This is a genomic window from Burkholderia sp. PAMC 28687, from assembly GCF_001577465.1.
GTDB lineage: Bacteria > Pseudomonadota > Gammaproteobacteria > Burkholderiales > Burkholderiaceae > Caballeronia.
On sequence record NZ_CP014506.1, the window covers coordinates 919554 to 977224 of the forward strand.

At 61.1% G+C, this 57671-nt stretch carries 53 protein-coding genes (2 of these 53 cut by a window edge); 21 read left to right on the plus strand and 32 right to left on the minus strand.

The genetic code is table 11. From position 1 onward, the window contains the following. On the plus strand, nucleotides 1-561 hold the 3' portion of the coding sequence (locus AX768_RS19535; RefSeq protein ID WP_062001723.1) for a LysR family transcriptional regulator. It extends 348 nt beyond the left edge of the window; only the last 561 of its 909 coding nucleotides appear in the window; the start codon falls outside the window, past its left edge; it ends in the stop codon at nucleotides 559-561. Nucleotides 562-597: 36 nt separating this feature from the next. On the opposite strand, the gene AX768_RS33765 is transcribed toward AX768_RS19535, so the two are convergent. The 20 genes from AX768_RS33765 to AX768_RS34110 all read right to left on the minus strand — a co-directional run bounded on the left by AX768_RS33765 (nucleotide 598) and on the right by AX768_RS34110 (nucleotide 19888). Further along, on the minus strand, nucleotides 598-3876 hold the full coding sequence (locus AX768_RS33765; protein WP_062001724.1) for a bifunctional diguanylate cyclase/phosphodiesterase: 3279 nt from the start codon (nucleotides 3874-3876) through the stop codon (nucleotides 598-600). Between the two features lie 108 nt (nucleotides 3877-3984). Continuing rightward, nucleotides 3985-4422 carry a phosphate ABC transporter substrate-binding protein gene (locus AX768_RS19545; RefSeq protein WP_082771678.1) on the minus strand — a complete coding sequence of 146 codons (438 nt, stop codon included), beginning with the start codon at nucleotides 4420-4422 and terminating at the stop codon, nucleotides 3985-3987. A gap of 10 nt (nucleotides 4423-4432) precedes the next feature. Continuing rightward, nucleotides 4433-5581 carry a hypothetical protein gene (locus AX768_RS19550; protein ID WP_155524285.1) on the minus strand — a complete coding sequence of 383 codons (1149 nt, stop codon included), beginning with the start codon at nucleotides 5579-5581 and terminating at the stop codon, nucleotides 4433-4435. A gap of 301 nt (nucleotides 5582-5882) precedes the next feature. Further along, nucleotides 5883-7622 carry a hypothetical protein gene (locus AX768_RS19555; RefSeq protein WP_062001726.1) on the minus strand — a complete coding sequence of 580 codons (1740 nt, stop codon included), beginning with the start codon at nucleotides 7620-7622 and terminating at the stop codon, nucleotides 5883-5885. A gap of 85 nt (nucleotides 7623-7707) precedes the next feature. Further along, entirely contained in the window at nucleotides 7708-8283 is a 576-nt protein-coding gene (locus tag AX768_RS19560; RefSeq protein ID WP_231941410.1) for a pilus assembly protein, read from the minus strand. A 107-nt stretch (nucleotides 8284-8390) separates the two neighbouring features. Beyond that, nucleotides 8391-8627 (minus strand): hypothetical protein, encoded by a 237-nt coding sequence (locus tag AX768_RS19565; RefSeq protein WP_062001727.1) that lies wholly within the window; start codon nucleotides 8625-8627, stop codon nucleotides 8391-8393. Nucleotides 8628-8679: 52 nt separating this feature from the next. Beyond that, the gene (locus tag AX768_RS19570; RefSeq protein WP_062000111.1) at nucleotides 8680-9579 is read right to left on the minus strand and encodes an integrase core domain-containing protein; all 900 of its coding nucleotides are present in this window, start codon (nucleotides 9577-9579) and stop codon (nucleotides 8680-8682) included. Beyond that, complete coding sequence (locus AX768_RS19575; RefSeq protein WP_197672637.1) at nucleotides 9576-9968, minus strand: hypothetical protein; 393 nt, start codon at nucleotides 9966-9968, stop codon at nucleotides 9576-9578. Before AX768_RS19575 ends, AX768_RS19570 begins: the two co-directional genes overlap by 4 nt. Before the next feature lie 27 nt (nucleotides 9969-9995). Continuing rightward, entirely contained in the window at nucleotides 9996-10289 is a 294-nt protein-coding gene (locus AX768_RS19580) for a TadE/TadG family type IV pilus assembly protein (RefSeq protein WP_062001728.1), read from the minus strand. Further along, entirely contained in the window at nucleotides 10286-11188 is a 903-nt protein-coding gene (locus AX768_RS19585; protein ID WP_082778944.1) for a tetratricopeptide repeat protein, read from the minus strand. The genes AX768_RS19580 and AX768_RS19585 overlap by 4 nt, the downstream gene beginning before the upstream one ends. Next, nucleotides 11185-12147 (minus strand): type II secretion system F family protein, encoded by a 963-nt coding sequence (locus AX768_RS19590; protein WP_062001729.1) that lies wholly within the window; start codon nucleotides 12145-12147, stop codon nucleotides 11185-11187. Before AX768_RS19590 ends, AX768_RS19585 begins: the two co-directional genes overlap by 4 nt. Beyond that, the gene (locus AX768_RS19595) at nucleotides 12144-13118 is read right to left on the minus strand and encodes a type II secretion system F family protein (protein WP_062001730.1); all 975 of its coding nucleotides are present in this window, start codon (nucleotides 13116-13118) and stop codon (nucleotides 12144-12146) included. The genes AX768_RS19590 and AX768_RS19595 overlap by 4 nt, the downstream gene beginning before the upstream one ends. After that, nucleotides 13115-14539 (minus strand): CpaF family protein, encoded by a 1425-nt coding sequence (locus tag AX768_RS19600; RefSeq protein WP_062001731.1) that lies wholly within the window; start codon nucleotides 14537-14539, stop codon nucleotides 13115-13117. The genes AX768_RS19595 and AX768_RS19600 overlap by 4 nt, the downstream gene beginning before the upstream one ends. After that, the gene (locus tag AX768_RS19605; protein WP_062001732.1) at nucleotides 14539-15759 is read right to left on the minus strand and encodes an AAA family ATPase; all 1221 of its coding nucleotides are present in this window, start codon (nucleotides 15757-15759) and stop codon (nucleotides 14539-14541) included. Before AX768_RS19605 ends, AX768_RS19600 begins: the two co-directional genes overlap by 1 nt. Nucleotides 15760-15790: 31 nt before the next feature. After that, the gene (locus tag AX768_RS19610) at nucleotides 15791-16165 is read right to left on the minus strand and encodes a CpaD family pilus assembly lipoprotein (protein WP_062001733.1); all 375 of its coding nucleotides are present in this window, start codon (nucleotides 16163-16165) and stop codon (nucleotides 15791-15793) included. 10 nt (nucleotides 16166-16175) lie between these two features. Further along, nucleotides 16176-17501, minus strand: coding sequence for a type II and III secretion system protein family protein (locus tag AX768_RS19615; RefSeq protein WP_062002349.1), 1326 nt, complete (start codon nucleotides 17499-17501; stop codon nucleotides 16176-16178). Nucleotides 17502-17736: 235 nt separating this feature from the next. Next, nucleotides 17737-18699, minus strand: a complete 963-nt coding sequence (cpaB, locus tag AX768_RS19620; protein ID WP_062001734.1) for a Flp pilus assembly protein CpaB — start codon at nucleotides 18697-18699, stop codon at nucleotides 17737-17739. A gap of 12 nt (nucleotides 18700-18711) precedes the next feature. Next, on the minus strand, nucleotides 18712-19218 hold the full coding sequence (locus AX768_RS19625) for an A24 family peptidase (RefSeq protein ID WP_231941412.1): 507 nt from the start codon (nucleotides 19216-19218) through the stop codon (nucleotides 18712-18714). 70 nt (nucleotides 19219-19288) lie between these two features. Then, a complete protein-coding gene (locus AX768_RS19630; protein WP_062001736.1) occupies nucleotides 19289-19474 on the minus strand; it encodes a Flp family type IVb pilin in 186 nt (61 codons plus the stop codon). A gap of 285 nt (nucleotides 19475-19759) precedes the next feature. Then, on the minus strand, nucleotides 19760-19888 hold the full coding sequence (locus tag AX768_RS34110) for a hypothetical protein (RefSeq protein ID WP_257722383.1): 129 nt from the start codon (nucleotides 19886-19888) through the stop codon (nucleotides 19760-19762). A gap of 238 nt (nucleotides 19889-20126) precedes the next feature. Between AX768_RS34110 and AX768_RS19635 the strand changes: the two genes are divergently transcribed. Together AX768_RS19635 and AX768_RS33770 are read left to right on the plus strand one after the other, a co-directional pair. Further along, nucleotides 20127-21713 carry a methyl-accepting chemotaxis protein gene (locus AX768_RS19635; protein ID WP_082778945.1) on the plus strand — a complete coding sequence of 529 codons (1587 nt, stop codon included), beginning with the start codon at nucleotides 20127-20129 and terminating at the stop codon, nucleotides 21711-21713. A 146-nt stretch (nucleotides 21714-21859) separates the two neighbouring features. Further along, nucleotides 21860-24748, plus strand: a complete 2889-nt coding sequence (locus AX768_RS33770) for a bifunctional diguanylate cyclase/phosphodiesterase (protein WP_172811987.1) — start codon at nucleotides 21860-21862, stop codon at nucleotides 24746-24748. A 67-nt stretch (nucleotides 24749-24815) separates the two neighbouring features. On the opposite strand, the gene AX768_RS19645 is transcribed toward AX768_RS33770, so the two are convergent. Next, nucleotides 24816-25409, minus strand: coding sequence for an ureidoglycolate lyase (locus AX768_RS19645; RefSeq protein WP_231941413.1), 594 nt, complete (start codon nucleotides 25407-25409; stop codon nucleotides 24816-24818). Nucleotides 25410-25721: 312 nt separating this feature from the next. Here AX768_RS19645 and AX768_RS19650 point away from each other — a divergent pair, with 312 nt between their 5' ends. Beyond that, nucleotides 25722-27926 (plus strand): TonB-dependent siderophore receptor, encoded by a 2205-nt coding sequence (locus tag AX768_RS19650; RefSeq protein WP_082779027.1) that lies wholly within the window; start codon nucleotides 25722-25724, stop codon nucleotides 27924-27926. A gap of 135 nt (nucleotides 27927-28061) precedes the next feature. Here AX768_RS19650 and AX768_RS19655 read toward each other — a convergent pair whose 3' ends face one another. The 3 genes from AX768_RS19655 to AX768_RS19665 form a co-directional block, all read right to left on the minus strand. Continuing rightward, on the minus strand, nucleotides 28062-28784 hold the full coding sequence (locus AX768_RS19655; RefSeq protein WP_062001739.1) for a MipA/OmpV family protein: 723 nt from the start codon (nucleotides 28782-28784) through the stop codon (nucleotides 28062-28064). 65 nt (nucleotides 28785-28849) lie between these two features. After that, nucleotides 28850-29731, minus strand: a complete 882-nt coding sequence (locus tag AX768_RS19660) for an alpha/beta hydrolase (protein ID WP_062001740.1) — start codon at nucleotides 29729-29731, stop codon at nucleotides 28850-28852. A 2-nt stretch (nucleotides 29732-29733) separates the two neighbouring features. Beyond that, on the minus strand, nucleotides 29734-30531 hold the full coding sequence (locus AX768_RS19665; protein ID WP_062001741.1) for a DUF4118 domain-containing protein: 798 nt from the start codon (nucleotides 30529-30531) through the stop codon (nucleotides 29734-29736). Between the two features lie 219 nt (nucleotides 30532-30750). Between AX768_RS19665 and AX768_RS19670 the strand changes: the two genes are divergently transcribed. Continuing rightward, a complete protein-coding gene (locus tag AX768_RS19670) occupies nucleotides 30751-31557 on the plus strand; it encodes an alpha/beta hydrolase (RefSeq protein ID WP_062001742.1) in 807 nt (268 codons plus the stop codon). A 35-nt stretch (nucleotides 31558-31592) separates the two neighbouring features. Here the strand turns inward: AX768_RS19670 and hydA are convergent, their stop codons facing one another. The 5 genes from hydA to AX768_RS19695 are packed head-to-tail and all read right to left on the minus strand — an operon-like array spanning nucleotide 31593 to nucleotide 36880. Beyond that, nucleotides 31593-33008, minus strand: coding sequence for a dihydropyrimidinase (gene hydA, locus AX768_RS19675; protein WP_062001743.1), 1416 nt, complete (start codon nucleotides 33006-33008; stop codon nucleotides 31593-31595). 22 nt (nucleotides 33009-33030) lie between these two features. Then, complete coding sequence (locus tag AX768_RS19680) at nucleotides 33031-33966, minus strand: dihydrodipicolinate synthase family protein (RefSeq protein ID WP_062001744.1); 936 nt, start codon at nucleotides 33964-33966, stop codon at nucleotides 33031-33033. Between the two features lie 16 nt (nucleotides 33967-33982). Beyond that, a complete protein-coding gene (locus AX768_RS19685; RefSeq protein WP_062001745.1) occupies nucleotides 33983-35155 on the minus strand; it encodes an NAD(P)/FAD-dependent oxidoreductase in 1173 nt (390 codons plus the stop codon). Beyond that, nucleotides 35152-36573 (minus strand): NAD(P)/FAD-dependent oxidoreductase, encoded by a 1422-nt coding sequence (locus AX768_RS19690; protein ID WP_062001746.1) that lies wholly within the window; start codon nucleotides 36571-36573, stop codon nucleotides 35152-35154. Before AX768_RS19690 ends, AX768_RS19685 begins: the two co-directional genes overlap by 4 nt. Further along, on the minus strand, nucleotides 36566-36880 hold the full coding sequence (locus AX768_RS19695) for a 2Fe-2S iron-sulfur cluster-binding protein (RefSeq protein WP_062001747.1): 315 nt from the start codon (nucleotides 36878-36880) through the stop codon (nucleotides 36566-36568). The genes AX768_RS19690 and AX768_RS19695 overlap by 8 nt, the downstream gene beginning before the upstream one ends. A 177-nt stretch (nucleotides 36881-37057) precedes the next feature. Here AX768_RS19695 and AX768_RS19700 point away from each other — a divergent pair, with 177 nt between their 5' ends. From AX768_RS19700 to AX768_RS19720, 5 genes are all read left to right on the plus strand, one after another. After that, entirely contained in the window at nucleotides 37058-37876 is an 819-nt protein-coding gene (locus AX768_RS19700; protein WP_062001748.1) for a transporter substrate-binding domain-containing protein, read from the plus strand. A gap of 97 nt (nucleotides 37877-37973) precedes the next feature. After that, nucleotides 37974-38642: an amino acid ABC transporter permease gene (locus tag AX768_RS19705; protein ID WP_062001749.1), complete on the plus strand. Its 669-nt coding sequence runs from the start codon at nucleotides 37974-37976 to the stop codon at nucleotides 38640-38642. After that, entirely contained in the window at nucleotides 38642-39331 is a 690-nt protein-coding gene (locus AX768_RS19710; RefSeq protein ID WP_062001750.1) for an amino acid ABC transporter permease, read from the plus strand. Before AX768_RS19705 ends, AX768_RS19710 begins: the two co-directional genes overlap by 1 nt. Next, the gene (locus AX768_RS19715) at nucleotides 39309-40046 is read left to right on the plus strand and encodes an amino acid ABC transporter ATP-binding protein (RefSeq protein WP_062001751.1); all 738 of its coding nucleotides are present in this window, start codon (nucleotides 39309-39311) and stop codon (nucleotides 40044-40046) included. The genes AX768_RS19710 and AX768_RS19715 overlap by 23 nt, the downstream gene beginning before the upstream one ends. Before the next feature lie 41 nt (nucleotides 40047-40087). Further along, a complete protein-coding gene (locus AX768_RS19720) occupies nucleotides 40088-41326 on the plus strand; it encodes an ArgE/DapE family deacylase (RefSeq protein WP_062001752.1) in 1239 nt (412 codons plus the stop codon). A 4-nt stretch (nucleotides 41327-41330) separates the two neighbouring features. On the opposite strand, the gene AX768_RS19725 is transcribed toward AX768_RS19720, so the two are convergent. Continuing rightward, nucleotides 41331-41987, minus strand: a complete 657-nt coding sequence (locus tag AX768_RS19725) for a GntR family transcriptional regulator (RefSeq protein WP_062001753.1) — start codon at nucleotides 41985-41987, stop codon at nucleotides 41331-41333. Nucleotides 41988-42426: 439 nt separating this feature from the next. On the opposite strand from AX768_RS19725, the gene AX768_RS19730 reads away from it, so the two are divergent. From AX768_RS19730 to AX768_RS19745, 4 genes are all read left to right on the plus strand, one after another. Further along, nucleotides 42427-43908 (plus strand): aldehyde dehydrogenase, encoded by a 1482-nt coding sequence (locus AX768_RS19730; RefSeq protein ID WP_062001754.1) that lies wholly within the window; start codon nucleotides 42427-42429, stop codon nucleotides 43906-43908. A 78-nt stretch (nucleotides 43909-43986) separates the two neighbouring features. Beyond that, nucleotides 43987-45474, plus strand: a complete 1488-nt coding sequence (locus tag AX768_RS19735) for an FAD-dependent oxidoreductase (RefSeq protein WP_062001755.1) — start codon at nucleotides 43987-43989, stop codon at nucleotides 45472-45474. A gap of 80 nt (nucleotides 45475-45554) precedes the next feature. Then, complete coding sequence (locus AX768_RS19740; RefSeq protein WP_062001756.1) at nucleotides 45555-46793, plus strand: ABC transporter substrate-binding protein; 1239 nt, start codon at nucleotides 45555-45557, stop codon at nucleotides 46791-46793. A gap of 231 nt (nucleotides 46794-47024) precedes the next feature. Continuing rightward, entirely contained in the window at nucleotides 47025-47918 is an 894-nt protein-coding gene (locus AX768_RS19745) for a LysR substrate-binding domain-containing protein (protein WP_231941414.1), read from the plus strand. A 24-nt stretch (nucleotides 47919-47942) separates the two neighbouring features. On the opposite strand, the gene AX768_RS19750 is transcribed toward AX768_RS19745, so the two are convergent. Continuing rightward, on the minus strand, nucleotides 47943-48890 hold the full coding sequence (locus AX768_RS19750) for a LysR substrate-binding domain-containing protein (protein ID WP_062001758.1): 948 nt from the start codon (nucleotides 48888-48890) through the stop codon (nucleotides 47943-47945). A 138-nt stretch (nucleotides 48891-49028) separates the two neighbouring features. Here AX768_RS19750 and AX768_RS19755 point away from each other — a divergent pair, with 138 nt between their 5' ends. From AX768_RS19755 to AX768_RS19765, 3 genes are all read left to right on the plus strand, one after another. Beyond that, the gene (locus tag AX768_RS19755; protein WP_062002351.1) at nucleotides 49029-50252 is read left to right on the plus strand and encodes an MFS transporter; all 1224 of its coding nucleotides are present in this window, start codon (nucleotides 49029-49031) and stop codon (nucleotides 50250-50252) included. Nucleotides 50253-50354: 102 nt separating this feature from the next. Further along, on the plus strand, nucleotides 50355-50861 hold the full coding sequence (locus tag AX768_RS19760; RefSeq protein ID WP_231941265.1) for a helix-turn-helix domain-containing protein: 507 nt from the start codon (nucleotides 50355-50357) through the stop codon (nucleotides 50859-50861). Next, nucleotides 50858-51409 (plus strand): IS630 family transposase, encoded by a 552-nt coding sequence (locus AX768_RS19765; RefSeq protein ID WP_197672636.1) that lies wholly within the window; start codon nucleotides 50858-50860, stop codon nucleotides 51407-51409. Before AX768_RS19760 ends, AX768_RS19765 begins: the two co-directional genes overlap by 4 nt. Before the next feature lie 85 nt (nucleotides 51410-51494). Here AX768_RS19765 and AX768_RS19770 read toward each other — a convergent pair whose 3' ends face one another. Beyond that, the gene (locus tag AX768_RS19770) at nucleotides 51495-52220 is read right to left on the minus strand and encodes a GntR family transcriptional regulator (RefSeq protein ID WP_082778947.1); all 726 of its coding nucleotides are present in this window, start codon (nucleotides 52218-52220) and stop codon (nucleotides 51495-51497) included. A 396-nt stretch (nucleotides 52221-52616) separates the two neighbouring features. On the opposite strand from AX768_RS19770, the gene AX768_RS19775 reads away from it, so the two are divergent. From AX768_RS19775 to AX768_RS19790, 4 genes are all read left to right on the plus strand, one after another. Then, nucleotides 52617-53975: a GntT/GntP/DsdX family permease gene (locus AX768_RS19775; protein ID WP_062001759.1), complete on the plus strand. Its 1359-nt coding sequence runs from the start codon at nucleotides 52617-52619 to the stop codon at nucleotides 53973-53975. Between the two features lie 50 nt (nucleotides 53976-54025). Beyond that, entirely contained in the window at nucleotides 54026-55393 is a 1368-nt protein-coding gene (locus tag AX768_RS19780) for an NAD(P)H-dependent oxidoreductase (protein WP_062001760.1), read from the plus strand. A gap of 92 nt (nucleotides 55394-55485) precedes the next feature. Further along, on the plus strand, nucleotides 55486-56787 hold the full coding sequence (locus AX768_RS19785; RefSeq protein ID WP_062001761.1) for an MFS transporter: 1302 nt from the start codon (nucleotides 55486-55488) through the stop codon (nucleotides 56785-56787). Then, nucleotides 56784-57671, plus strand: partial view of an amidohydrolase family protein gene (locus AX768_RS19790; RefSeq protein ID WP_062001762.1) — the 5' portion only. The gene runs 51 nt beyond the window's last position; only the first 888 of its 939 coding nucleotides appear in the window; the start codon lies at nucleotides 56784-56786; its stop codon lies beyond the right edge, outside the window. Before AX768_RS19785 ends, AX768_RS19790 begins: the two co-directional genes overlap by 4 nt.

A 57671-nucleotide genomic window follows, 5' to 3' on the forward strand; every position in this document is an offset into this window, starting at 1 on the left:
GGTTCCAATCCCGCGACGCCGCTCAACGCCATCATTCAGGATGGCGAGCCGGATTTTGCCCGATACGACATCGACCTCGCTGTCGTGCATGTCGCCGATCACGCGTTGCGTCCCGATGACATCGTCCTCTTGCAAGAGGACGTCTTTCCGGTATGCAGCCCCGAGTTGCATCCGTTTGCATCCACGGCGGTGTGTCGTTGCCGCCTGCTGCAGGAGGCGCACGAAAATTTCCCTGAACTCAACTGGCTGAACTGGTCGGCCGAGTTCGGGCTGCCTGACGATTTCGATACCAAGATCGTTCGCTACAGCAGCTTCAGTCAGGTGATCGGCGCGGCGGTGGGCGGCGCGGGACTCGCGCTTGGACGCTCGCCGCTGATCGAGCCGGAACTGCGCAGCGGCCGGCTGGTGCGCCTTTTTCCGGAGCTGTCACGTCCGGCTTCGTGGCGGTTTGTCCTGCGCCGTGGACCGACCCGCCGCCACAGGATGCTCGATACCCTGATCGATTTCCTTCGCGCGGAGGCGGAGGCGGGGACAGGTGTGGCGCTGGACCCGTCATCCTGACCGTGCTCAAGGCACCTGCCAAGACGGCGCACTACGCTAATCCACCAGCGCTGCAGCCGCGACCGGCCACACGAACGGCTGGCTGAGAAGCTGCTCCAGATCGTGCGATTTCAACGGCCTGCTGTAGTGATAACCCTGGATCTCGTTGCAGGCGTTGTCGCGAAGGAAGGCGAGTTGCGTTTCTGTTTCCACACCTTCCGCGATCACCTTGAGATTCAACTGGCGCCCAAGCGAAATCACGGCCATCGCGATCGCGCGGTCGTCGTCCTTGCCCGGCAGTTCGCGAACGAATGACTGGTCGATCTTGAGGCGCACGATCGGGAAGTGCTTCAACGCGCTGAGACTCGAATATCCCGTGCCGAAGTCGTCTATCGACAAACGCACGCCCATCTCCTGCAACTGCCGCATTGTCGCGATCGCGCCGTCGAGATCCTGCATGATCACGCTTTCGGTCAGCTCCAGCTCGAGATACTGAGGATCCAGGCCGCTTTCGCTGAGCGCATGCGCCACGCGCGACACGAGTTCCTTCTGCAGGAACTGCCGCGCGGACACGTTGACGGACACCGTCATGGGTGCGAAGCCCATGTCCTGCCACAGCTTGTTCTGCATGCAGGCCTTGTGCAGCACCCAGTCGCCGATGGAAATGATGAGGCCCGTCTCCTCCGCAACCGGAATGAACGTGGCGGGCGAGATGTTGCCGTCGGTCGGATGCTGCCAGCGCAGCAGCGCCTCTACCCCGAACACGCTTTCCGTGCGCAGGTCGACTTGCGGCTGATACTCGAGATGAAACTCCCCGTTCGATAACGCCACGCGCAACTGCTCCTGCAGCCGCAGTTTTTCGTGCACCTTGATGTTCATCTCGTGCGTGTACATCTGGTAGTTGTTGCGCCCGAGTTCCTTGGCGCGGTACATGGCGGCATCGGCGTTCATCAGCAGGCTTTCGGCGTTGGCGCCGTCGGCCGGATAGCTCGCCACGCCCATGCTGCACGTCACCCGATATTGCTCGCCGTTCAGTTCGACCGGTTCCATGATCCGTTCGCGGATCTTCTCGATGGTCTTGTGGATGCCGGGACCATTCTGATCGTCGTCAAACAGTACGATCACGAACTCATCGCCGCCGAGACGAACCACCGTATCCGTTGCGCGCAGGCAATCGGACATGCGTGCCGCGACCGTGCGCAGCAGATCGTCGCCCGCGCGATGCCCGAGGCTGTCATTGATGAGCTTGAAGTTATCAAGGTCGATGAACACCACCGAGACGCCGCGCTCGTATCGCCGTGCGTGCAGCAGCACCTGGTTCAGGCGGTCGGACAGCAATGTACGGTTGGGCAAGCCTGTCAGCGCGTCATGATTGGCCATGTGCCGGATACGCTCTTCGGCACGATGCCGTTCGATGGCAATGCCCGCAATGCGGGTTCCCATTGCGATGACTTGCGATTCGATCGCACTGGGCTCGTGCGCGTCCTGGGCGAACAATGTGAGCGCGCCCAAGGCGCTGCCGTCGTGCGCGAGGATGGGGATCGCCCAGCATGCCTGGAAGCCGCTCAAGCCATACGCCTGCATCTGCTCCATGAAAGCCGGGTCCTTGCTTGCGTCTGGGATGTAGACGGGTTGGCGTGTGTGAATTGCCCGGCCGCTCGGACCTGCATCGAGGCTCACGGGCGAGCCGTTGATCCGCTTCCGGTACAGCTCGGAAAGCCCCGGCGCGGCGCCCAGTTTCAGATGCAGGCCGTCGTCGTCACGCAGCAACGCGACGCACGCAACACGCGAGATCTGCGATTCGAGCAGGCTCGCAAGATAGGACAACACCTCTTCGAGCGGCGTGCTGGTCGCGATCATTTCCAGCACCCGATTGTGCTCGGCGCGGCGCACTTCCGCGCGCTTGCGCGAACTGATGTCGCGCATGATCGCCACCACGCCGTTGTCCACGCGCACTACCTGACGCTGGAGCCATACTTTCGTGTCGTCGGTACACAGGTGCATCCATTCGTGTTCGTGGACCGTTCCGGTTTCCGCTACGGCCGCAAATTCATCGAACATGCCGTTCTGGCGCGCATCCGGGAAGATCGCGTCGAGACTGCGGCCAACCAGCATCTCGCGGGGCAGTCCGAGCACGACGCTGCCACGCCGGTTGGCGTCGGTCATGACGAAGCCGAGAAGATTGCCGGCGCCATCGCGCTCGGAACGAAAGACGAAAAACGCGTCGAGGCTTCTTTCCGATGCGGCGTAATAGGTCTGCTGCGCCTGCCGTGCGCGGCGGCGGCTGACTGCAAGCTGCCAGCTCGACCGGCTGAGCGCAGCGGCAAGCACGATCAGCAAGGCGCTGGCAATGGCCGTCCACAGTACATAGTTGTGCCTGTGCTTGCGGAAAACCGATAACTGCTCGCCCTGGCTGAGACCGACCATCGCAATCAGCGGAAAGCCGTGGATTGCGCGGATGGTGGTGTAACGCCGCACGCCCTGGTCCCACGGGCCGACCCTCGCACCGCTCGCAAGCGCCTGCTGCGCGACTGCAATTGCCACGGTCGATATCGACCTGCCCCACGACGTGTACTCGCCCGTTTGCTGAGCGCGCACGACGCCGTCCGTCCCGGCGAGCAGCAGCATGCCCTTGTCGCCCATGCGGGCATATTCATAACCGCTCGTGAAATAGGCCGGGTCCATGGCGAGCATCACGCTGCCGTTGAAGCTGCCATCGGCGCGCTCCAGGCGCCGGCTGAAGGTGATCTCGGGCGTGTCAGTATCGTGATTGAGGCTGACGCGGCTCACGCAGGGCATCGATGCATCGATCTGCGCACGCAATGCCGCGAAGCACGGGTCCGTCGAGACATTCGAGGGCCCATGCGACCCGGACGCTGCAAACACGCTTCCGTCAGCCCCCGCGACCGATACTCGGAAAACGATGGACGGCGGCAGCAGGCCCTTCGCCTGCAGCTCGTCCATGGCCGTGCCGCCTTTGCTTTCGTAGGCGTACTTGACCGTCTTGAGCGTCTGGTCGATTGAACTGAGGTTGCGCACCAGTTGTGCTTCATAGGTGTCGGCGATCTCACGGCTCGACTGCGCAGCCGTATCTTCGGCAACATCGCCTTCAACCGAAATCAGATGGAACACCGCTGCCCACGCAATGCAAAGCAGCAGGCCCGTGAAAACGGGTATCAGGATGTAGGCCTCGGCAAGCCGTTTCACGATCGCACGCGTTCCCCGCACGACTAATTGCGTGCGTTTCGCGGCAGCATTGCCTGCATCGATGGCACTTTCCGGCTGTCGATCTGACGTACCGCGTTTCGCGGGTGACTCTCGGCGATTGAAGTTCATCGTGCCAATTCCGGTATCTCACTGCGCGATATGGAAAAAAATCGCATTCTGCATATATGGGGGACAAGGCGCCTTGTGAGCGCCTTTATCATGCCGTGCCGCCTTGCGCTAGTTGAGCGTCAGCAGCGGTTTCACACTTGCATCGATATCGCGGGAATCCATGTATCCAATGGCGTTCGGCGTCTCGGCAAGCGCTCGCTTGATTGCCGCAGGGTCCTGCACTTCGCGGGGCGGCTGGCCGCGGCCGGTGAAAATCAGCTTGGACCAGTAAGCCTTCATCTGCGAAGAGGACTTCCCCGTGATCCTGCGGTAGAACTCGCTGCGCGCGGCTGCATCCTCGGGCAGATCGACGGGTATGGCGCTGCCGCCACCCGGGAAGTAGGCCGCGCGGCCGAGGAAGATGTCCGCGATCTGCTGTTCGCTCAATGCCGTGAGCGTGCTCTTGGTGGATACGACCACGATGAGCTGGGCCATTGCCGACTCCCCGGACAACCCGAGAAGCATGGCGATCAATGCTGACCTGATGTATTGGTTGGCGTTTTTCACGGTGCACTCATCAAAAGACGAAGTCGAGCGCGGCGCTGATCACATTCGTGCCGCTGCCGAGTTGATAGTTCGGCTGGAAGTTGATGAATGAGCCGGTTGAGTTTGCGGGCAGCCAGACATGGTCGTACTGCACTTTGAGATCCACGTTCTTGACGACGTCCCAGCGCAACCCGAACGAAATGTCCTTCTGCCCCATGTTGTAGTTGTAGGCGAGAGTGGGGCGGTCAAGAGAATGTGCTTGCGAGTAGGTGGCGAACGGCGTGAACTTGCCCAGGCGATAACCGCCTGTCACATAGCCGCTCACGTAGCCCGGCGTGACCTGGTTCACGGTGACGCGTGCGAGTTCGCCCTGAACGAACCACGGGCCACTGTCGTAGGCCGCGGCGATGCTGTAGACATTCACCGGTTCTTTTTCAGGCAGGAAATCCAGTTTGACGTTGGCGTGAAGATATCCGGCGTGCAGCGTGAGGTTGCCGTATTCGACGGTATCGAACACACCGGTGATCGCGGTTCCATATGCCTTGAGCATGCCCGGGTTGACGTGGAACGAGCTGTAGCCGTAGAGCAGTTGAACCGTGTTCGCAACACCGCCCAGGCGCAACCGGTACGACATGTCCGCGCCGTCGCTATTGGTGATCGGCACAGTGTTGTACACCTCGATCGGCACCCGCACCCAGGGATTTGCATAACCCACGTTTCGGTAATCCGAGTTCAGGAAGGTGGGCAGTTCGATCCGCCCGGCGCGCACGCTCAGATCCGGCGTAATGGCGTACTTGACGTTGGCCCACTCGAGCGTTGGCACGAACGTGTTGTTGTAGCGATGCTCGGACACAACCTGGACAACAGCCGATAGCTTGTCGGTGAACTGGCCGGTGAGTTGCAGGCCGATCTTGCTGTCGTCGGCGAAGTCGTACTTGCGGCTATGGCCGGCACCGTTCGGCTCGAATGCGGTACTCGTGAAGTCGGCTGTGTCCAGGCTCGAATGGGTCATGCCGAGCGTTCCGAAGCCGCTCAGCGTGAACATGTGCGGTGCGTTGTCCGGAGCCGGGGTGTCCTCCGCCAAGGCAGAAGAGACGTACGAAGCGCAAAGCAGTCCCATCGCGGCGATGCTGGCGGTGCCGGTGATCCACTGATGCAAATGGCGGTTTCTACTCATCATCAAGACGTTACGTTGCGGGTTGTATGTGGCTTCTAACGGCCTGGCCAGAAGAATCTTGATAGTCAGATGAGGTCGTTGACGGGGTGTACGGCAGTTATTGAAATGGGATCCCGCACAAGCAGAAAAAGATGCCGATGGGTAAGCCTGTGTTTGTGCTCGAGGCAGAATAATTAACCGACAAGAAGCAGCGTGTTGAAACGAAAGAGAGTTCGCTGGTCAGATTGATATACATCAGGAAGCCTAACTACTACTTGAGTTTTTCGGGCAAACGGGCGACGCCTTGGCATCGCCCGCATGAAGCTCAGCGAGTCAGCCGCAGGATGCCGAGATTGCCGGCAATCTCCTGGAAGATCGAGGTGAGCGCCGCGTTGGTCGGCGCATGGTAGTAGTTACCGGGTGACGCGCAGCTTTGCATGGTCTGCTGCGCTTGCTTGCTTGCCGAGTCGGTCCCGTAGGTCCCGAACGTGATGGAATAAATGGTGATGCCTTCGTTCTTCATCGCGTTGCAGACAGAAAGCTGGAACGTGTTAATGTCCGACACGGATGTCATCGAACCGTTGGTCGGGCCGCCCGTTGGCGCTGTCAGCGTGCTGTTCCCGACGCCGGACAGACCGTTGAACGACGGGGAAGGCATGATGCCGTTTGCCGTGCCCGGGTCGTTCTCACCATCGGTCAGGACGATCACCACGCGTTGCAATCCCTGGGTGGTCGCTTCAGGGCGGGGCAGGTTGGCATCGGACGATATCCAGCCGTTTGAACCTGACACTTGCGGCGACCACGCCGAAGAGACCATGCGCCATCCCCACAGCAAGCCGGTAGGGATGATGGTCGAACCGTTGGCCTGCATCTGGTTGATCGCGCTGTTCAGTGTATTGATGTCCTGTGTAAGGAACTGCATTGGCTGGATCGAACACGGCCGCGATCCCGAGGTGCCGTTCTGATCCCACGTGGTCGTTGCGGGCAGCGTGCTGCCGGTGGCGACCGGCTGTCCCCACGCGTTGTAGACAGGGGTTGCACTTACCGTGCCGCAGTAGCTGGCCGAACCGTTGGTCTGGTAGGTCAGGGGTACATTAAGCACGCTGTTGACGCTGGTTACCGCGCACTTGGTTTTGCTGCTGTCGTAGTTGGTGATCTTGAAGCCCTGTGGCGGCACGTTGTAGTAGAACGGCGTGAAGCCTGGCGAATCGGCTGGTGCGTAGGCCTTCGGAAACAGTTGCTTCGCACTCCCGACCCGCGGTTCTACCGGGCATCCGGCCCAGCCCGATCCCGTTCCCGACGACTGATACTTCGACGAAATCCCCGCCGAGTTGTAGCTGTTTTTGTCGCTGGCCGCGGGGGTGAGCCAACTGCCGGATGCTGACAATGATGAACCGACGTTGACCATGGTCGTGAACGGAACAAGGCCCACATACGAGCGATTTCCGGACTGGCCGAGCACGCTTGCGACGAGCGTGTTTGCCGCAGAGCGCAATCCCGCGATCTTGGTTCCCTGGCTCTGGTCGGTGCTGGCGTAATCGGCCATCGACCCGGTGTTGTCGAGCACGAGCGCAAGTTCCAGCGTGCTTTGCGGCAAGCGAAACGCGGAGTTGGCGGCGGCGACTGTTGTGGTGTCCGGCGCGGCCGGCGATCCCGATCCTGAGCCGGTGCCGCCGCTTGGCAGATTGTTCCCGAAGAATAAGGGTGCAAGCAACGGGATCGAGCCCGATGCCGTGAGCTGGATGGTCTGCCCGGCCGCAGGCGAGCCACTGATCGTCGCCTTGAAATTTGCGTCGGGCATGGTGAGGCCCAGGTAGCCTGTCGGCATGTTGCCGCTGTAGAACGCGCGGGCGTCCGCTTTCCAGGCGGAAGAGTCCTTGCCGGCAGCATCAGCATAGTGCGCAAGATCGACGCCTGCGGAAATAGTCGCTACGTCAAGCGCCATCTGCATGCGCTCCTGTGTCATCTCGTAGTCGATCAGGTCGAGTGCCGTGCACATTGCGCCGAACATCAGGCTGGCGCAGACCGCGAACATCATTGTGACGACGCCGCTGTCTCCCGTCATCAAGGTCGTGACGGATCGCGAGGAAACAGTTGGTGCGCAGGATTCGTGCGTAGATTTCATCGGATATTTGCAGAGCGCATTGCTGCTAACCCGAAGTGGCTAGCGTGAGCGGCAAGCCCGAGCGCTGACGTACGTAAACCACTTTGTAGATGGTCTGCGTAAGTGGCGCATCGGCCCAGAAGGGGGCCGTCATTGCAAACGGCGTGTAGGTGTAAAACACCTCGACGGCGGTTGCGGAATCACCTCCATAGAACGGCCAGCCTTTCGGCAGAAGATTCGATGATGTGATCCGCGAGGACGGCGCGTTTTTGCCCATCCACGATGCCTTCTGCGTCCACGCAATAGCCGGCAAACCCTTTGTGGGTGGAATCATTTGCACGGCGTTCGCGCCGCAATTGTTGGTGGTGTCGCAAATCGACGTGAGGATCACGCCGCCACTGGTCTGGAGATCGACTGGCGAGGCGATCAGGTTCGCAGCCTGCCACACCGCGCCGAGATTGCTGGCGTTGGCAGTGGACTGGTCGTTGATAACCTGCGTCATCTGCCCCACGGAATTGGCGAGCGTGAAAGCCGTCCGCTCGACAATACTGACAGCGCGCATGTAGAGATAGATCTCGGTGAAACCGAGCAGCAGGAGCAGCATCAATGGAACGATAAGCACAAACTCGATTGCGACACTGCCGCCGTCTGCGCGAAGGACGTTATGCAGGTTTGAACGTGAACGCGGGGGAGAGGTTGGTCGCGGCTCCCGGCTCTGGAACGGACTATTCATTTTTCATTCTGAACGAGATAGTTGCGCTGGAAGGTCAGCGTGCTTACGCCAAATAACCGGGGGATGCCGGAGAAGCCCGGCATTGTCACGGTGATGTTGTACGAGACAACGTTGCCATACGTGCCGAGGTCGTTGGTGTAGCTTTTGGTGCCTACGTTGCCGTAAGTGCCGTAATTTAATGTCGCAATGGTGACGGTGGCGCCTACGCTTTTCCATCGTCCGAGATAGGCCATTACGATTGTCTTCGCTGTATCGGCTCCGGTTGTTTAGACACAGCGTTGCAGCTCAGGCGGCCTGCTTCAACAGGCGCGCCTGACGGGCTTCGAGGGGCGACATGAAGCCCAGTTTTTCGAGACGCCAATGGCGATTGTATCGGTCCTTGAACGCGATGGCGGCAGCCCGGACCTCCTCCACATTTTTGAATATGTGACCATGAATGGCCTGTTCCTTCAGCGTGCGGTTGAAGCGCTCGGCAACCCCGTTGGTCTGCGGTTCGGCAACGAAAGCGAAGCTCGCCGTGACGCCCCAGAATTTCAGTTGGTTGCGGAAATCGTCCGACGTGTATTGCGAGCCATGATCCATGCGCAACATCAGGCCCCGGCCAGCCTCGGCACCGATTGCGCCGAATTCGCTGCGCAGCCCCTGGCTAATCGGCTCCAGCGCAGCGAAGCGGTCGCCGATCTTGACCACATGGATGCCGGTGCACAGGGCATCGCAATGATCGACGGCCGCAAAAATCCAGACCATGCCGTCATCAACGGTTTCGATGCGGGTCCCGTCGGTGCCCCACATCTCGTTGGGATGGTCCGTCGTAATTCTGCCGTCGTGCAGCTGCGGATTGCCCTGAGGCCGCCGATGCGGCGAGAGCAAGCCATGCTCTCGCATCAATCGCAGCACGCGGGTCCGGGAAGCGCGAATATCGCGCAGGATGCGCAGCCGCGCCCAGACCTTGCGAGATCCTTCACCGGTGAACGGCGAGGCCGCCAGATCGGCCCTGATGGCCTGCAGAAGGTCGGCATCAGGCACCTTCGGCTTCGGACCACGCTTCAGGCCGGTGACCGGCACTACGCTGGCCGCCGCTCTGGCTCTCGCGGCATAGATCGTCGAGCGTGGCAATTCGAGCACCCGGCAAACCCGTTGCAATCCATAGCTCTTGCCCGTACTGGCGGAGGTCCCATTGCTCATTTCGAGGACCTCCGAACGCCCAAAGGGTGGCGGGCCTGCCTCTCACGTTCCTTGCGCAGGATCTCGACTTCCATGGACAACTCGCCGACACGCCGGACGGCTTCGTCGAGCTTCGCCTCCAGAGGATCACTCTCACGCGCCTTCAGGCCAGCCTCCATGGCGGCCAGAGCGAGCGCACGCCATTCTTCAAGCTGGGCGATCGTCACGGACACCTCGCGGGAAACGGCGTCCACGGACTCACCGCGTAGCAGTCTGAGCACCACACTGCGCTTGCGGCCCGACGACCAGCGCTTGACTTCGACGGTTGCACCGAAGGCGCTTCCAGTCGCGCTACGCGCCCCTTCCAGCGCCTCCGGTGCAACGGCATTCACATCCATTTGCTTCAGCATCAACAGATCCTTTTTCGAACACAGGTTTTACACCAAATCTGTGTCCAAAAGAATCAGAGCCGCCGCAACGATTGTCTTCGCCTGATCCGCGCGTGTTCCGGAAGAAGGATCTACGGTTGTCAGGCCAACGCGCGACGCGGCTTGGGCCGCGAGCTGCACGGATGCATCCACGAACATGTCGAGCGCCAGTTCCAGCGTCCCGAGGATCAGGATGAAAACGATCGGTCCGACAACCGCAAATTCAATCGCCGAAACGCCGCGACTGTCGCCGAGCATCCGCGCAAACAGCGCGCGCAGGCTACGCGGTCCAGGCGCTTTCATCGAACGCTCGCCGACTGGATTGCAACGGCCGGAACAGGCTGCACGTTGGCCGTCCCCGCGCTTCCCGCTTGCGACAGATGTGCACGCTGGATGTCGTAGAAACGCAGGTTGTCCTGCACCGACGCTTTCGGCAAGTCGTGCCCCAGAATTTCGGCGGCGGCATCGTTATTGCCCATCAGTCCATAGGCGAGTGCGAGGTCCTGGCGGGCCTGTGGTGGCGCGCTAGGATATCGTGTGACGTCGAGCAATACATTGGCGCCCTCGCGCGGATTGCCGCCAAGAATGAGCGACAAGCCGAGATTGACACACAACATCGGGTCGCCGGGATTCGCGGCGAGCGCCTGCTTGAGCACGGCCTGGGCGCCGGCATGGTCGTTGTTCAGGTCAAGTGCGGCACCAAGGCCGGCGGACGCCGTCGGGTCGTTCGGAACTCGCGCGAGCACTTCGCGGTATGTCTTGATCGCATCGTTGAAACGGCGCTGGTGGATCGCCACACGTGCTGATCCGATCATCGGCGTCACCGCAGCCGCATCAATCTTGATAGCGCGGTTGTAATAGACACCTGCCCGCGTGAAGTCGCCCACAGCATAAAGCGTGTTGCCGAGTCCGGTAATCCCCGCGACCGAATTCGGGTTAGTCTGTAGCACCTTGTTGAACAGCGTGGTCGCGAGTTCAATATTGCCCGAATCGAGTGCGGAGTCCGCGAGTCGCAACTCGCTCATGGTGCCCGGCGTGTTGTTTTGAAGGACGGGCCTTACCTCGGAAACCTGCCGTGTCGTAGTGGTGCAGGCGGCGCATGCCGCAAGTGTCAGAACGCCCAGCACCAGCGTATAAAAACGTCGGGCGGCGCTGCCAGCGGCGTACAAGCGCGTGGCGTCAGGACTTTTGTCGGTTTTCATTGAGTGGCCACGTAAGCAAGGAGTTGGATGACAGCCGGGCCGGCTGCAACCGCGACGACCGCTGGCAAGATGAAGAGCATCATGGGTACGACCATCTTTGGCGCGAGCTTCGCGGCTTTTTCTTCGAGCGAGACAATGTGCGCAAGCCGCTCGGTACGCGACAGGGTGCGCAATGCCGATGAGATCGGCGTGCCGTAGCGCAGCGATTGCGTGAGCGTGGAAATCAGTGCGCGAATCGAAGGCAGGTCAATACGTTCCGCCAGTTCCTGCAGTGCACGGGTGCTGTCGCCGGAGAGCTTAAGTTCGTCAGCGGTCAGGGCGAATTCGCCGGAAAGCGGCGGGCAGATCATTGCGAGTTCATCGGCTACGCGCCGGATGCTGACGCCCAGGCTATTGCCCGCGTTCGTGCAGATCACGAGCAGGTCGAGCGCATCAGGCAGGCATCCGGCCATTGTTTTGCGGCGCCGCGACGAACGCCACGCGACGAAATATTCCGGCACGATCATGCCGACTATGAACACCGCCAGCATCAGGATGCCGCGGAATGCCGGGAACGCACCGACCACAGGAATACTCGACCCCAGCATCACTGTGAGTGCTGCGCACACCAGACCGAATACGAATTTGATGGCCAGCAGGATAGAGACGGCACGGGGGCTGCGATAGCCGCTTTGCACCATGGTCTTTTTCAGCTTCAGCCTATATTTAGCGTCGAAGAGCGGCAGCTTGTCGCCAACCTTCGCAAGCCGTAGCAGCACCTTCACTCGCCTGGCCGGCGTCTGGTCCGGCTGGTCGCCACCGCTATGCTCGACGCGCAGATCAACCGAAGCGGTCCGCGCACGTTCCGCGATCCGGCCGCGTTTGCCGCCGTGTTTGCTTGCCCACCAGATCGCAAGGACGGCGAAGAGCGCGAGCAGCATCGTCAGGTTGATCAGCGTTTCAATGCTTTCGTTGCTCATCGAGATGTGTCCAGTTTCGCCATCTTGTTCACCACCATAAGTCCGATCGAGATCGAGATGGACGCGAACGTCATCAGTTTATGGCCCGCGGGTGTTCCGAACAGCACCAGCAAATAATCGCGATTGAGCGCATACATGCTTAGCATGATGATCACGGGAATAGCGGCGAGGATCTTGGTCGTAATGCGAGCTTCGCCCGTGAGTGCCTGGGTTTTCTGACGGATCTCGCGCCGGGTCCGGACGATGCCCGCCAGGTTTTCCAGCGTCTCGCCAAGCTGGCCGCCGGTTTCGCGTTGCAAGAGCAGACACACGCAGAAAAACGAGAAGTCCGCGATCTCGATACGCCTGACCGCAACCGCCAGCACTTCCTCGAGATCGAGGCCGACTTGAAGCGCGTCGCTCATCAGCTTGAATTCGCGCCGCAACGGTTCTGGGCATTCATCGGCCGCGGTGCCGATCACGTGCGTGACCGGCACGCCGGCACGCACAGCGCGCACAATCATGTCGATCACGTCGGGGAATGAATCGAGGAAGTGCTTGCGAAAGCGGTTGATCAAGAAGCGATACGCCTGCATGCCGCCGAGCACGGGCAATGCAATCATCAAAATAGGTGTTGCGATGTCCGGCAGCGGCATGAAAGTCGTCATGGCCAGCGCAAGCAGCTCGCCCGCGATCGCGGCACCGATCACGATGCGCAACCCCTTGGCCCCGGCCACCGTGTTCAGGCGCGCGAGTTTTGGCCGTGTCCATCGCGTCACGGCGTTATCGCTCTGGATGACGTTGAAGAGGTCGGTCTCGAACTTGCTGCGGATTTTCTTGTCAGTGGCGGTTACCGCGAATGCAAGGTGCATGCGCGTCTTGATGCGGGCGTCGGGCTGGTTCTTGCGAATGTCCTGCAGTACGAACACCATCACGCCCAGCAGCAGGGCGGCGGCGAACGAACACGTGGTCAGGAGGTCGACGGTGCTCATGGCTTCATTGCGTCAAGAAGCGCGTCTTCGAGCCCGTAATACGCGGCTCGCGCAATGAATGCCGGCCGCATGGCGCCAACTTCGAACACACCCTTGACCTCTTCGCTGTAGGCCGTCGCGTCGTAGCGGAAGGTGAAGAGGTCCTGCGTGATGATCACGTCGCCTTCCATGCCGACAAGCTCGGTAACGCGCGTGATCCGGCGCATGCCGTCGCGCATCCGCTCGATCTGTACGATCATGTGCACGGCACTCGAGATCTGGCGGCGGATCGACAAGAGTGGCAGGTTGCCGTTTGCCATCATGACCATGCTTTCCAGTCTCGTGATGCCGTCACGCGGCGTGTTTGCGTGGATGGTGGTCATCGACCCGTCATGGCCCGTGTTCATGGCCTGCAAGACGTCGAACGCTTCAGGTCCGCGTGTTTCGCCGAGGATGATCCGGTCCGGACGCATCCGCAGCGCATTACGCACGAGATCACGTTGCGCGACGCCGCCGAGCCCTTCGGCATTTTCGGGCCGGGTTTCGAGGCTGACCACGTGTGGCTGCACGAGTTGCAACTCGGCCGCATCTTCAATGGTGATGGTGCGTTCGCCTAAATCGATGAAATGCGAAAGCGCGTTGAGCAGGGTTGTCTTGCCAGAACCCGTGCCGCCCGACACGATGATGTTAAGCCGACACGTACTGGCCAGCTTGAGTACGTTCGCCATCTGCGGCGACATGTTGCCCTGCTGCGCCATCCGGTGCAGCGTGATGTTGCGCTTGGAAAATTTCCGTATCGAGATGGTGGCGCCGTGAATGGCGAGCGGGGGTAGGACGACGTTTACGCGGCTGCCGTCCGCGAGACGCGCGTCGACCATCGGACTGCTTTCATCCACACGGCGCCCCACGCCTGCCGCAATGCGCTGCGCCACGTTGACCACGTGCGCGTTGTCGCGAAACTTGTACGGCGTCAATTCAAGGCGGCCGTGGCGCTCCACATAGACCTGATCGGGACCGTTGACGAGCACGTCCGTAATGGTTTCATCGGCAAGCAGCGGTTCGATCGGACCGAGGCCGAACATGTCGTTGAGCAATTCGCCCACAATCTGCCCGCGCTCCGTAACCGTGATATTCAGGCGCTCGCGCTCGGCAATCTCACCGACCAGTTTCTCGACGCCCGGCTTCATTTGCTCTCGGCCTTTGCCGACCACGGCCGAGGCGTTCATCGACGCAAAGACGGCCGCGCGGATGGTCTTGAACAGCTCGGAGCGGACCAGCATCTCGTTGCCGTCGGTAACCGCCGGCGCGGACGCAACTGGACGCGGGGTCTCGACCGTCTGGGTGGCTGCGGCAATGACGGCTTCGAGCGATGCGAGCGGATCGGCAACGTCGCCGGCGGCCGAATTCGTATCGGAAGGGACAAGCTGCTTCGTGCCGAACATCAGCCTTTCCTCAACTTGAGTTTCTGGAAGAACGTGAGTTCCGGAGCGGAGTGCTGTCCGGTAAGGTCCCGTCCAATGCGCGCAATGGTTTGATTGAATCCCGCAGGGGCCTTCTCCATGACGGGTTCGCCCAGGTTCTCTGCGATCGATACCGCCTTTGTCTCGAACGGTACTTCGTAGAGCGTGGAGCGGCCTACCGCGTGCATGAAATCTGCAGGCTGCACCTTGCCGGCCGTCGCGGAGTTAGGGTTGTTCAGCAATATCGAAGTCGGCGGATTGTTGTCGCGATCTTCAATGAAGCGGAGCAGCCGGATGCTTTCACGCGTGCAGTGCACGGTGCGGTCCGCGACCAGATAGACACGCGCTGCATGGTCGAAGGCCTGCTGCGCGAGCGCTGTGGACGGGGTGTCGATATCCAGGATCACATAGTGAAAGCTGTCGCACAGCAAGTCCAGCACGCGCGGAAGCGCAGCCGCCTCGAACGGTGCCGCTGTACCCAGGTCGAGTTCCGAAGACAGGACGAACAGACGGCGGCTCTTCGGGACCAGTGTGCGCTCGACATACTGCGGGTCGAGCCGGTTCACGTTGTGCAGTACATCGGTGAGGCCGTTGTTGCTCTGAATGCCGAGCATGCTGTTCGCTGCGCCGCCGTGAATATTCAGGTCAACATAGGCGACCCGCCGGTGCGTCTCTTCGGCCAGATGCCGCGCCACATTGAGCGCGAGCGTAGTGACGCCCACACCGCCGCGTGCGCCCGCGAACGCAATGGTCTTGCCAGCGCGCGTGAGCGTCACGGGGTTGACCTTTCCATCCTGCATGCTGAAAGTGCGCTTGAGCAGTTCAACGGTCAGCGGCTTGACCAAGTAATCGCGCACACCGAGTTTCAGCAGGCTGCGGAACAGTCCTACGTCGTTGCGCTCGCCAAGCGCGACCACTTGTACCGACGGCTCGCAGACTTCAGAGAGCCGGCCGAGGTCGGACAGGGGCATGGTCGAGCCATGCAGATCGACTAGCAGGAATTGCGGTGAGCGTTCTATCTTCGACAAATAGGCAATGGCTTCATCAATGTTGCCCAGCACGATATGCACGTGCGGCATAGCCTCTTCGAGGACGAAACTCTTGAGGATCTGCTCGGTCGTCCGATCCGTCACGAACGCGATGAAGTCGGCAACCCGCGCGCCCGACTTCGCTTTCGATACCCTGAACTCTGTTGTGCTCATGTGTTCTTCTCGCAGGGGTCGCTGACCGTCGTCACTTGGAATCGCGCGACGTTGATGTGTCGAGCGGAATGACCCGGCCATTCTTGTAACGGTGAACGGCGCTCGCCGCTACGGCCGCATCGGCTGGTCCGAGTTTTTCGGGCGCGACGAGGTCCTTGGGGTTCGCGATCTGAGCGGCCAGATTCGTGTAGGTCGCGCAGCCCCATTGCATGCTTGGCCGGTGCCATCCGGCGTCCGTCAGCACGGAAGGGCGGGAGAGGGTGTCGCAGTCCGGCGGCAGCGCGGACTTGCCATCGAAACCGACGGTTGTCTGGTCCGGCATGCCGCGCGGCGGCTTGAAACAGCCGCTGAGTCCGACAGCGAAGGTGAACGCGAGAACAAGGGTGAGAAGGCGGGCGGATTTCATGGTGTCTGGCTCAGTAAACGTAGCCGGCTGCGCCGACAAGACGCGGTTGTGCGGCGTCGGCCGGTGCGCCGGCTTGACGGCTGAAGCTGTATTCGACGTCATTGCTCGGCGACGTCAGTGATTCCAGCGGCGAGCGCAGTTTCGACGGGTCCGTCGGCTCGACCAGATACGGCGTGACCATGATGACCAGTTCGGTCTTGTTGTTCTGATAGTTCGTCGATGAAAACAGTTTGCCCAGGATCGGAATCGAGCCCATGCCCGGGACCTGCGAAATAATGTCCGTGGTATTGCTCTGGAGCAGCCCGCCAATGGCGAAGCTTTGGCCGCTTCCGAGTTCCACGGTGGTATCGGCGCGACGCACGCTCAGTCCCGGCACGGTGATGCCGCCTGTGGTGACACTCACCGATGTATCGATCTGACTGACTTCAGGACGTACTTTGAGACTGATGCGGTGATCGTTCAAAACAGTCGGCGTGAAATCCAGCTTCACGCCGAACTGCTTGAATTCAACCGAAATCGCGCCGTTGGTCTGCGATACCGGAATCGGAAATTCGCCGCCTGCGAGGAAGCTCGCTGTCTGTCCCGAGAGTGCCACGAGATTCGGTTCTGCAAGTATCGTCAACAACCCTTCCTGGTTCAGGGCGTCGACCAGTGCGCGAATATCCACATTGTTCGTCTTGAATGCGCCAAACAACGAATACGCGTTGTTGGTCGGCAGGTTGAGAGGGTAGGTAGTGCCACCCGACGGTGTGGTGATCGGATTGTTCAGGTTGTAGATCGAGCGGCCGCTGAAAATACCGCCATAGATGTTGCCGACCGCATTGCCCATCGCTTGCCAGTTGATGCCGAGCTGCTGGGTCACATTACGATCCACTTCGGTGATCCGCACGCGCAGCTGGACCTGCAAAGGACGGTCGATCGTCATGCGGTTGACCAGCACCTCCTTGTCGGCGAGATAGGGGGTAAGGGAGTCAACGACGGCATCGGCATCGGTCGAAGTCGGGGCTTGTCCCGTCACCATCAGCGAGCCCTGACCGGTCGTCAATTGCACGTTCATGTTCGGGAAGCGCGCGGCGATCATGTTGCGCAACGAGTCCATGTCGCGTCCCACGTACACCGTGCGTTGCACCAGCGTCTTGTTGTTTGCGCCAAGCACATAGAGCGTCGTGGTGCCGGCCTTCTTACCCAGTACGAACACGGCTTTCGGAGATGGGACGTGCACGTCGGCCACGGTCGGATCGGCGACGAACACCGACACCGCGTCTTCACTGAGGCGAACCAGCACGCCCTTGCCCGCGCCCACTTCGAGCGTTCCCTGCGTCGGCGCCGAGAGCATGTTGGCGTTGGGGTTGGCCAGTGCTGCTACAGACCGTGGCGTGCCCGTCTGGGCGTGTTCCCGCACGGCTTTTGACGACGACACGGGCGACGCGGCGAACGTGGGCACAACGCATGACGCGCCACACGCCACGGCGAAAGCGGTCGTCCCAAGCTGCTTTCGAATCGAACCAAACTGCATTTTCATGACTCTCTATCCTGGCGAGTGGATACGATTCCACCGGTTTGCGCATGCATCAGCGCGGTGTAGATACGGCAGGCAGTGGCGGCACATCGCCGGGCGCCGGTGTGCCGGTGGCCTGAGCGACGCTCGTTGTTGCGTCTGCTTTTTCGGAACCTCTGTAGATCGTTACAGCGTGTGGCATTGGCGGCATTGACGCAGTGGACGAAGACGTAGGCTGGAACGTGTGCGCTCGCGGCAAATCACGCACCGCCCGCGAGATGTCGCCGGCCCAAACAGGCGCTGACATCGCAGCGCTTCCGGCAAAAGGCACCGCCGGGTCGCGCGTGACGGTGGCGAAGCTGCGCAACGCCAGCGACAGGCTGCCGAGCCGCGCGGCAACTGCGACGACTTCGCCCATGCGCGGTGTGACTTCCAGCGTGACCGTGCGGGCGCGGTTGTTGATGTCGGGTGTATCGCCTGTTTTGGGACGCTGGATCTCCGAGCCCACTGCCAGGACGCGCACGTGTTCGACCACCGTTTCACTCGACACTGCGAGGTCCGGCGAATCGGTGCGCCGCTCCATCTGTTGCGTGAGCAACAGGTCCACGTAGTCACCTGGCTGGATGAGACCGGCGTTGCCGGAGACGTCGTCCACGGCGACAGACACCGCGCGCATTTCCGGTTTGAGCGTCGCAGCGAGAAAGCCCGGCGCGTTCGGCAGAATCACGTCGTCGGAGACGAGGACGGTACCGATTGCTGCCGGGTGGCGCAGCAGCGCGCCTTTCAGGTCGGTTGCGCCTGGCGCTCCCGAGATGATCGCGTTGGGCGGAACGCTTTCGGCCGGAAGCTTCTTCCACGTCAGATCTTCATCGCGCAGCAACAGCCCCTGCGGCAGGTCTGCTGCGCTGACCAGGACTTTTTCAGTGCTGAGAGTCGGAGCCGCCGACTGAGAGGCGCTGGTCACAACCACACGCACAATCAACGCGATCAGGACCGCTCCAACCAGAAGCACGCTGAATTTGATGATGTTGGACATAGGGACGCCGTCCTATCGCGTCAATAATATTGGGAGCAAGACTGGCAGCACGATGACCGTACCGCCGCCTAGCGCGAGTGCAACGCCATACGGCACGCCACGCGTACCTGAAAACATCGCAAGTACTCGCATCTGCTGGGAGCGGTGCTCCGGGTTTATTCGTTTCGTGGCGAGACTGACAAGCGATACAACCGTCCCGATCACGGAAATCAAGGTCATCGCTGGTATCGACAAGCCCAGGCCAACCCATAGAAAAATCACTGCTGCAAGTTTTGCGTCGCCACCGCCGAGCAGGTTCGCCGCGAACAAGACAGCACAGAAAAGGAACACGCCCAACGCAAGCGCAACGTGTTTCAGCACGTCGCCGAACGGCATCCGGAGAAACAACGCATCGACAAAAAACAGTGCGCCTATCGCAAGTACGATCTTCGTGGGCAAACGCCGGAACCGGACGTCGAATACTGCAAGCCATAACAGCGCGCACAGGACAAACAAACGGATGGTCAGGGGCAGTAACACGATGAGCGCAATTCAGAGTTGGTTAAGAAGGAGATCTGGCCGCCAAGCAGCCGGATCTCCGGCGAGGCGATTAGTTCGCCTTGTTTTGCGACGCAGTGACTTTGGTGAACAAGTTGGTGAACATGGTGCCCGTGCTGGTCTTGAACGTAGCTGCCATGGCGCCAAGAGCGATCACGACGATGCCTGCCAACACTGCGTATTCCATGGCGCTCACGCCACGTTCGTCGCGAACAAATGCCTTAATGACTTTGCGCATCTTTTACATCCTTTTAACGGTAGGTAGTTGACTCGCCCATTCCGTGCGAGCCGGCCAAAAACATCCCCACCGTCCCTACCGATGAATCTCTTCGGATACGGTCGGCAGGTAGGTGGTGAGCCTATTTACGGCGTGCTTAAAACGAACTTGAGAGCGCGCAAAGGCGGAGGATTCAGCAGCGCACCTGTGTTTGGGTGGATAAAACGTGGACAAGCGCTAATAACTTTTAATTAAGGGACGCCGCGTGTTTTGCAATCGTTTGCGACGATCTTGCGAGCTACGAAATCAGTAATTAGTGCCGAACTCATCAGCGCGATATTTTTTCTCCACACGCGTTAAAAATTTTGTTTGGGAACCTAAATTTTCTTGCGCGATCGCTGAATCGTGAGCCAATCCAGGAACACGGCGTCTCATGCAACCTCCGTCGAGGCCATCGGGGCTGCAAGCACCAGGACTTCTCACGCAGATAAATTCGCCAGCAAACGTCTGCATTTCCTGCACAACATTTGTCGACACTAAAGTTGGGGTGGCAGGCCCCGTTAAGTAAAGCAATGTGCAGTACATTCGCTTTCGTTCTCTTGCACGACGAAGGCTCGCCATTAACGTCGCGAACAGGACTTGATTTCTCGTGACGCACCCAATACACGAAAAAATGAATCTCCAACGTATGCAAGTAAAAACGAAGCTGGCAACCGGCTTCGGCGCGCTCACCGGCGCAGTACTGATCGTTGCGGCATTATCGGTTCAATCGCTCAGTGCATCGAACCAGCGGTTCGAATCCTTTGTGAACGGGATCAACACCCGGGCGAACATTGCGGAAAGAATTCGTACCGCCGTCGACCGGCGAGCGATTGCCGCGCGCAATCTCGTGCTTGTCACCAAGCCTGCTGATCTCGAGATCGAAAAGGCCGCGGTCATCCAGGCTCACGAAGATGTCCAGCGCAATCTCCGAAACTTCGACAACCTGGTAGCGGGCGCGACGGACGTGACGCCCGAAGTGCGTGCACGCGTCGAAGAGATCAATCGGGTTGAATCGTTATATGGTCCCGTCGCACTTGCCATTGTCGATCTCGCGCTCAAGGGCAGGCATGATGAAGCGATTGCGAAGATGAACGACGAGTGCCGCCCGTTACTCGCAGCGCTTGTCAAGGCAACGCAGGACTATTCCGATATGACAAGTCAGCGCGAAGCAATGCTCGTGCGTGAGTCAGCTCAACACTACGCGATATCGCGCTTGTTGCTGATCGCTGCCTGTGTGGCAGCGGCCCTGTCGGCGGCGATTGCAGGTGCGGTCATCACACGCAGCATCCTGCGCGCTCTGGGTGCCGAGCCCGATACATTGAGCGAGGTGGTGCAGCGGGTTGCAAGCGGTGACCTGAGTGCCGTTGCGGGCGCGGACAAGGCGCCCCCGACAAGCGTGCTTGCTTCAATGAGCACGATGCAAACCAAGCTCGTCGAACTTATCGCCAACGTGCGGGCATCAGCCGACAGCATTGCCACTGGATCGAATCAGATCGCAGCAGGAAACGCGGATCTTTCGACTCGTACTGAAGAACAGGCCGCTTCGCTCGAAGAGACGGCATCGAACGTTGAGGAGCTCACGTCGACGGTTCGGCAGAACGCCGAGCATGCGCACCAGGCACGAGCGCTTTCGTCGACGGCCACTACTGTCGCGCACCAGAGCAATACGGCCGTGAACCGAATGGTTGCGACCATGTCGGAGATCAGCGTGCGCTCGGAAAAGATCGCGGATATTACCGGCATCATCGAAGGTATCGCATTCCAGACCAACATTCTTGCGTTGAATGCAGCCGTCGAAGCCGCCCGCGCTGGAGAAGAGGGGCGTGGTTTCGCCGTCGTGGCAGCGGAAGTACGTTCCTTGGCGCAACGCTCATCCAGCGCGGCAAAGGAGATCAAGGAATTGATCGAGGCGTCGGTGGGCTGCATCTCGGAAGGCTCGTCGCTTGCTGGAGAAGCGGGCATGACCGTGGCGCAGGTACTGGAAACGGTCTCGAAGGTCAGCGATATCGTGGGTGAAATCGCAACGGCATCGAACGAGCAAAGCAATGGTATCGAGCAATTGAGCCAGACGATTTCGCAAATGGATCAGGTGACGCAGCAGAACGCCGCCCTGGTCGAAGAAGCGGCGGCGGCATCGCAATCGCTCGATGCCCAAGGCCGTCGGTTGACACAAGCGGTTTCGCTGTTTCGTCTGACTCAGAACACGGCAACGGCGTAGCCCGGTCGGTGCATCGTTGCATGAAGAGTTCTAAAATCAAGACCATGCTGAGTTCTGAACTGTCTGCTAACGTACATCGAACCGTTTAGCGGGACCAAAGACCCACAATGCAATCACACACGAGCGAGCAAGATTCAAGGAACCATGTGGCCTGTCTTCAAGGCAGCCTCTTGAATGCCGGCGATGACGTCTACCGACGCCTGGTAGAAGGCATAACGGATTACGCAATCTACATGCTGGATGTGGACGGTATGGTCGTCACCTGGAACGCCGGCGCCCAGAAAGCCAAAGGCTACGCAGCGAGCGAAATCGTCGGACGGCACTTCTCCTGCTTTTATTCAGTCGACGAACGGCTCGACGATCTGCCGGGGCGCAATCTCGAAACCGCGCGCACCACAGGCAAGTATGAAGCCGAGGGATGGCGTGTGCGCAAGGACGGCGCCCGTTTCTGGGCGCATGTGGTTATCGACGCGCTGCGCGACCCCAATGGACGTCTGTTCGGTTTTGCGAAGATCACGCGCGACTTCACCGAACAGCGACGCATGCGTGACCACGCCATCGATCACGAACGGCGCTTCCGCTATCTCGTGCAAAGTGTGACCGACTATGCGATCTACATGCTGGATACGGACGGCATCGTGTCCAACTGGAACGCGGGTGCCAAGCGCACGAAGGGCTATTCGGCGGACGAGATCGTTGGCCAGCATTTCAGTTGTTTCTATACGCCCGAGGATCGTGATGCCGGGCTGCCGGCGCGCAGCCTCGCCAAGTCGCTTCACGACGGGCGGTTCGAGACTGAAGGTTGGCGAGTGCGCAAGGACGGCACGCGCTTTTGGGCGCACGTCGTGATCGACCCGATTTTTGACGATTATGGTGAGCTCTTCGGCTTCGCGAAGGTGACGCGCGATCGTACGGAAGCGCGTGCGCTTCAGGAGCAGACGCGCGATCACGAGCGGCGCTTTCGCTTGTTGATTGAAGGGGTGACCGACTACGCCATTTACATGCTGGATATCAATGGCATCGTCTCGAACTGGAACGCCGGGGCGCAGCGGGCAAAGGGTTACGTGGCGTCCGAAATCGTGTGCAAGCATTTCTCCTGCTTTTACGATCCGGCCGACCGCGAGCTGGGATTGCCGCAAGCCGGGCTGGAGACAGCGCGCACGCAGGGCAAGTTCGAGGCGCAAGGTTGGCGGGTCCGCAAGGACGGCACGAAGTTCTGGGCGCATGTCCTCATTCAAGCAATCTACGACGATGACGACCAGCTATTCGGCTTTGCCAAGATCACGCGCGACTGCACCGACCAGCGCGAGACAGCGCTCGCGCTTGAGCAAACGACCCGCAATCTGGACCTCGCACTCGACAACATGGTGCAGGGCCTCAGCCTCTTCGACAAGCGCGGACGGCTGGTGTTGTGCAACGGCCAGTTCGCCCGCATCCTGTCCATTCCAGCCGGCAGCCTGCCTGGCGGCATATCCTTGCGCACTTTGCTGCGCCGCGTTTGCGAGCATGGCCACGCGCCGATAGGCGAAACAGCGGCGACGATCACCGACTTGCGCCGCAAGCTGTTACGCGCCACGGAACCGGGGCAGACTCAGAAACACATCGAGTTCCAGCATCGGGGACGAAGTATCGGGGTGGTGACACGACTGCTTTCGCACGGTGGATGGGTCTCGACCATCGAGGATGTCACCGAGCGCAGGGTCGCGGAGCAACGAATCAGTTACCTTGCACATCACGACCATCTGACTGATCTGCCGAATCGCGTCACCTTCCAGGCACGGCTCCAGCAGCTAGCCGGCACGTGTTCGGAAGACCGTCCCTTTGCGCTGCTGTATCTCGATCTGGATCGCTTCAAGGTAGTCAACGACACGTTGGGTCATCACGCGGGCGATGAATTGCTGAAAGCGGTCTCTCAGCGCCTGTGTGCGTCGCTGCGAGCAAGCGACCAGCTTGCTCGTCTGAGCGGTGACGAATTCACCATCCTCCAGGCCGCCAGCCAATCTCCGGAAGACGCAGCGTCTCTCGCCGAGCGTTGCATTGCCAGACTGGCTGCGCCGTTCGATATAGCGGGCAACGAGATCAATGTTGGCGTGAGTATCGGCATAGTCCACTGCACGAACGCCGGCACCGATGCGAGTATCGTGTTGCAGCAAGCTGATCTTGCGCTCTACAAGGCCAAGCGTGAAGGCCGCAATTGTTATCGGCTATACGAACGGGGCATGAACGATCCGCTTCGTCTGCGCAACGAGCTCGAAGACGAGCTGCGCAGAAGCCTGCGTGCAGACGAACTGGCGGTGCACTATCAACCAATCGTCGACGCCCAGACAGGTCAGATCACCGCGTGCGAGGCGCTATTGCGCTGGAATCACGTGCGGCGCGGAAACATATCGCCAGTCGAATTCATTCCCATCGCTGAAGAGCGGGGGCTCATGCCCGAACTCGGCGCATGGGTTCTGATGAGAGCGTGCCGCGATGCATCGCAATGGCCGGCGCATATCCGGCTCAGCGTGAACGTCTCGCCGGCTCAGTTGCTGTACGAGGACTTCACGGGGACGGTCCAGCGCTCACTCAGCGTGTCGGGGCTGCAGCCGCATCGTCTGGAACTCGAGATCACCGAGACCGCTCTGCTGGAATCGGCGGCCGCGCCGCGTTGCATCCTCGACGAGATTCGCGCGCTGGGTGTCGGGGTTGCGATGGACGACTTCGGTACCGGATATTCTTCGCTCAGCATGCTACAGAGCTTTCCCTTTACGCGCGTCAAGATAGACCGTGGTTTCGTCAGCGGCCTGGGCCAGAACCCGAAATCGGCAGCGATCGTACGCGCGGTCAGCGGGCTGTGCAGAAGCTTGAGCATGCCGATCATTGCCGAAGGTGTCGAGACGGAAGAACAGAGGCAGGCGCTTTTGCATGAGCATTGCGCAGAGTTGCAAGGCTTCCTCATCGCGCGGCCAGCGCCGGTTCACGCTTTATTGCCCTGGTTCGAGGACTCGCCTCCAGGCGCCATGCGACGCAATCTCGTGGATCACCAGCTCTGAATCAGCGCGTCGGCTCGGCCGCGGATGCTCCGATGAGCACGGAACGCAGGATCTCGACTGCGAACCTTCATACGTCCTTGAGAATCGGCGCCTCGAGAAGGCAGCTGAACTCGCGAGCAAAATCGACAGAGACGCGGGCATGGACCGCACCCTGTTTGTCGAAAAATCGCTGTGTTCCTGCAAGAGCGAACACACCTTCGTGCCAGACGTTCGGGTGGATGTAGAGACCCTGCTGCCCGTCGAAGCGAAAGCAGACAAATTTCTCTGGTGCAATGTCGTCGCCCGGCAAGGCCAATGGAACGTAGAACGGACGATGGTCGAGAGGGAAAAACAGTTGGCCGCCGTCCGGGTGGTAGTTCGCGTGCCAGAGCAGCATCTCTCCCGGGGCATTGGCACTGTCGTCGCGAGCTTCTTCAGGTTCCGTCGCGTAGGCGAGGATGTAGTTGCCGCTTACAGCCTCGTTTCGACCATAGAGAATGTCTCCGCGCCATTCGCTGACGAACGTCCCTTCGATGGTGCCTGCTTCGTCCCCCGTTCCAGCGTCAATGGGCCGTGTCCCGGTTGCGGGCCACTGCACGATCTCGATCGAGCACTCGCCCGGGTCGTTCACAAGCTTGCCAAACCCATCGAGCGCGGCAGGGGTGGCGTCGACTACAGGCATCGACACGCGTCGCAGCCCTCGGGGAAGGGCGGGGTTGAGGTAATCGAACACATTAGGCATTGCGACAGCTTATCCGAGCAAAAAACCTGTTGCTGGTACTCGGACAAGAGAGCGTGCGCACATTTACTTTTGCATACAAATCTGTAATTTTCGGGTGTACCCAGATGGCAGGAGCTTTCGCATTCCGGACGTTCATCGAAATTTTATAAGGAGATTTTCCGACAAAATTCTTTCTAACAATATTGAGAATCATTATCGTTAACGATACCATGCCGCAAATTGTAAACGTTCGTTTAACGAGGAATGCATTCGATGAAGGCCGAGAAGCGCGACCATCTGCGCACCTGCTACAGACCCGTCGCGGTCGCGCTGACGCTGGTATTTGCATCGATCGGGCAGGCAATTGCGGATGAAACTGCAAACGCTGGAGCCCCCACCGCGGCCTCCGCCCCAGACGCGGAAGGTGCGCTTCCAGCAGTCAGGGTAACCGCAGGCCGTGTCAACGGAAGCGAGCCCGAGCGCGGTTACCAGGGACGGCGGGCATCGGTCGCGACGCGTACCGACACGCCCCTGGTCGACGTGCCGCAGGCTGTCAACGTGGTCACATCGCAGTCGATCCAGGATCGCGCGCCGGATAGCCTCGCGGAGGCGCTCGAAACCGTGCCGGGCGTGCGCATGGGCAACACGCTCGGCGGTACGCTCGACGCCCTCGTCAAGCGTGGTTTCGGGGACAATCGCGACAACTCGATTCTTCGCGATGGCCTGCAGTCCGTGCAGCCCCGCAACTTCACGCCGACGACCGAGCGCATTGAAGTGCTGAAAGGCCCGGCGTCGATGCTTTATGGTATTCAGGACCCGGGCGGTCTCATCAACGTCGTCACCAAGAAGCCGCAACTGGAACGCGCCAATTCGGTCTCCGGGTTTGCAAGCAGCTACGGCGGCGGTGGCGCGCAGGCGGATCTGACCGGGCCGATCGGCACCTCGGGCCTCGCGTACCGGTTCATTGCCGATCACCAGAACGTGGATTACTGGCGCAACTTCGGCTACAACCGGCAAGACACCATTGCGCCGTCGCTTGCATGGTATGGACGCGATACAAGCGTGCTCGTGCAGTACGAGCACATGAACTACTCTGTGCCGATCGACCGCGGGACGATCATCGATACGCGTACGGGCAACCCGGTGTCGGTATCGCCAAAAGAGCGGTTCGACGAAAACTACAACATCTCCGCGGGCCGCTCCGACGCGCTCAACGTACGGGTCGATCACAAGCTGACTCAGGACTGGACCGTGCACGCGGGGTACGGCTGGAACCGCACGTACTACAACGATCAGCAGGCGCGCGTGCTGACTCCGAATTTCACGACCGGCATTCTTACCCGACGGGTCGATTCCACGCAAAACGGTGTGCAGTCCACGCACAATTTCACGTTGAATCTCGAGGGCAAGGTCACATGGTTCGGATTGCGAAGCGATATCCTGACCGGCTTCGACTACATGCGCAATTACCGCGTGCTGGCGGATTTGTATCGTGGCAAGAACAACTCCACGTTCAACATGTACTCGCCGGTCTACGGCACGCTGCCGGCCTCTAACACGTTGTCTCCGGCTGACAGCGACCAGACCGACAAGCTGATTGAGCGCGGCGCATTCATCCAGGACGCGATACATTTCGGCGACCGGTGGATTCTCCTTGGCGGCGTGCGTTATGACGACTTCCAGGAACTGACAGGCAAGGGCAGGCCGTTTGTTGTCGGGTCCACGCAAAGCGACAGCAAGTTCGTGCCGCATGCCGGTCTTGTCTACAAGATCACGCCGGAATGGTCCACGTATGCGAGCTACAGCGAATCGTTCAGGCCGAATACGTCGATCGCGGCGCCTATCGGCACGTTGCCGCCTGAGCAGGGTCTTGCATACGAGATCGGCACAAAGCTCGAAACCAACCGCATCACCGGCACCGTTGCGCTCTTCGACATCCGCAAGAAAAACATCCAGACCACGCAGACCATCAACGGCGTCAACTTCGTGCGCAACGCAGGCCATGCGCGCTCGCGTGGCCTGGAAATCGATGTGAACGGTCAACTCACGGATCGCTGGAGCGTGATCGCGAGCTACGCGGCGACCGAAGCGCGCTACAAGGACGATCCGCTCGTGGGCGGCAACCCGTTGCCCAACACCCCCAAGCATGAAGGCGCGTTTTATCTCGCGCGCGATTTCAGCAACGTCGGGTTCGGACCTGCAAGCGGGCGCGTGCGCGCAGGGGCGGGCGTGCGCGTGTTCAGCAGCATGGCGGTCGGCGATGGCACCGGCAAGGTGTATCAGTTACCGTGGGGTCATGTCGCCGATGCGTTCGTATCATGGAATTCGCATATCTTCGGGCAGTACATCGACTGGCAACTCAACGCGCGCAACATCTTCAACTCCACGCATTACACGGGCAGTTGCTGCACGGGCACGCCGTTCATCAACATCGGCGAAAGCCGGCAAGTGATTGTCACGGCCAAGCTGGATTTTTGAGCATGAAGCGCATTGCGTTTGCGCCGCTGCTCACTTATGGCCGCGTGCAAAAGGGCTTCGCCCCGCTGTCCGCCGCCGATCCCGAACGCGAACGCGAGCGGCTTGCGGGTATGTGGACGCACTTCGTCACGGGTGCTAGAAGCGGTAGAGCACCGACGCCATGCCGTTGAGGTCGAGCCGGCGCTCTGTGATCGGACTGCCGGCGGCGTATCGCTCGAGGCGTCCCACAACTGCCGCGACGTTCGCCGACCAGTGCGGACTGATCTTGTACGTTGCGTTCACGTTGAAGTGAAAATCGCGCAAGCCGGAAGCAGTGTCGTAATGCGGCAATCCCGACGCCGCGCTTTCCTGCGGCGAGATGCCGAACAAGGTACGTGTATAGGTCGCATTCGCCCAGGTGAGGCCGGGGCCCATCGAAAGAAGCAAGTTGCCTATAGGCGCCGATATGAACAGATCGCCCATCGCGGTCAGGCCCTGTCCGGTTCCCGCAATGTCCTGATAGACCGCCGCCGCGCCGGTGAACGCCCACCACGTGTAATCGGCGAAGAGCCGCAGCTTCGGTCCGTAGTGCACATCGGGCAGGCCCCTGAGCCGCGCATCGTCGGAGGACGATCTTGACTGGAAGTCGAAGCTCATCGACATGCCGACATGATAATTCTCGCTTCGCAGCACATTGACACCAAGCACATCCGGACCCTGCGAAAACAAGCGGTCCCGCCACGAAATGTCCTGCACGAGGAAGGGCAGCGCCTGAAGCTGCGAGGAACCCGGAAACTTCGGGAACAGATACACGCCCGGTCCGACCGAGATCTTCCAGTCGCTGTCGGCCGGCGTTTCGTCGGCGTGCGCGAATCCCATCGTGCAACACGCAAGTGCCGCTGCGAGCGCGGTGCAATGGCGACTAATCGATGCGTTGCGGGTCCTCACGCTTTCCCCGCAACGGTCGCCAACTGCCTCAATCGCCGCGCAAGCGCGCGTGAAACGACGGGCGTCGGATTGTTGCTCGACACTGATGCCGCTGCGCTTTCGCGCAGAAAGAGCGCGCACTCCCGGGCGACGACCTCGCGTTCGTTGTCGGATGTGATCATATGGTACGAGTCATCGAGCCAGATGGTGCGAAGAAACGACGCCCCGACGTTCGCCGCGACAAAGCGCGCGTTATGCGGACTCGACGTCTCGTCGTCAATCGCGTGAATGATGAGGCAATCGGCATTGATGGTTTTCAGCTTCTTGCGCACCGAGCCCGCCAGCCGGCTTGCTTCGTGAAGCGCTGGCAGCGCTATGGATGCAGGCCCGACTTCGCTGATTTCGCCCCTTTGCATCGCCCGCGCGATCTTCGAGCGCAACGCTTCGTTGCGCAGGCCGTAGGGCTCATGCTCGCGATACCGATAGCGCGAGCGCATCGGGGTGTAATAGGCGTAGTCGAGCAGGAATCGATACCAGGGAATAGCCCAGCCGTCGTAATTGAGCGTGATCGACAGCAACAGCAAGGCGCGTGCGGCCGGGCGCTGCTGCGCCACGGCGGCGGCCAGTGTCGCGCCCATGGAGAGTCCGCAGACCGATACGTGCTGGTGCTGCACGGCGAGCGCATCGAATTCGGCAACCGCTGCACTGATCCACTGTTCCATTGGCACGTGTCCCGTGCCCGCACTGTAGCCAGGCAGTTCCGGCGTGTGCGTCACGAACCCTTCTTCGGTCAGAAGGCGTGCAAGAAACCGCAATTCAGACGCGGAACTCGACAGCCCGTGCAGCAGCAGCACTGCGTGATCGTTGCTCCGGGCGGGGAGATTTTGAGGCGCGTTCATGGTCAGTCTTCCGCCCGGAGGATAAGAAAATCGCCGGAGGGCGTGGTGAAGCGTTCGCACATGCATTCGACTGCCCGCCAATCCTCGGCTCCAGACAGAAAACGCATGCGGTGGTGACCCGGCACCAGCCGGTCGCTCACACGGGCAAGATCTTCCTGGTGCACTTGCGAATGCCTGGCGCCGTAGGCAATGCCTGCACGGAACGATGCGTCGTCGGTCGTGCCACCGGGAGTCGAGCTTACCGCCGCCGCCACGAAACTGCTGGGCGGTGCACTTGTTGCGGGATCGAGCGCCTTGATGAGTATGAGCGAACGGGTGTGCTGCGCGATGTGATGCAGCATGCGGTGCATTTCGTCCGTGGCGCGACGCACGAGCAGGCGTTCGTTATCTCCGCGCAGCAGCATCTCATAGCGGGAGTGCGCCACGGCTGCCAGCAGCTCGGCGCGATACTGTGCACGCCTCAGGCGCTCGACCAGCGTAATGAAGACCATGGTAATGAGCGGGTACGAGACCAGCAGCCGGATATCCGACGCGTCGATGATGTCAATGCGTCCGTACGGCGGTACGAACAGATAATCTGCGAGACACAGCCCCGCCAGCATCACGCAGATTGCAGGCGCGAGTCCACAGTAGTACTCGACGAGCACGGCAGTGATAAGAAAGGCGGTCCCGGGCATGATCGGGCCGAGCAGCGGGTGAAGAATCAATCGGACGACGGCTGCGGTACACAGTGCGGCTGCCGCGATCATCCATCGTTTGCGGCCGCGCGGAGCCCATCGTCGAGAATTCCTGACTTCCATTCGATTCTTTTTCCACTACGAGATGACGTTCGCCTTAATAACGGCTTGTGTGCAAAACACTTTAATCACGTGACCCGGTGCGTCTCCAAAATTGCGGTGGAACAGTCCCGCTGCACATGACGTGTGTTCGCAACCGGGGCATTGCGGATGGCGCATCGGGTAGGAGATTGTACTTATACTGGCAAGAAACTTCATGAAGCCTACCGAGCGAGACACGGCATGCGCCTGCTTGACTATACCCTACGCCTCGCTTTCGCCGCCTACCTGACGGCGGCGCTGGCGCTGTATCTGATGCAGGATCGCTTGCTGCTTCCCGCCACGCCTGACGCAGCCGATCTGCGCACGCTCACGCACGCGGGCGACGGCATCGACGTGTGGAGGGTGGGCGGCGAGTACGCGGGTTACGTGATCACGCCGGCGGGGCAAGAACCGCGCGGTACCTTTATCGTCTATCACGGCAACGAGGAGTCGGCGGAGACCAAGTTGCCGCTGGCCGACGTCTTCGTTCGCGCGGGGTATCGTGTTGTCATTGCAGAGTACCCGGGGCACGGCAGGCGACAAGGCGAGCGGACCATGAAAGCGGCGGTCGCGGCGTCCCGCGAAGTCTTCACGGCCGCGCTCGCGCAATGGCGCAAACCGCTCTACCTGGTGGGGGAATCGCTGGGCGCGGGCATGGCTTCGCAAGTGGTGAAGGGCAACGAGTCTTCAGTCGCGGGCGTGGTGCTGATCACGCCCTGGGATTCGCTTGCCGACGTGGCCGGGGAGAAGTATCCGATCTTCCCGGTGAAGTGGATGTTGCACGACAGGTTCGATTCTGTCGCCGCCGTATCGCGTTACGACGGGCCGCTTGTCATTGTCGGTGCGCAGCAGGACACGTTGATTCCGGTCGCGCACGCACAACGTTTCGCGGGCGAACACGACCATGCACGGCTCATGCTGTTGCCCACTGCCGATCACGACACCTGGATGGGCGCCATGACGCAACGGGACTGGCAACGCATTCTGGAATGGCTGGACGCCGCATGACGCTGCGTCTGAAGGCTATTGGGCTGGCGTGACGCTTACCAATGCGCGCCGAGTTCGCCACGCGCGACGAACTCTCCTCCACCGGAGCGGCCGACCCAGTCGTTGTCATCGATCAGCAGTTCGCCGCGCAGCAGCACTTTCTTCACACGACCGGTTACGCGATGGCCTTCGAACAGCGTGAAATCGCAATCGCTGTGCTGGGTATCGGCGCTGATGGTGTGCGACTCGTCGGGATCGAACAGGACAATATCGGCATCGCTGCCAACGGCGATCGTGCCTTTCTTCGGAAACAGCCCGAAGAGCTTTGCGGGCGCAGTCGACATCAACTCGACAAAGCGATTCAGGGAGATCCTGCCGGGACGCACGCCCCCGTTGTAGACCACTGTCATGCGGGTCTCGACGCCCGGCACGCCATTGGGAATCTTCGAGAAATCGTCGGCGCCGAAGGGCTTCTGGTTGACGCGTCCGAGATGCCCTTCCTTCATGCAGTAAGGGCAATGATCGGTGGAGATCAGTTGCAGGTCGTCGGTCTTGAGCGCGGTCCACAGGGCGTTTTGCGCATCCTTCGAGCGCAGCGGCGGACTCATCACGTAGCGCGCGATATCGAAGCTTTCGTCGGCGTAAGCGGACTCATCGAAGAAAAGGTAATGCGGGCACGTTTCCGCGAACACGGGAATGCCGAGATCGCGCGCCTCGATCACATGCTTCAACGCTTCCTTCGCCGACAAATGCACGAAGTACACTGGCGCCTCGGCCAGTTCGGCGAGCTTGATGCCGCGGTGCGTCGCCTCGCCTTCCATGATGGCAGGACGCGTGAGCGCGTGATACTTCGGCGCGGTATGACCTTGCGCGAGCGCCTCCTTGATCAGCAGGTCGATGATCGTGCCGTTCTCGGCGTGCAGCGCAATCATTCCGCCGTGCTGGCCGACCATGCGCATGGCCTGGAAGATGGCGGCGTCGTCGGACATGACGGTGCCGGGATACGCCATGAACATCTTGAAGCTCGACACGCCTTCGTGCCGGATTGCGTACTGCATGTCGCCGAGCACGCGCTCGTCGACCTGGGTGACGATCACGTGAAAACCGTAGTCGATGCTCGCCTTCGAATCCGCCTTGCCGCGTGCCCGCGCAATAGCATCGAGAGGACTCGTGCCGGCCGTCTGAAGCGCGAAGTCGATGATCGTGGTCGTCCCGCCGAACGCGGCGGACCGTGTCCCTGACGCAAAGTTGTCGGCGGTGACCGAAGGCCCGAAGGTGTTTTCCATATGCGTGTGGCAATCCACGCCGCCGGGGAACACGAGCAGGCCGGCTGCGTCGATCACGCGCGCGTCCTCGCCACCCTCCAGGTTCAGTCCAATACAGACCACGCGCTCGCATTCCACCAGGATGTCGGCCACGTAATCGTCCACCGCCGTGATGATGCGGCCGCCTTTGATCAGGGTTCGTGTCATGCGTGGCTCCTTGTCAGAATCGTTAAAGACGGGTTGCGATGCTCAGGGCGTCATCGAGACGCGCAAGTTCGAGTGCCGACAGCGGCGGAATGGGAGGACGCATCGCCGCGTTGGGAAAGCGGCCCAGCCGATGCAGGCAAGCCTTCAGGCGCGCGTTTGCATGCGCGCCGGGCGCCGTGCCGTAGATGGCTTTCGCAAGCGGATAAACGCGGTCGTGCAGGCGTTGAGCTTCGGCGAGATCCCCGTTCTTCACCGCCCGGTACAACGCCACGATGAGCTCCGGCACGACCGCAGCGAGGCTCACCAGACTGCCCTCGGTGCCCGTGACGAAGCAGGTGAAAAGGTGTTCGTCGCCGGAAGCCATCACGGCGACATGGGGCGCGACCGTTTTGACCAGCCGCCGGTTCGCCTCGTAGGCGGCGGTTTCCCAACTGCCTTCCTTGATCGCCACGACTTCCGGCAAGCCGGCCAGCGCGGTCAGCATCTCGGGCGTGTACGCCATGCCGCCCGTGCCGACGCCGGCCTGATACAGCATCATCGGCATGCGGGCTTCGGCGTTCACAATTCGGTGATGGGTGAGGACGGTATCGAGATCCGTCGACAATGCCCATGAGAACGGCGGGAACAGCAGCAGGGCATCGGCGCCGGCCCGTTTTGTATCATTGGCGTGTGACTGCGCCTCGTAGCTGTCCTCAGAATTTACGCCCGCCACGATGATCAGCCGGTCGCCGCATACATCGTGCGCAATCTCGACCACGCGGCGCTTGTCCGCCGCTGACAACATGAAATTCTCGCCGGCGTGGCCGTTCACGAGCAGTCCGGCAATGCCGTCCACTGCAGATACGTCCGCGATGTGCCGCTCGAGCGCGGCTTCGTCCACATGGCGCCCGTCGGTGTCGAGCGGACAAAGGGTGGCGGCGTAAATACCGTCATAGGGAGCGTCGTGCGTCGGGATCATTCTCGTGGTCTCGGGTTCAGGCAGGTTTGACAGTATTGGCGGTCGATGAACCGGGCGGCACGATCAGCCGCGCGGGATCGAAGAGCGGCATGGCGGGTTCTTCGCCAAGGATGGCCTGGCTCAGCAGCCGGCCCATGTAAGGGCCGCTCGTATAGCCCGAATGCACGCAGCCGATGACCCATGCGCCGGGCAAGCCGGGCAGCGCGCCAAGCATGGGCATGGCGTCGGCGGTTTCAGATTCGAGTCCGAGCCAGATACGGTTCACACGCGCACGGGCCAGGGCGGGGATCACGTGCTGCGTGAGCCGCAGATTGCCGATCAGGTTGTCCGGCACAGTCTCGACGCCGCCGCGTTCCCGATCGCCAATGCCCTGCCAGCCGCCGCCAATCAGCACGGTGCCGTTCGCGAACTGCTTCATGGAAAGCAGCCCGTTGGCGATGCTCAGCACCGAGCGCATGGCCGGCTCCATGCGCTCGGTGACGATCAACTGGTTGACGAGCGTCTTCACCGGAATGTCGATGCCGAGCATCGCAAGCAAGGGTTCGAGCCAGACGCCGCCGGCCATGACGAGACGGGTGGCTTCAATGCTGACGGTTTCATCGGCGGTGCGGATGCGAAAAACCCCCTTCACGCGCTCGACACCCGACACCGCAGTCTGCTCGATGATGCGAACGCCCGCGTCGCTCAACGCGGCGTGGTAAGCGCGGCCGGTCAGATAGGCGCTGGCAAAACCGTCGGTGGCGCAATACGCTGCCTCGAGCATGGCGGGATTCAGGCCCGGTTCAATGGCGAGCGCCGCGTGCCGGTCCAGCAGGTCGATCTGTGCGCCGAACTCGCGGCGGGCGGCGGCGCGTTGCTGCAACAGGCCACGCTCGGCTTCGGTGAATGCGAGCGACAAACCCGGCGCCGCCGTGGCAAGAACGCTTTGCCCGAGCCATGCGCCGGTGTTCATCCACATCTTCCAGGCTTCGATGGCATAGGGCACGAGCGCGGCGCGCGTCATGTGCAGCGTGAGCGTTCCGGCGTTCACTCCCGACGCTCCCCGACACAGCGCGCCGCGCTCGACAATCGCGACGCGCATTCCGGCGCGCGCGAGGAAAAGCGCTGTCGTACAGCCCATCACGCCGCCACCGACGACGGCGACGTCGAAGCGGCTTGCCGATGTGCGGTTCGCTTGAAGATTGCTCATAGCGGCGCCGCCTTCGGGATCGGGATATCCGCGTAGGTGAAGTCGCCCGTGAGCGCTTCCACGGTCATGGGGCGCAACGGGGTGCGCGCGGAGAAAGAGCCGGCTTGTTCGCGTGACCCTCCCGGGGTTCGCGCCGCCAGAATTTCTGCAGCGATGTCGCCACAGGTCCGTCCCTGGCACGGTCCCATGCCGCATCGTGTCCATGCCTTGAGCTGGTCCGCATCGCGAGCACCTGCGTCGCAGGCCGCATCGATCTCGCCGCGCGTCACGTCTTCGCATCGGCACACGATCACGTCCGGTCCAATGCTGTCGATGTGACCGTGGCGCAGTGCCATCATCCGCGACATCGAGCGGCCAAAGCGCGCGGATTTCGCATGGGCGCGGCGGGCGTTGTCGAGTTCTGAATCAGGCGGCTGCGTTTTTCCGGTGGCCAGGTCCAGCGCGCAGGCAAGTCCTGCCAGCGTACCGCGATGGATTGCCGCAGCCGCCCCGGCAATGCCCGCGCCATCGCCTGCAACATAAAGGCGATCCCGCGATGTCCGTCCATCCCGGTCCGCCTGCGCTATCCAGCCACCCGCATCCCGGGAATAGCGATGCTTCGCCCGCAACAGCCGTGTGATTTCGGTCGATGGCGTCAGCCCATGCCCCACCGTGACGCAATCGGCGCTTACCATGCGGCGCGGCCCGTCGACCGGACGTCCGGCGGCATCGCACGGTGCGAGCGTCGCCATCAGGTCGCTGCCGTCGCCGTTCACTTCGACAATCGTATGGCGCGAATATATCGGGACGCCCGCACGCCGGATGGTGCGCCACCAGTCGAAACCTTCACGCATGAGATCCGGCCGCGAGACCATGGCAGGCAGCGCACGCGCCCAGTCGAGCGGCCCCGCAATATCCACGATTGCTTCGACCTTGCCGCCAATGTCGATCGTCTTGGCGGCAACCGCGGCCAACAGAGGTCCGCATCCGGCGACCAGCGTGGTGCTGCCCGGGGCCATGCCTTGCGACTTGAGCAGGATCGTCGCGGCGGCGAGTCCGATCACGCCCGGCGTGGTCCAGCCTTTGAACGGCACGACACGCTCGGTGGTGCCGGACGCCACGATCAATGCGCGCCCCGTGCAATGAACAGGACCGGACGGACCTGACGCATCCACGCGGTAATCGCCCGTCACCGCCCACACGGTATGCCTGAAGAAAACGGTCACTGCGCTGTTGTTCAAGGCGTGGCGCAGGGCATCGCCGGCCCGGCTGTCATGTGTCTCCGCGTGATCGGCCACGCTCGGCGCGCGATACACCTGACCGCCGGCGGCGGCGTTTTCATCGAAGAGCGCGACCTCGAGTCCCGACGATGCCGCCGCCAGCGCAGCATGCACGCCAGCGGGACCACCGCCTATTACAAGTACGTCGAAGCTATTCATCCGCGCCGGCCTCCGGCACCAGCTCGACGCACATTCCTTCATCGACCGTGGTCTTGCATGCGAGCGAGCGCGTCGTGCTGATCATGACAAGGCATTCCTGGCACGAGCCCATTGCGCAGAACATGCCACGCGGTGCGCCGTTGCGCGGGCTGTTTCGCAGCGTCCTGATGCCCGCCGCAAAGAGCGCCGCCGCCACGCTCGCACCGGCGTGTGCGCTTACCGGCTGGCCGCAAAACGTCAACGTGACAGCCGCCGCGCTCATGCGTTCGTGCGTCTGAATGAGGGGAGGGGTTTCGTCGGTGCGCATTGCAGAGCCTTGCTTGACAACTAATTTCGTCGATGTTTTGATACTAACGTATACGATGCGTATACGCAAAACGACCAAAATAAAGCGGTCCGGAATTTTCCCGAACCACGCGCTGGTATTGCCCGGCAGTGTCCTTTCTGCCCTTCACCCACTTCGAACCGATGACGGAGTTACCGCATGAAATCCAGGATTGTCTTTAGCCGGGTATTTGCCGCGGGCCTTGCTGCCTTCGCGCTGCTTGGCTCGATCAACGCTTCGGCACGTTCGCTGGATGAGATCCTTGCGTCCAAGAAGATCGTGTTCGGCATCAACCCGAACCTGCCGCCGCTCGGCACCTATGACGCGAAGAACAACATCGACGGATTCGATGTGACGATTGCCCGGAAGATCGCGGATTCGCTCGGCGTGAAGCTGGAGATCGTCCCGGTCGGCTCGAACGACCGCGTGCCGTATCTGATGACCGACAAGATCGATGCTGTGATGGGCGGCATGACCCGCAACGCCGACCGGCTGAAGGTGATCGACTTCACCGATCCGGTGAACACCGAAGTGCTTGGCGTACTCACGACCGAAGGCAAGCCGTACAAGGACTGGACGCAGTTGAACGATCCGGCGGTGCGGCTGGTTCAGGTGCGCGGCACGACGCCGATCCAGTTGATCCAGGAGAAGTTGCCGAAGGCGCAATTGCTGATCCTCGACAACTATCCGGACGCCGTTCGCGCGATTGCCCAGGGCCGGGCCGATGCGCTGATCGACGTGCTCGACTTCATGTTGAGCTATACGAAGAACTATCCGACGAAATGGCGTGTCGTCGATGCACCCATTGAAGTGGACTACGACTGCATCGGCGTGCAGAAGGGCAATACCGCGCTGACGCAGCGGCTCAACACGGAAATCGGGACGCTGCAGAAGAACGGCTTTGTAGCCGCGAGCTGGAAGAAGTGGTTCGGTAGCGCCATGCTGCACGATCCGACCGCGGCACCCGCGGCCCAATGAATTGAGCCTGCTGCGCGAATGACCGGCGTTTGATCCACGGGTTTATCGGCAACCATACGCGCAGCCGCAATTCAACAAACGCTGGAGCAGTTCTTCGATGTCCCTGAATTTTGCACCCATTGTTCATCAATGGCCTTATCTGCTTGGCGGCGCGTGGCTGAGCCTGCAGATCGCCGTGCTCGCGTTCGCGATGGGCATGGCGATCGGCCTCGTCTGCGCCGCCATGCTGCGTTATGGCACGCCGTGGCTGCGCGGCATCGTTCGCGGGTATGTGATTTTTGCGACCAACACACCGCAGCTCGTCCAGATTTTCTTTTTGTTTTTCGCATTGCCGGAAATCGGCGTGACCTTGTCGCCGTTCACCGCCGTTCTGATTGGCGCGACCTTCAATGCCGGCGCATATCTCTGCGAGATCCAGCGTGCAGGCTTTGAATCGGTGAGGCACATGGAGGTGGAGGCGGCCGAAGTGCTCGGCTTTTCGACCGCGCAGATCGTGCGCTACGTCATCGGTCCTCACGTCATGAAGGTCATGTTTGCGCCGCTCTCAAATCAGTTCATCGTGATGACGCTCGGGACGTCCATGGCATCCGTCTTCGGTGTCGAGGAACTCACCGGGCGCACCTTCAACCTGAGTTCGCAGACGTATCTGTCAGTCGAGTCGTTCAGCGTCGCTGCGCTCTTGTACATCGTTATTACACTGATCGCCACTTTCGCCCTGGTGATGATCGGACGGCACCTGTGCCGCGCCAAAATCAAGGTCTTCTGATGTTCGCTTCTCCACAGGCCGAAATAGCGCAGCTTTTTTCCTATTACAACCTGCTCCTGCTGGCCCAGGGTCTGGCCGCGACCTTCGTGCTCTCGGCAATCGGGTGTCTGGCGGGATTTTCGGTCGGCTTCGTCGTCGCGGTCATTCGCGTGACGCGTGCGCGCGCGGCCGCCCCCTTGCGATGGATCGCCTTCGCCTACTGCTTCCTGTTTCGGCGCGTACCGTTTCTCGTGACCCTCATGCTGGTGTTCTACGCCAGCCAGTCTTCCGGTGCGAAGCTGTCCACGTTTGCCGTGGCGCTGGTGAGCGTGTGCCTGATTGCATCTGCGTATCTCGGCGAAATCATCCGCAGCGGGCTCGAGTCGGTACACAAAAACCAATGGGACGCGGCACTGACGCTGAACTTCTCGTTCTTCAAAACGTTGCGATTCGTGATCGTGCCGCAGGCATGGCGCGTCGTGGTGCCGCCAACCTTCGGTTTTTTTGTCATGTTCATCAAGGACACCGCGCTCGCGTCACAGATCAGCGTGATGGAGCTGACATCGGCGGGAAAAGTGCTTACGAACAAGGGCTTTTCTTCGTGGCTTGTGTATGGCACCGTCCTGATCCTTTATTTTGCACTGTCATATCCGCTTTCACGGATCGGCAAACGTCTGGAGAGAAAACTTGCCGCAACTCGAAATCGTTGATCTGAAGGCTTCGTACGGACCGCATACCGTGCTCGAGCGCATCAATCTCTCGGTGGAGAAAGGGGAGATCGTGAGCTTGATCGGGCCGTCGGGCTCGGGCAAGAGCACCTTGCTGCGAGTGCTGATGGGGTTGTTGCCGCCGGAGCACGGCACGGTTCGCATCAACGGGCAGCTCGTGAACTATGCCGACAAGACGACGGTGCGCGCGTTGCGGGCCGAGATCGCAATCGTGTTCCAGCAATACAACCTGTTTCAGAACATGACCGTGCTCGAGAACGTGATGATCACGCCGCTCAAGATCAAGCGCTGGCCGAAGCAGGAAGTCGAGGAAAACGCGGTCCGCCTGCTCACGCGCGTGGGGCTTGGCCACAGGCTCAAGGCCTATCCCGACGAGCTGTCGGGCGGGCAGCAACAGCGTGTCGCGATTGCGCGCGCGCTTGCGCTCAAACCCAACGTGTTGTTCCTCGACGAAGTCACCGCCGCGCTCGACCCCGAACTCGTCAACGAAGTGCTCGATACCATTCGCGCGCTGGCGCTGGAGGGCATCACGCTTTTCATCGTGTCGCATGAAATGAGTTTCGTGCGCGAGGTATCGTCGAAAGTCGTGTTCATGGCCGGTGGGCACGTGATAGAAACAGGATCCCCGAAGGAAATCTTCGATACACCACGAGAAACCCGCACGCGGGAATTCGTGAGCAAGATACTGCGCCATTGATAGTCATTGCGTCCCTTACCCATGCACCTTCGCCAGACAACATGAGCTCAGACACTCTCAACGCGGCGCTGCTTGCGCAGATCGACCAGCACTTCGACCATGAAGTTTCGTTTCTCTCTGCGCTCGTACGCAAGCCTTCCGACAACCCGCCCGGCGACTGCGCCGGACACGCCGAAATGGCCGCGCTCGCGCTGGAATCATTCGGCTTCGAGGTTGAACGTCACCCCGTACCGCAAGCCGATGTGACGCGCGCCGGCATGATCAGCGCGACGAATCTCGTGGTGCGGCATCGCTTTGGCGACGGCCCTGTGATCGCGCTGAATGCGCATGGCGATGTGGTGCCTCCCGGCGATGGCTGGAGCGCCGATCCATACGGCGCCGAAATCCGCGACGGCTGGATGATCGGGCGCGGCGCGGCGGTATCGAAGTCGGATTTCGCGACTTATGCGTTCGCGTTGAAGGCGTTGATCGACAGTCATGCGACGCTTGCCGGCACCGTCGAGTTGCACCTCACCTACGACGAAGAAAGCGGCGGCCTGATCGGTCCGGCATGGTTGCTTGCGCAAGGTATCGTCAAGCCTGATTATGCGATCTGCGCGGGATTCTCTTATGCGATCACGACCGCGCACAACGGCGCGATCCACCTGGAAGTGACCGTGCGCGGCAAGTCCGCGCACGCCGCGCGCCCCGACACCGGGCACGATGCCCTCGAAGCTGCAACGGCCGTGCTCAACGCGCTGTACAAACACCGGGAAGCGTTGAAACTGATCCGCTCGGCTACAGAGGGGATCGAGCATCCGACGCTCGTGGTCGGGCTGATAGAAGGGGGGATCAATACAAATGTCGTGCCCGACAAGGTGACGTTGCGCCTCGATCGCCGGGTGATTCCCGAGGAGACGTCGCGCGCTGTCGTGCCGCAGCTCACCGCGTTGATCGAGGCATCGGTTGCGGGATACGAGGGCATTTCAGTCGATGTCCGCGAAATCCTCGTCACGTCGCCGTTGCGGGCGATCGAGGGTGCCGAGCGCTTGTCGGCGGCGCTACAACGCGCCGCCCGGCAAACGCTTTCCCGCGATATCCCGACCGAGGGCGTGCCGCTTTATACCGACGCCCGGCTGTACTGCGAGGCCGGTGTTCCCACTGTCATCTACGGCGCGGGACCGCGCACGCTGCTCGAGGCGAACGGGCATCGCGCAGACGAGCGTGTGGCGCTCGAAGACCTTCGCGTGGCGACGAAGACCATCGCGCTCGCGCTTGCGGATCTTCTCGCGCCAGCATGATTGATCACGCGCCGCTGTCCTGACTCAAACGGTCGAGGACGTAGCGGCGCAGATTCTGCAAATGCGTGCGAACCGCTGCGCGAGCCGCTTCGGTGTTGTCGGCCAGATACGCTTCGAGGATCGCGAGATGTTCTGAGCGGTCTTCTTCAATGCGATTGAACGGCGTGGTCAGTTCGAACAGGCGGCTGTTCGTGCGCACGATTTCAATGGTACGGGCGAGCACGTCATTGCCGCTCGCCTGCGCCATCATGGTGTGGACCTGATCGTCGACTTGCCAGTGCTCCTGTTCCTGGTGACCGCTGCGCAGCGCCTTGACCTTCTTGATCAACTGCTGGATCAGTTTTTTCTCGATCTTGCCGATCGCAAGGCCGATTGCTTCCGCTTCCAGCAGCTCGCGCACTTTCATGGCCTGGAAATATTCCTGGGCACTGACGAACCGCACCGAATACGAGCGGGCTCCCGCTCTTGCCAGCAACCCTTCGCCTTCGAGACGCAGCAGTGCTTCGCGCATGGGCGTGCGGGAAATGTTGAGCTCTTCGGCAAGGCGTCCCTCGACGACTGCGCCGCCACTGCGCAAGGCTTTGTCGAGAATCATCCGGCGCAAAGTCTGGTACGCCAGTTCGCCCAGTTTCTCTGGATTCGTTTGTAATGACGATGTCAATTTTTTCAGCGCTCGAGAACGTATCGGTATACGTATTGTATGCGATACAAGCACGAGATTAAATCTAGCGGCATGCGCGGCTTTTCTCCAAGTAGACGGGATTGCTCGTCGTATTCTTCGCGGATTTCATGAGAAAGCTAGGTGTTTCCCCGAGCATGCCCAGAGGTGGGGGTCATGCCGGTTGGTAAGGTTTCGTCATTTCACCGAAGATGTGATTGGCCAGTGCGAAATGTTCTCAAGCCCCTACGGGAAAGCGTTACAGCGATCCAGAAATGCCGCCTGCGCCCTCCGAAAGCCACTCCGGGCATTTCGATGAATGCCATTTCGGAATCATGTCAGTACTAAACGTCGCTTGTTGCAGACCTCTGTAGATAGCCATAATTTTCGCAAGGTCCGAACGGATCGCTGCACATCCAATGGCATTTACAGGAGTCGAAGCATGGTTCAACGATATCAACTGTTCATCGACAACGAATGGGTCGACCCGGCGAGCGATACGTGGTTCGACTCGCTCGATCCATTTTCGGGTGAACCGTGGGCGGAGATTCCACGCGCGAATGAAGCCGATGTCAGCCGTGCGGTCGAGGCCGCCTCGGCCGCACTCGATGGTCCGTGGGGCCACATGTCGGCGACGGATCGCGGCCTGCTGCTGCACAAGCTCGGCGCGCTCATCGAACAGCATGCGGACACGCTGACCGAAGTCGAAAGCCGGGATAACGGCAAGCTGCGCAGCGAAGTGGGCGGGCAGGTCCGCTACATGGCGAAATACTTCTACTACTATGGCGGCCTCGCGGACAAGATCCAGGGCGCCGTCATCCCCATGGACAAGCCGAAGGTATTCAACTACACCCGCTATGAGCCGCTCGGCGTGGTGGCGACCATCACGCCGTGGAACTCCTCGCTGTTGCTCACCTCCTGGAAGCTGGCACCCGCTTTGTGCGCCGGGAATACGGTGATCGCGAAGCCGTCCGAATACACCTCGGCCTCGCTCTTCGAACTTGCAAAGCTCTTTGTGGAAGCCGGTTTCCCGCCAGGCGTGTTCAACGTGCTGACTGGCTTCGGCAAGGAAGTGGGTGAGCCGCTCGTGATTCACCCGAAGGTCGCACGCATTGCGTTCACCGGCGGCGATGCGGGAGGCAAGGCCGTCAACGTGCTCGGCGCACAGCACTTCAAGCGCGTCTCGCTCGAACTGGGCGGCAAGTCCCCCAACATCATCTTCGAGGACGCCGATCTCACCCGCGCGGCCAACGGCGTGATCACCGGCATTTTCTCCGCAGGCGGTCAGACCTGCATGGCGGGCTCGCGCCTGCTGCTTCAGGAAAGCATCCATGATGAATTCGTCGAGCGCCTGATAGCGATCAGCAGCAAGGCGAAGCTCGGCGATCCGTCGCTGCCCGACGTGCAGGTAGGACCGGTCGCGACCAGGCCGCAGTTCGACAAGGTCATGGAGTACATCGGCATTGCGAAAGCGGAGGGCGCGCGCTGCGTGTTCGGCGGCAATTCGCGTTCGGGCGAAGGTTTCGGCGCCGGCCAGTTCGTTGAGCCGACCATCTTCGTCGATGTGGACAACAGCATGCGCATCGCGCAGGAGGAAGTCTTCGGAGCGGTGCTCTCGGTGATCAAGTTCAAGGACGAGGAAGATGCAATCCGCATCGCCAACGATATTCGCTTCGGCCTTGCATCTGGTGTGTGGACAAAGAGCCTGCACCGCGCGATGTACATGTCCGAGCGCCTCAAGGCCGGCACCGTGTGGGTGAACAACTACCGGTCGACGAGTTTCACGACGCCGTTCGGCGGCTACAAGCATAGCGGTATTGGCCGGGAGGGCGGGATCGAGGCAGTGAAGGAATATCTCGAGACCAAGAGCGTATGGATCTCAACGGATCTCGACATGCCTGATCCGTTCGTCCGCAAGTATTGAGCGTTGGCGAAGTCGCACTGAGCAGGCCGGACCCCCAAGCGGGGACGTCTCGCACGAACGATGGAGAGGGAGACAGCGATGGATAAGACGATCGGGCAGCAACGCTTCGACGTAGTGGTGATCGGCAGCGGCATAGCGGGTTTGTCGGCGGCGGTGGCGGCAGCGAACGCGGGTGCGAAGGTGGCGATTGTCGAGCGCGCGAACGAAGAGGAATACGGCGGCAACACGCGCTGGACCGAGGCGTACTTCCGGATGAAGAGCGAAAGCGAAGTGAGCGATGACTTCGAAGAACGCCTCATCTCGAATGCGGGGGACAACCTCGATCCGAATATCGTCGAAGCAATGGGCGGAGAGTACGCAACATGGCCGCCCTATGTGAAGGCGCACGGCATGCCGGATCCAGAACTGGTGTTCGCATTGTCGAGCCATGCGGGCCCCACGGTAGCCTGGCTGCGCACGTTCGGCATTCGCTTCGATACCTTGCCGACTTACTTCGTCACAGCCGCAGCGCCGCGCCTGATGCCCGTCGGCGGAGGCCTTGCGATGATCGAGGCGCTGCTCGTGCAGGCGAAAAAACTCGGCGTGGAGGTGTTCTACCGCACCACGGCGCGCCATCTCGCGCGTGAAAACAGCCATGGTGACATGAGCCTCCAGGCGACCGGGCCCGAAGGGCAGGCGCTTGAGTTCGACGCGCGCTCCGTGATCGTTGCGTCGGGCGGTTTCCAGGGCAATCCGGAAATGATGACGCGTTATCTCGGACAAGCGGCCAGGTTCGTGCGGCCGGTTGCACGCGGCGGGTACTACAACAAGGGCGAGGGCATTCAGATGGCGCTTGCGGCTGGTGCAGCGCCCGCCGGAGATTTTGGCTCTTATCATGCGGAGCCGCTTGACCCGCGTTCAGGCGCGACCGAGGCGCTGGTCATGAATTTTTCCTACGGTATCCTGATCAACCTGCTTGGAAAGCGCTTCGTCGACGAAGCCCCTGGTCCTGTCGATGTTCACTACGACCACATCTCCCGGGCGTTCGGCGAGCAGCCGAAGGGCAAGGTGTATGTGGTGTTCGACAAGCGCATTGACGACGTGCCGAACTGGAAGCGCAGCATCCGGACCGACCAGCATGTGATCCAGGCCGAGTCTCTCGAAGCGTTGGCCGAAGGCTGCGAGCTGCCGGTGGACGCGTTCATGAAGACTGTCCGCGAGTACAACGCCGCCTGTCCTGAAGGCAGATTCTCGCCGCTCGAAGTCGACGGGCTCGCGACACAAGGCCTCGAGATTCCGAAGTCGAACTGGTCGCGTCCGATCGCCACGGGGCCATTCTTCGCGTACCCGATCATTCCGGGCATCTGCTTCACCTACGGCGGCGTGAAGACGAACACGAGCGCACAGGTCATCGACGCCGACGGCCGTCCAATCCCCGGTCTTTATGCAGCAGGTGAGGCGGCCGGACTTTACTACCAGGTGTACACCGGCGCGACGTCCGTCATGCGCGGCGCCGTGTTCGGCAAGATCGCGGGCGAACATGCTGCGGCGCGTTCTTCGTCACATGCGTCGGCGAACGGGACGTAGCGTCCAGGCGCCGGTTGAAAGCGTGGAACATCCGACATAAGAGCGCCCTGCGAGGCGAGCAAGAATCAACGGAGACTAAGATGAAAGCGGTAAGGAAACATTGCGTGATCGGGGCGGCGTTGAGTACGGCTGCACTTGGACTCTTCAGCGCGGCAGCCATTGCACAGCAGCCGGGAATTTCCGACGATGTCGTGCGCATTGGCGTGCTGACCGACATGAGCGGCACGTTTTCGGATTTCGCCGGCAAAGGCGCCGTGGAGGCGGTCAAGATGGCGGTGGAAGACTTCGGCGGCAAGGTCAACGGCAAGCCGATCGAGGTCATCTCGGCGGATCACCAGAACAAGGCCGACATTGCCGCGAGCACTGCGCGCGAATGGATCGACCAGAAGCACGTGGACATGCTCGCCGACAATTCCGGCTCGGCAACGGCGCTCGCGACCATCAAGATCGCCAACGATAAAAAACGCATCGCGATCGTCACGGGCGCGGGAACCACGCGCATCACCAACGAGGACTGCACGCCTTACAGCCTGCACTACAACCACGACACCGCGTCGCTTGCAAACGTCGCGGGCAAGTACATCGTCAAGCAGGGCGGCGACACCTGGTTTTTCCTCACGGCCGACTATTCGTTCGGTTATTCGCTGCAAAGCGATACCTCTGCCGTCATCACGGCGAACGGCGGCAAGGTCGTGGGCTCGGTCAAGCACCCGTTCAACGCGTCGGATTTCTCGTCGTTCATGGTGCAGGCGCAGGGGAGCCACGCGAAGATCATCGGCCTGGCGAATGCTGGCTCGGACACGATCAACGCAATCAAGTCGGCGCGCGAGTTCGGCCTGCTCGGCGCGGGCAAGCAGCAACTCGCCGGATTGCTCGTGCTGATCACGGACGTCCATGCGCTTGGCCTGAACACCGCTCAAGGCTTGTACATCACTGAGGGCTGGTACTGGGATCTCAACGACGAGACGCGCAAATGGTCTGCGCGCTTCTACAAGCGCATGGGCAAGATGCCTTCGGCGATCCAGGCAGCCGATTATTCGTCGACGCTGCACTACCTCGAAGCCATCAAGGCGACTGGAACCGATGACTCGGCCACTGTCATCAAGAAGATGGAAGAGACGCCCGTCAACGACATGTACACGAAAAACGGCGTGATCCGCAAGGACGGTCTGCTCGTGCACGACATGTACCTGATGCAGGTGAAGACGCCGGCCGAGTCGAAGAAACCCTGGGATTACTACAACGTGAGAGAGGTCGTTCCGGGTAACGAAGCGTATCCGTCGATAGCGAAGGGCAGTTGCACCTTCGCCAAGCAGTAGGCGAGATGCGTGCTCATCGCGCGAGCACAGCCATGCGTCGGTCCGAGACAGGCTCGGCGACTCAGGTAACCGGGTCGCCTCGCCGGCTGGTGTAAACTTGATCGGTACATTGGGCGACTCGGTCACCACCGTCACGGGGTTCGTCTTTATCGACTGCGTGCTTGCGCAACGGCCTTGTCGAAGAGACCATCCGGCAGGGAAGCAATGCGCAGAAAAATTCCGAGCACCAGCATGTTGATTGCGTTCGAATCCGCGGCGCGTCATCTGAGTTTTACCCGTGCAGCAGACGAATTGGCTGTGACCGAGAGCGCGGTCAGCAGAAAGATTGCACTGCTGGAGGAGTACCTCGCAGTTCAGCTCTTCAGTCGCGTCAAGCGCCGTCTTCAACTCACCGATGCAGGAAAGACCTACAGTGCTCTCGTGCAGCAAAGTCTCGACAAGCTCGAGATGGACACGACGCTCGCGATGGGCTACGACACGGGGCGTATCGCGCTCGAGCTGGCGGTGCTGCCAACGTTCGCGCTGAAGTGGCTGATGCCGCGTCTGGGGGAGTTTTCGGCCCTGCATCCAGATATCACCATCAACGTCACCGCGCGTGAAGAACCATTTCTTTTTTCCGAAGAGGCGTTCGACGCCACCATCCATTTCGACCACCCCGTCTGGGCGAATGCAACCACGACCTATCTTTTCACCGAAGAGCTGATTCCCGTGTGCAGTCCCGACCTGATCGGCGGACTGAAGTGCGGCGGCCCCTCTGATCTCTTCGATTTTGTGCTCATGCACAAGACGGGCAGGCCCGAAGCCTGGTCCCGATGGTTCGAGCTGGCGGGTGCGCCGAATTCGAAGGCGTTGCGCGGCCCGCGCTTCAGCATGTATGCATTGTTGATCGAAGCAGCTCGCGCAAGGGTTGGCGTCGCGCTGGTGCCGCGCACCTATGTTCAGGGGGAGCTTGCCGCTGGCGCCTTGACCGTGCCCTGGGAGATGCTGGTGCCGGGTGCCAAAGACTATTATTTCGTCGTGCCGGAGCAGAAGCAGGCATCGCCGGCAATTCGCGCCTTTCGGGACTGGCTGCTTGAAGCGTCAAAGCATTATCGCGATGAAGCCGACAATACCGGCAGCGCATGAGTGTTCGCCGCGCAACGCGCGGACCTAAGCAGGCTCGAACGGTCCGGCCTCCCGGCTGGCCATCAGCGTGATCCATTGCTCGAATGCCATGACGGCGTCATCGCCGACGCGATCGGCATTGACCACCAGCGTGTAGTCGGGGGCGCGCCACGTCGGCGCCGCAATCGGACACACGAGGCGCCCCGAGGCAATATCGCGCCCTATCAGCGGCAGCGACGCCAGCGTTACCCCCAAGCCCTCCACGGCGGCGGCAAGCTGGAGGTTCACGTGGTCGAACTCGGCATGACCGGCGGCCCGCAGGTCGGGCGCACCGGCTTCCCGAAGCCAGTGCGACCATGCTGTGCGTGTGCTGGCGGAATGCAGCAGGGTTTGATGGCGCAGGTCTGCCACGGCTTTTATCGGGCGCTGGCGCAGCAGTGCAGGGCTGCAGGCGGGCAGACGCAAGTCTGCCATCAGCGTGCGCGACACGACGCCGGCGCCTTGCTCGGGTCCGGAGCGAACCCCGATGTCGAAGGCACCGCCGACATAGCGCAACTTGCGCGACGTGGTCGACACCCGCACCTCGATGTCCGGGAAACGCGCCTGAAAGTCTGCGAGGCGCGGCAGCAGCCAGCACAGCGCGAAACTCGCCAGCACGTTCACACGCACGATGCCCGACACCCGGCGCGTAAATTCGTCGTGGCGCAGGCGCGCCGCCGCGCTGCCCAGGCGCTCGAACGCGGTGGTCACATCGTTCAGGAGCGCAGCGCCTTCGTCAGTAAGGACCACGCCGCGCGGACGGCGCTCGAACAGCGGCAAGCCGAACCAGTCCTCCAGCATCCTGATCTGCTTTCCGACGGCCCAGTGCGTGACGTGCAATTCAGTCGCGGCGCCGGCAAAGCTGCCGTGCCGGGCTACCGCTTCGAAGTTGCGCAACCCGTTGAGCGGCGGCAGCTTGTCCCGGTCCTTCGCAGGGTCTGTGTCTCTAGCCATGACGTGACTTTTTCTCTCCGTTGACGCGATATTAGCTCAATTGAATGCACGATTGTCCGGACATAAAATTGCCATATGGAGCCAGAACGCGCCACGGCACCTCGCCTTGGCGGGTCGCCTGGCAACAAGAGGATTGTTATGCGCTTGCCCGTTTTTTCCCCGTCGCCCGCACACCAAGTTGATTCAGCCGGCCAGCCGCTCGCGCCGCCAAAGTCGCGCGTGCTATGGCTCTCATGTGTCGCTCACGCCATGCACGATGGCTACACCGACATGATCTATGCGTTGCTCCCTGTCTGGCAGTCCGACTTTGGTCTTGATTTCGCCGCCCTCGCCATCCTGCGCGGTATCTATGCCGGCACGATGGCCACGCTCCAATTGCCGGCCGGACGCCTGGCGCAGTGGCTGGGCAGCCGGGCCACGCTGGCCCTCGGTACGTTGTTGGCCGCGCTTGGCTATGCGGTTGCCGGCATGTCGGGCGGCCTGCTCGGCCTGTGCGTGGCCTTGGCGATCTCGGGCAGCGGCTCGAGCACGCAACACCCGATCGCCTCGGGCGCCGTCTCGCGTACCTACGGTCGCAATGCCAGAGGAGCGCTTAGCATCTACAATTTCTCCGGAGACCTCGGCAAATCGGCGCTGCCGGCTGCCATTTCGCTGCTCGTGACCATGATGCCGTGGCGTCATGCGTTGTGGATCGTGTCCGCATTGGGCTGCGTGATTGCTGCAGTCATCGCGCTGTTTTTTCCGTCGATACCACGCGCCGCACCCGTGGACGCCGATGCGCCCGGCCACGGGCGCAACAACGCGGGAACGGGCTTTCCGATGCTGCTCGCGATTGGCGTGCTCGATACGGCCGTGCGCATGGGCCTGCTCACTTTCTTGCCGTTCTTGCTCAAGGCAAAAGGCGTCTCACCGTCGATGGTGGGGACCGCGCTGGCACTGGTCTTCATAGGTGGTGCTGCCGGCAAGTTCGCTTGCGGCTGGCTTGGCGCACGCATGGGTGTGATAGGTACGGTGCTGATCACCGAGGGCGGCACGGCGGCCTGCATCGTCGCGGTGATGTTTTTGCCACTGGCGCTCACCATGGTGCTGCTGCCGTTCCTGGGCATGATGCTCAACGGAACGTCTTCCGTGCTTTATGGAACAGTTCCGGAAATGGCGGCTCCCGAGCGCACTGAGCGCGCCTTCGCGTTGTTCTATACGGGAACGATAGCGTCCGGTACGATTTCACCGGTCATCTATGGTTTTCTTGGCGACAGGATCGGTGTACACGGCGCCACTTTCGCCACGGCTCTGACCGCGTTGGCGATCTTTCCGCTGGCGATCATGCTGCGCTCGCATCTGTCGCCTGAGGAAAGACCGTAAGCGCGCAGGCTGGCGCGGCGAACCTTATCGGGCATGTCCAATGCATGACAAGCATTCAATTCATCAAGCGGTTGTAAGTGTGCGGAGTAAACGAATTTCAGAATGGCGAGTCTGACAGGCAATCCCATCCTGATTACCTGCCTGCCGATGAAATGTGCTGTTGAACTGACCGAAGCGGAGACGAAGACCTTGCAACAACTCTCGCGCAAGCATCCTCATCAAGACTTTCGAACCCGAGGGCTGGGTCTGCTGGAGCTTGGCAGCGGCCGACGGGTTCATGAGATCGCCGTCGAGCTCGATGTGAGCGACAAGTCGGTGTACAACTGGGTGCATTCCTGGAACGACAGGGGCCTGTGTGGTTTGCTGACCGGGCATAAAGGCGGGCGGCCTCGCGCGTTGTCTGATGCCTTGATCGCCACTGCCATCGAAGCGGCCCGCACCGAATCGATGACGCTCAAGCAGATCGCGCTGCGCATTGAGGAGGTGCATGGCCAGCCTTTGCCATGCCGCCTGGAAACGCTGTCGGTGGCGCTCAAGCGCGCGGGGTTTTCCTACAAACGTGGCCGCTACTCGCTCAAAAAAAGCGCGACGAACTGGAGTTCGCCGTGAAAGCAGGCACGCTCTCAAAGTTGCAGCAGGCCGCTCGTGATGGGGCGTGCCGCCTGGTCTACTTTGACCAATCAGGGTTCTGCGCTTCACCGCCGGTGCAACGCGGCTGGTCGCCCATCGGCGAGCCACACCGTGTTGTTCCTCGGCCGCATTGCAGACGCTCGGTCCTCGGCGCATTTGATTTCGGCGCCAACCTTCTGAAGCATGAAGTCAGCAAGGCGACCATCAAACGCCCCGCCGTCGTTGAGTTTCTTGACCAGATCGCGAAGGACGGCTCGCCCGGTCTGATGACGGTGGTCGTCCTCGACAACGCCTCGATTCATCACAACATCGAGCAGGAAACGATCGACCGGTGGTTTCTCGAGCATCGCATGGTGCTCTTCCATCTGCCGCCCTACAGTCCCGAGCTGAACCTGATCGAAATCGTTTGGAAGCATGCAAAGTATCACTGGCGACGTTTCGTTACCTGGACCAAGGAAACCATCGATGCTGAGATCGGCAAACTGCTCGCCGCCTACGGCTCAGAATTTGAAATCCGTTTCGCCTGAACACTTATCGGCCGGCTTGAAGATAGAAAGATGCGTAACTCGGCGAACCGCGAGCAATCGGTTCCATTGGCATCCCGACTTCCAGTCAAGCCACCGACAACTTCCCCGCCGCGACCGGTGCTCCGTCATTTTCCGCGGGTGCAAGCTGTTCCCAGGTGCTATGTACGTGGCGCTGCAGGAATTCGCCCAGCTCTTTGCCGCGTCGCGCGGACAGCAGCTTGATGATGACCTCGTGCTCGTCGATGGCGGTATGCCAGGTCTCGGACGTCACGCTTCCCTGAAACCGGTATCGATACAACTGGCGGTTCAGCCGCTCGTGCATCTGCTGAAGCGTCTCGTTCTTCGCCGCAGCAATGATGCTCCTGTGTATCGCCTGATTCAGGTTGAAGTAGGTTAACCGGTCGCGCCGCTCGTAGGCCGCATGCATCTCATGGTGCAACGCGCGGATTTCCGCCAGTTCGTTTTCCGTTGCGAGACTGCAGGCCCGCTCGCCGCCGAACGCCTCGATCACGCCGAGGACATCGAGTTTCTCGCCGATCTGCTGCGCGCCGAGATCGGCCACCACGGCGCCGCGCTTGGGCAACACCACTACGAGTCCATCTCCCGCCAGTTCCTTCAATGCTTCCCGCAACGGCGTGCGCGACACCTGCAGCCGTTCCGCGAGCGTGCGCTCGCGCAGGCGCTCGCCCGGCTTGAGTTCGTCCGTCGCAATCAACGTGCGCAGGCGCTGCGCGATCTGCTGGGAGAGCAGTTCGTCGACCGGGTCGATGCCCGCGGGGATGTCGTTTTCGTCTTCCTGTTCCAGCGTCATGTTGTACCTGAATGCAAAGCGTCGAGCATGCGAGCAACCAGCCGTCATCTTAGCAGCGGGACGTTTCCGGAATCGCGGAGTGGACGAAAACACATCGTGTATGGTGTAACTTAAATGGTATACCAAAATAACGGGAAAGTTTCACGTCGTGGTCTATCCGCAAGTTAGACGTGGACATGACACCATGTTTTTCATGAGAAAATCGTTTCAAAAAATAATATAAATAATTGAATATGTTGATTACTTATTTATTAGACCGTACCTAAATCGGTTCAAATCGCTCCTGTGGCAATCACCTATGATAGGGTAAATACCATCTTATTTGGTATACCAAAATTTAGTTACTCTCTACCCATCATCTCAAAAACCGGCGATTTGCCTGACTCGGGACCCTCAATGCAGTCGATGTTTCACCCTCTGGTCGCACCCGTCATCACGCTCGTCCTGCTGATCCTGCTCATCACTCGCGTCAAGTTGCATCCCTTTCTGGCACTGATTCTTGCATCGGCGTTTCTGGGTGTATCGGCGGGACTGGCGCCGACGGCCGTAATCAGGAGCTTCGAGAAGGGCTTCGGCTCCATATTGAGTTCGGTCGGTCTCGTGGTGGGGCTCGGCACCATGCTCGGTGGCCTGCTGCTCGAGTCGGGCGGCGCGGACCGCATTGCAAATACGTTCATTGGCCTCGGCTCGAAACGCTGGATTCCAGCGGCAATTTGCGCGGCGTCGCTGCTGATCGGTCTGCCTCATCTCTTCGATGTCAGCTTCGTGATGCTCGTGCCGCTCGTCTACGCTATAGCCAACCGCACCAGGAGCCCGCTGCTCGCGATCGGCATTCCGATGGCCGCCGGCCTATATGTCTCGCACGGGCTCTTGCCACCGCATCCGTCGCCCACGCTGGCTTTGGCGGCGCTTCACGCCGACGCCGGCCGCACGATTTTCTACGGGCTGGTGATCGCGGTGCCGATGGCGATTCTCTCCGGGCCGGTCTTCACTTCGTTTGCGATGCGCTTTCTGCCCGTGACGCCTGGAGAGGGCATGTTCAACCCCGGCGCCGCCGCTGCGGACGTCAGCAGGGAAGCGCGTCCGGTTCCTCCATTCGGCCTCGTGCTGGCAACCGTCCTGCTGCCGCCCGTGCTGATGATGATCCGGACCTTCGGCCGAGGCTTCGCGCCCACCGGCACGTTCGCACGCGAAATGCTGGAAACGGTCGGCGACCCCATCGTCTCGTTGCTGATTGCCGTGCTGTTTGCCATCTGGTCGCTAGGTGTGCGCAGCGGGTTGTCGCTGGCTCAGATCCAGAAGCTGCTCGGCAAGAGCGTGGCGCCCGGTGCCGTTGTGATCCTGATCCTCGGAGCGGGCGGCGGCCTCAAGGAAATGCTGCTCGCAACCCATGTGGGCGATGCCATCGCGCACGGTGCGGCGCAGTGGTCCGTCTCTCCGCTGCTGCTTGGCTGGGGTGTTGCCGCGCTGATCCGCATAGCGATCGGTTCCGCGACGGTCGCGACCGCGACAGCGGCCGGGATTGTCGCGCCGATCGCGGCCGCGACACCCGGCGTCAATCTCGAACTGCTGGTGCTTGCAGTCAGCTCGGGCGGCCTGATGTTGTCGCACCTCAACGACTCGGGTTTCTGGCTGTTCAAAGAGTATTTCCGGCTGAGTGTTGGCGACACGCTCAAGACCTGGACGCTGCTGGTCTCTTTTCAGTCACTGCTTGCCCTCGCCATGATCATGCTGCTCAACGCCGTGGTCGGCTGACAGCGCAGTACTTTAATTCCACTACCTTCAACACCTCACAAGGCCCCACGATGAACTACGAACACCTCTTTGCCGATCTCGCCACGAAGACCATCCGCATGGCGCTGGTCGGCCCGAAAGGCGGTTTCGGCCGTTCGCTGCTGGTGCAATGCCGTGCGTTGCCTGCACTCGAAATCGCGGCGCTTTGCGACCTCGACCTGGACGGCACGCTCGCTACGCTGGCATCGCTTGGCTTTGCTGCCGACGCCGCGCAGGTCTGCAACAACGCAGCCGATGTCCGCGCTGCTCGCGAAGCCGGCCGCATTGCGCTGGTGGGCGACCATGCGTTGCTCGATGACATAGCGCTCGATATCGTCGTTGAAGCAACCGGCCAGCCGGAAGTCAGCATCAAGATTGCGCAAGCGGCGCTCAGACGGGGCGTGCATGTCGCGATGGCGACCAAGGAAACCGATTCGGTCGCAGGACCGTATCTGAACCAGCTGGCGCTCGAAAACAATGTGGTCTACACGACGCCTGACGGCGACCAGCCGAGCAACCTGATTGGCCTCGTCACCTGGGCGCGCGTGCTTGGTTTCGAGGTCGTTGCAGCGGGAAAATCAAGCGAATACGACTTCATCTACGATCCCGATGAAAAGAGCATCGGGTATCTGGATCAGCGTCACGCGGCATCGCTCGCTTCATGCTGGACACTGGGCGACGACATTCCCGCCACGCTCGCGGCGCGCAGCAAGGCGCTCGCCATGTTGCCCCAGAGCGCGACGCCGGATTACTGCGAGCTCAACGTGGTCGCCAATTCCACGGGCCTTCTTCCCGCCGCCGATGCGCTCAACTATCCGCTCGCACGCCTGACCGAACTTGCGGACATCTTCGTGCCGAAGGAAGACGGCGGCATTCTGGAGCGCACGGGCGTGGTCGATGTCTTCAACTGTCTGCGCCGGCCCGACGACGTCAGCTTCGGCGGCGGCGTGTTCGTCATCGTCCGGTGCAAGGACGACGAAACCTGGGAGCTGCTGCGCCAGAAAGGACATCTGGTCAACAAGAACGGCGGGTATGCGTGCATCTACTTGCCGTATCACCTGATGGGTCTCGAAACGCCGGCAAGCCTCTTTTCCGCGGTGCTGACCGGCCGGCCGACCGGCAGCAGCAAGCAGTTGCCGCATGCCCGCATGGTTGCGCGCACGAGCCGCGATTTCAAGGCTGGAGAGACGCTCAGCATGGGGGGCCATCACCATACGATCGATGGCGCCGACGCGCTTCTGATCGACCAGGCGAAGGCCGGCAACGCCGCACCGTTCTATCTCGCGGCGAACAAGCGCCTGACGGCGGATATCGCGAAGGGCACGCTCGTGCCGCTCGATGCGCTCGATCTGCAGGGCTCGGCGCTGTACGACGCGTGGCAGCGCAATCCGTCGCTGTAAGGACCGCCATCGAACTGCTCGCCGCGTTGCGCGCGGCCCTCGGCGCGAACCGGTAGCAAATAAAGCGGTTCTTATATCAACAAGGAAGAGACATGCAGACCGACATACACGCAACCGGCGCCCGGCACTCGATCCGGACGCTCCTCGCTACCACGCGCTGGCGCATGGTCCTGCTGCTGTTCGTGCTGTACACGGTGAACTGCATCGACCGGATGTCGTTGTCGGTGGGCATGCCTTCCATCGTGCATGAGTTCCATCTCAGCGCGACCATGCAGGGCCTGATTCTCTCGGCGTTCTTCTGGACCTACAGCACCTTTCAGATTCCCGCCGGTTGGGCCGCCGACCGGTACGGCGCGCGCCGCATGATCGGCATCTCCGCCGCACTTTGGGGCGGCTTTCAGTGTCTTGCCGGCTTCGCGGTCAACGGCGTGACCTTGCTGTTGACGCGTATCGGGCTCGGCGTGTTCGAAGCGCCCTACATGCCGGCTGCTACCAAGCTCACGGCGTCGTGGCTGCCGCCGGCCGAACGCGCGCGCGGCGTCACGCTGATCGACAGCGGCGCGCCACTTGGCTCCGCCATCGGCGGTCTTGCAATCAGCGCGCTGATCTCGCTGTCGGGATCGTGGCGCTCGGCGTTCATCATCGTCGGGGTGGTGACGGTGGGGCTGGGACTGATCGTGTACCGGTTGCTGCGCGATACACCCGAGCAACATCCGCATATCGACGCCATCGAAAAAGAGCACATCCGCGCCCAAAAAGTCGCCGCCGGGGAAACGCCACGTGCGAAAAAAGCGCCGCTTTCGCGCGGCACGATAGCCGCGATGGTCGTCGGGCGCATCGGCTGGGCGATGGTATTTTTCGGTCTCGTCACGTGGGGGCCGAACTATCTGTCCGTGGGACGCGGGCTCGATATCCGCAGCATGGGCTTTGCAACTTTCCTGATCTTCCTGGCGGGCGCGATTGGAGAGGTGTTGTCGGGCATGACCGCCGACTGGCTGCAAAAGCGCTTTGCGCGCGGCACCGCGTTCAAGATCCTGTTCGGGCTGTCCGGCGGCATGTCGCTCGTGTGCCTGCTCGCGCTGCCGTTCGTCGATGATATTCGCCTCGCCGTTGCCGTCCTGGCGTTAGGCGTATTTTTCCATCTCTGGGGCGGGCTGTACTGGCTGATTCCCGCCATGCTCGCGCCTCAGGAACAGGTCGGACTGGTCGGCGGCGTGATGAACTTCGCCGGAACGGGCGGTGCGATCATCGTACCGATTGCAGTCGGCATGCTGGTCGACATGACTGGCGGCTACAACGCGGTCATCCTGTTCTTTGCTGCGGCCGCGCTTACCTATCTGATCGGGTCGCTGCTGATCGACTTCGGTCAGAAAGCGCCGGGAGGGCAGGCATGAGCACGCATCTGCATACGCTTTACGACGGTCCGATAATCGATGCGCACCAGCACTTCTGGGACCTCGGCGCAAATCATTACCCGTGGCTTGCGCCCGACACGCTCGTGCCGCATCGCTACGGCGATTATTCGCGGATCAAGCACGACTATCTGCCGGCCGATTATCTGCGCGATGCCGCCGGTCACGATGTCATCGGCAGCGTCTATGTCGAAGCTGAGTGGACGCCCGACGATCCGCTCGGCGAGACGGCCTATGTCTCGCAGCTTGCTGCGACAACCGGCCGCCCGAACGCGATGGTCGCCCAGGCGTGGCTCGACCACGACAACATTCAATCGCTGCTCGCCGGACAGGCGCGCTTCGCGCTCGTGCGCAGCGTGCGCCACAAACCGGGTGACCCCGATGCATCGGGCCGCACGCTGATGTCCAATACCAGATGGCGCGACGGTTACAGTCAGCTCGCGCGGCACGGCCTGCATTTCGATCTGCAGGCGCCGTGGCGGCAACTCGCCGAAGCTGCAAGGCTTGCCGGGGATTTCCCGGACACGCTGCTGATCGTGAATCACGCCGGCGTGCCGGGCGACCGATCGAGCGCCACGCTCGCGGGCTGGAGCAGCGCACTCGAAGCACTCGCGAACTGTCCCAACGTCGTGGTGAAGGTGTCCGGGCTTGGCCAGGCGGGCAAGCCGTGGAGCGTTGAAGCGAACGAGCCGGTGCTGCACACGCTCAACCGGACCTTCGGTGCCGATCGCCTGATGTTCGGCAGTAATTTTCCCGTCGATGAACTCTTTGGTTCGCTCGACATGCTCATCGGCGGCTTCAAACAGCTCGTAAGCGGCTGGCCGCCGTCGGAGCAACGTGCATTTTTCCACGGTACCGCCGCGCGG

Coding starts and splice junctions, on each gene's coding strand:
- AX768_RS33765 (WP_062001724.1), bottom strand. CDS start 3,876: ATGAACTTCAATCGCCGAGAGTCACCCGCGAAACGCGGTACGTCAGAT.
- AX768_RS19550 (WP_155524285.1), bottom strand. CDS start 5,581: ATGATGAGTAGAAACCGCCATTTGCATCAGTGGATCACCGGCACCGCC.
- AX768_RS19555 (WP_062001726.1), bottom strand. CDS start 7,622: ATGACGGGAGACAGCGGCGTCGTCACAATGATGTTCGCGGTCTGCGCC.
- AX768_RS19565 (WP_062001727.1), bottom strand. CDS start 8,627: ATGGCCTATCTCGGACGATGGAAAAGCGTAGGCGCCACCGTCACCATT.
- AX768_RS19570 (WP_062000111.1), bottom strand. CDS start 9,579: ATGAGCAATGGGACCTCCGCCAGTACGGGCAAGAGCTATGGATTGCAA.
- AX768_RS19575 (WP_197672637.1), bottom strand. CDS start 9,968: ATGCTGAAGCAAATGGATGTGAATGCCGTTGCACCGGAGGCGCTGGAA.
- AX768_RS19580 (WP_062001728.1), bottom strand. CDS start 10,289: ATGAAAGCGCCTGGACCGCGTAGCCTGCGCGCGCTGTTTGCGCGGATG.
- AX768_RS19585 (WP_082778944.1), bottom strand. CDS start 11,188: ATGAAAACCGACAAAAGTCCTGACGCCACGCGCTTGTACGCCGCTGGC.
- AX768_RS19590 (WP_062001729.1), bottom strand. CDS start 12,147: ATGAGCAACGAAAGCATTGAAACGCTGATCAACCTGACGATGCTGCTC.
- AX768_RS19595 (WP_062001730.1), bottom strand. CDS start 13,118: ATGAGCACCGTCGACCTCCTGACCACGTGTTCGTTCGCCGCCGCCCTG.
- AX768_RS19600 (WP_062001731.1), bottom strand. CDS start 14,539: ATGTTCGGCACGAAGCAGCTTGTCCCTTCCGATACGAATTCGGCCGCC.
- AX768_RS19605 (WP_062001732.1), bottom strand. CDS start 15,759: ATGAGCACAACAGAGTTCAGGGTATCGAAAGCGAAGTCGGGCGCGCGG.
- AX768_RS19610 (WP_062001733.1), bottom strand. CDS start 16,165: ATGAAATCCGCCCGCCTTCTCACCCTTGTTCTCGCGTTCACCTTCGCT.
- AX768_RS19615 (WP_062002349.1), bottom strand. CDS start 17,501: ATGCTCTCGGCGCCGACGCAGGGAACGCTCGAAGTGGGCGCGGGCAAG.
- cpaB (WP_062001734.1), bottom strand. CDS start 18,699: ATGTCCAACATCATCAAATTCAGCGTGCTTCTGGTTGGAGCGGTCCTG.
- AX768_RS19630 (WP_062001736.1), bottom strand. CDS start 19,474: ATGCGCAAAGTCATTAAGGCATTTGTTCGCGACGAACGTGGCGTGAGC.
- AX768_RS34110 (WP_257722383.1), bottom strand. CDS start 19,888: ATGAGACGCCGTGTTCCTGGATTGGCTCACGATTCAGCGATCGCGCAA.
- AX768_RS19635 (WP_082778945.1), top strand. CDS start 20,127: ATGAATCTCCAACGTATGCAAGTAAAAACGAAGCTGGCAACCGGCTTC.
- AX768_RS19645 (WP_231941413.1), bottom strand. CDS start 25,409: ATGCCTGTAGTCGACGCCACCCCTGCCGCGCTCGATGGGTTTGGCAAG.
- AX768_RS19650 (WP_082779027.1), top strand. CDS start 25,722: ATGAAGGCCGAGAAGCGCGACCATCTGCGCACCTGCTACAGACCCGTC.
- AX768_RS19655 (WP_062001739.1), bottom strand. CDS start 28,784: ATGGGATTCGCGCACGCCGACGAAACGCCGGCCGACAGCGACTGGAAG.
- AX768_RS19660 (WP_062001740.1), bottom strand. CDS start 29,731: ATGAACGCGCCTCAAAATCTCCCCGCCCGGAGCAACGATCACGCAGTG.
- AX768_RS19665 (WP_062001741.1), bottom strand. CDS start 30,531: ATGGAAGTCAGGAATTCTCGACGATGGGCTCCGCGCGGCCGCAAACGA.
- AX768_RS19670 (WP_062001742.1), top strand. CDS start 30,751: ATGCGCCTGCTTGACTATACCCTACGCCTCGCTTTCGCCGCCTACCTG.
- hydA (WP_062001743.1), bottom strand. CDS start 33,008: ATGACACGAACCCTGATCAAAGGCGGCCGCATCATCACGGCGGTGGAC.
- AX768_RS19680 (WP_062001744.1), bottom strand. CDS start 33,966: ATGATCCCGACGCACGACGCTCCCTATGACGGTATTTACGCCGCCACC.
- AX768_RS19685 (WP_062001745.1), bottom strand. CDS start 35,155: ATGAGCAATCTTCAAGCGAACCGCACATCGGCAAGCCGCTTCGACGTC.
- AX768_RS19690 (WP_062001746.1), bottom strand. CDS start 36,573: ATGAATAGCTTCGACGTACTTGTAATAGGCGGTGGTCCCGCTGGCGTG.
- AX768_RS19695 (WP_062001747.1), bottom strand. CDS start 36,880: ATGCGCACCGACGAAACCCCTCCCCTCATTCAGACGCACGAACGCATG.
- AX768_RS19700 (WP_062001748.1), top strand. CDS start 37,058: ATGAAATCCAGGATTGTCTTTAGCCGGGTATTTGCCGCGGGCCTTGCT.
- AX768_RS19705 (WP_062001749.1), top strand. CDS start 37,974: ATGTCCCTGAATTTTGCACCCATTGTTCATCAATGGCCTTATCTGCTT.
- AX768_RS19710 (WP_062001750.1), top strand. CDS start 38,642: ATGTTCGCTTCTCCACAGGCCGAAATAGCGCAGCTTTTTTCCTATTAC.
- AX768_RS19720 (WP_062001752.1), top strand. CDS start 40,088: ATGAGCTCAGACACTCTCAACGCGGCGCTGCTTGCGCAGATCGACCAG.
- AX768_RS19730 (WP_062001754.1), top strand. CDS start 42,427: ATGGTTCAACGATATCAACTGTTCATCGACAACGAATGGGTCGACCCG.
- AX768_RS19735 (WP_062001755.1), top strand. CDS start 43,987: ATGGATAAGACGATCGGGCAGCAACGCTTCGACGTAGTGGTGATCGGC.
- AX768_RS19740 (WP_062001756.1), top strand. CDS start 45,555: ATGAAAGCGGTAAGGAAACATTGCGTGATCGGGGCGGCGTTGAGTACG.
- AX768_RS19745 (WP_231941414.1), top strand. CDS start 47,025: ATGTTGATTGCGTTCGAATCCGCGGCGCGTCATCTGAGTTTTACCCGT.
- AX768_RS19750 (WP_062001758.1), bottom strand. CDS start 48,890: ATGGCTAGAGACACAGACCCTGCGAAGGACCGGGACAAGCTGCCGCCG.
- AX768_RS19755 (WP_062002351.1), top strand. CDS start 49,029: ATGCGCTTGCCCGTTTTTTCCCCGTCGCCCGCACACCAAGTTGATTCA.
- AX768_RS19760 (WP_231941265.1), top strand. CDS start 50,355: ATGGCGAGTCTGACAGGCAATCCCATCCTGATTACCTGCCTGCCGATG.
- AX768_RS19770 (WP_082778947.1), bottom strand. CDS start 52,220: ATGACGCTGGAACAGGAAGACGAAAACGACATCCCCGCGGGCATCGAC.
- AX768_RS19775 (WP_062001759.1), top strand. CDS start 52,617: ATGCAGTCGATGTTTCACCCTCTGGTCGCACCCGTCATCACGCTCGTC.
- AX768_RS19780 (WP_062001760.1), top strand. CDS start 54,026: ATGAACTACGAACACCTCTTTGCCGATCTCGCCACGAAGACCATCCGC.
- AX768_RS19785 (WP_062001761.1), top strand. CDS start 55,486: ATGCAGACCGACATACACGCAACCGGCGCCCGGCACTCGATCCGGACG.